The sequence below is a fragment of the Thermococcus sp. genome, assembly GCF_015521605.1.
In the GTDB taxonomy this organism is placed as follows: domain Archaea; phylum Methanobacteriota_B; class Thermococci; order Thermococcales; family Thermococcaceae; genus Thermococcus.
In genome coordinates this window covers 1-54,701 of sequence record NZ_WANV01000004.1, presented here as the reverse complement: position 1 = coordinate 54,701, position 54,701 = coordinate 1, and the positions used below count along the sequence as shown (strand labels likewise).

Below are 54,701 nucleotides of genomic sequence, written 5' to 3'. Positions count from 1 at the left end.
ACGCGGTCGGCCTTCACCCTTCCGGCGACCTTCTTCACATCTCCGAGGATGGGCACGACGTTGTTGGCCCTGTTAAGCCTGATGTTTTCCTCAAGGTAACGGACGGCCCAGGGGTTGATGTCGCAGGCGAATACGAGCTTTGCCTTCCTCGAGAGGAGAATTGAGTAAGGCCCGACGCCGGCGAACATATCGAAGACGACCTCGCCCGGCTTGGTTCTCTCAAAAACCCGCATCCTCTCGGTCGCCAGACGGGGGGAGAAGTAAACTTTAGCGACGTCGAGCTTCAGCCTTATCCCGTTCTCGCGGTGGAGGGTTTCAGTTCTCTTCTCCCCGGCGAGATGGATAAGCTCCCTCACGCGGTATTCTCCCTCGACTTTGCTTCCCTTGGCAAAAACGGCCTTTATATGGCGGTGGACTCTTAGAATGGCATCGCCAATGACCTTTCCGTACTCCATTAGCTCCTCAGGGAGCTCGATTATCGCGATGTCTCCGATGATGTCGAAGGAGCTCGGGAGGAGCGGCCTGAGCTTCTCTGGAACTTCAACGACCTCGCGGTAGCTGTGGGGCCTCCTCTCGGTTCTCTCGAACTCAGTCTCAACAAGCTCAAAGCCCTCAACCGGCTCCGTAACCGGGAAGAGAACAGAATCCCCCTCTCGTTTTATAGAGTATCCTTTGGCCAGGACACCGAGTTCGAGGAGCTTCCTTCTGGTCTTCTCAGCCTCTTTCTTGGGGACTTTTACGGCGAGCATGGGCATTCCCTCGATAGTTGGGAACGCAGAAGAACGGGAATGCAAGGTTTGTTAGAATTATGGTGCCCCGGCCGGGATTTGAACCCGGGGCGCGGGCTCGAAAGGCCCGCATGTTTGACCGGGCTACACCACCGGGGCTCGATATTAGGGAAGGGCGAGCGTTTAAAAATCTTTCGTCTAAGAAAAACGGCCGACAAACTTTTTAAGCCTCCACTCAACCCCCAACCGATGGCCATGATGACGCTCGCCGACGTATTCAGGGAAGCACTCAGGGAGAAGGGGATCGAGAGCTTCGGGGTGCTATCAAAGCGCTTTAGAAAATCGAGGAACAAGCTTCAGGACGTGGCAGTGGAGATAATCAACGGAAAGGGGGCGATCTTCAGGGTTCCGGAGAAGACCGCCGTTGCTTGGGATCTCTATGGGAAGCGCGTCGAGGGCTCCCACTACGCCTACGCCCCGCTCTGCATGATGGAGAAGTTCGAGCCGGTTCTAACACCCGAAGAGCTTCGCTCAAGGCTTCCCGACTGGCCTTACTTCATAATCGACCTGTACCACTGGGGCAGGCACACCCAGAAGGAGAAGGGCAAGGTCTGCCTGCAGGTGAGCCAGAGCTACGGCCTTTTGAGGGACTACTTCACCGGAAGGGAGCTGGCCGTAACGTGGGCCAATGAAGAGTTCCGACGGATGTTCAACGGCCCGCTGGACAGGATAACTGCCTACGAAGGCCCAACCGCGGAGTTTCTGGCCGAGAAGGAAATAGACGAGGTCGTCCTCCTCGATCCCTGGGCGGATGAGGTTCTGAGCGAGGAGGACTTCGACGTTAAGGCCTTCATAATAGGCGGAATCGTCGACACAGGCGGCACCAAGAAGAAAACGACCCCCAAAATCGGCGAGGGGCTTGAGAGCGCGGGCATTAAGGTACGCAGGAGGAAAATCGTTCTGAGGGGCGACGTCGTCGGCGTTCCGGACAGGATAAACCGCATCCTCGGCATAATCCTCAAGATGATGGTGGAGCGGAAGAGCATGGACGAGGCGGTTTACGAAATGCAGGAGCCACTCCACGCCCGCTGGCGCCTGAGGAAGGAGCTTCCCAAGCGCGCGATCCGCTATAAGGTGGACGGGAAGACCTACCGCGTCGTGGAGAAGGAGCTTTTCGATTACTATTCAAGCTGGCTCAAGATACGCTGGGAGGACTTCGTGAAGGTGCTTAGGGAGCTTGACCTCATAGCCCTCGAGCGGAAGAGGATACACCACCTCAACAAGATATCGAACACGAGAATCATAAACGGAAAGCTATACAGGGTAATCCTCCTCAAGAAGGCCGCGATGTTGTGTTACAACTGCTGAGCAGGTTAAAAAGGTAAAAACCTCAGAGGGCGTAAAGCAGATAGGCGAGTGCCACCGCCACGGCGAGCAGGATGTATGCGACGTACACGCTGTCCGAGCCCCTCATGACCCCGTGTCTGAACCACTCGGAGAAGTCCAGATAATCCCTGGCGAGCCTGTTGTAAGCGAGGTTTATTCTCTCGCGCCAGTGGAGACGGCCTTTCTCTTCTCTCGTCCCGTAGAGCCAGCCCTCCGTGGCGAGCAGTATGGCAGAGTGCGCTATCGACGGGTATTCCGGGTTGCTGAGACCACCGCTCCAGGCCCTGACGCGCCTTGCCCGCAGGTTCGTGGTCGGTCTGAGGACGATGTATGTGCCCACGGCGAAGATGGAGACCAGAAGGGCCAGGTAGGTGGGTGATATCCCACCAAAGCCCTTGGAAACTACGAGAAGGCCCTCCTTTATCCCGAGCGCATCGCCGAGGAAGTCGGTGGCCTTCTGGCCGGTCAGCGATTCCATCGGTGCGTTTATGACGCGGAAGAGAAGTCCCGGTAGCACCCCGACGATGAAGAGTACGGCCGCGGAGAGGGCGTAGCCTACGTCTTCGACGGAATACCCTTTCCTGCCCCCTGCCCTCTGGACTCCGTGGGTTATTACCTTGCTCATCGCAACCCCCGCGATTCCAGCTGTTAGGGCTACAAGCGAGCCGACGAAAACCATGAGGACCTTGAACTTGGGGTCGGGTATCTTGAAGCTCTGGAGGAGGCTCTCTATGCCTAGCCACTCCCCGAGGAAGCCCGGGAACGGCGGGATTCCCGCGAGGCTCAGGGCGGCGGCGTAGCCTGCCACAACGCCGAGCCTCGAAAGCCTGCCGTGGACGACCTCAGGGAACCTCCCGGTGCCGTTTTCGAGTCTACCCGCTATGAGGAAGAGCAGCCCCTTTGAGACGCTGTGGGCGAAGGCGAAGAAGAGCAGGGCTAAGAACGTGAACGATGCCAGGTCGGTATTACCGTGATTCAGGGCAATGGTGGCCCCTCCGAAGAGAGCCAGCAAAACCCCGTCGTTCTCGACCGTGCTGTATCCTGGGAGTCTCTTGACGTACTCGGTTCCGGCCGCGTAAGCCGCACCGAGGATCGCCGTTAGGCCTCCAAAGAGCAGGAAGAACGCCCCGACCCAGTCCGCGGGCCTGGCTATGAGGAGCAGCCTGACCATCCCGTAGAGGCCCATTAGAGTAAGGACGGCGCTCAGCTGGGCAGAGAGGTTGGCAGGAGCTTTGCCGTGGGCCTGCGGGAGCCAGATGTGGAACGGGAAGACCGCCATCTTGACCACAAAGCCAAGGGCGGCCAGGAAGAAGGCAACATCCCAGGCCGGCGAGCCTTTCCAGGCCGAGAAGTCCACTGAACCGCTCTGGAGGGTCAGGAGGCCGAACCCTGCTAGAATTAGGAGGGCGCTCAGCTCGCCGAAGGCGAGGAACCTGTAGGCCCCCTTCCCTTCCCTTTCCTTGGCGGTTATCCCGAGGTAGCTCGCTACCGTCATTACCTCCCAGCCGACGAGGAAGGTGACCGCGTCTCCGGAGAGGAGGATGACCATCATCCCCGCCATCGCGAGGGAGAAGGACCCGGCCAGGAGCCTTGGATAGTGGTCGTAGTCCACGCTGAAGAGCGAGGCCGTCAGCCAGACAATGGCCGATATGAGCATGAAGTACCTGGCGGTTCCGTCGATGCCCCCCGGCTGAAAGAGGAGGACACAGAGCAGGGCTGAGGATAGTGCCGTGTCGAGCCAGTAAGTGATCTTCCTCGATGCGAGCGAGATTAAGGAAGTTACCGCAAAGCCCAGGGTTATCAGGTAGTAGGGGTTCATTCTACATCCCTCCCTGCCATCTTGAGGAGTCCCCGAATTATCTGGACTGGGTTGGGGGGACAACCGGCCACGTAGCCGTCCACAGGAACTATCTCCTCGACCTTCCTTCCACAGAGGGCACCGCTGGAGCAGGCCCCGAGGACGAGGACGCGCTTCGGCTCCGGCATCAGCCCGTAGGCCTCCTTCAGCACGGGTACCATGTCCTCTGTCGGACAGCCCGCGATGAGTAGGACGTCCGCGTGCTTCGGCGTTGGCGTGAAGAATATCCCGAGCCTGTGGACGTCGTAGTAGGGGCCCTTGAGCTGGGCAACCTCGCGGTTGCAGGCGTGGCAGGTTCCAACATCCAAGAAGAAGACGTGGAGCGAGCGCCTGAAGTCGAGGGGGTTTTTGATGTCATCAACGTCGAGCTTCCTCCCAAATGGGATGTTGCAGAGGCGGCAGGAGATGCACTTCCTTGGGTCGAACTTTCCGCCCTCACCCGCACCGAATGGGCACTCCTCCGGAGCTTTTAGGGGAAAGCTCGGCGACAGCTCGTCGTCGCTCACCTTGTTGGGGTAGTTGCTCGTGATAACGCCCTTCCTGAGCCCCTTGATCATCCACATCAGTCCTCACCCCCCTGCCAGAGGTCGGCATCGGCAAAGTTCGGACCAAAGCTCTCAAGACCAAACGGGAAGTCCGTGAAGATGTTCCCGGTTATTCCCTTTGCGAAGGCGATGTAGTTGATGCGGGAAGCGCCTCTGAGGCCTATCCACCTCAGCCTTCCGCCTTCAAGCTCCGCGAGAACGAGCACGTCTCCGTGGGGTGCCTCAGCCAATCCAAGGTTCAGGCCATCCTTAAGGGACGGGTCAGAGCGGACACTCCTCACTTCTGAACCATCTATAATCTCGAAGGACTTCTCAACTTCCCTAATCCTGACCATCAGCCTCGCCAAGGCGTCGCCATCATTGCAGGTCACAGGTTTGTATGAGTAAAAGCGGTCGAAGGTTCTCACGTCCCTCGGAACGGAGGAGCCCCTCGCCGCTATGCCCACTGCATCGAGCTCTATGACGTCTTCCCTCGTGAGCCTGCAGGTCGTGTGGAGACGGTCGATGAATATCTTGCTCTCCAGCAGCTCCTCCCTGAGCGAGCGGAACTCCTCCTTAATCCGCTTGAGCCTTTCAATGGCCTCCGGCTCTACAATCCTCACCTGGCCCGGCAGGTTCGAGCCGAAGCCGTAGCGGTGGCCAGTCAGCCGGCTGAATACCCTGAGAACGTCCTCCTCCAAAGCATGGAAGTGCATGGTAGCGACCTTCTGCGATGCCGCCTCTGCCAGCTTGTGTATCGCGTTGAAGTGGTTGTAGAGCCTCTCAAGCTCAAGGAGGGCTTTTCTAACCTCCCATACGTCTTCGTCCGGGTTGGCCTCGATCGCCTTCAGGAAGGCGTAGGTGTAGGCCATCGCGAAGTTCCCGGCTGCCCTCTCAAGCACCGCGACTGACTCCTCCACCGGGCGGTTGAGCATCGCCTTTTCCAGCCCGCGCCTCTTGTAGCCGTAGACCGGCCTTATTGTCACTATCCTCTCGCCGTAGGTGAGTATCTCGAAGGCCCCTGCCTGACCGAGGCCACCGGCCGCCGGGCCAAAGGTTAAGGGGACGGCGTTCGTTCCGGGCGGGATCTTCATGTACGGCCCGGTCTCGCCGACAAGGGCGGGCGCTATCTTCCTGTCCGGGAGAGAGTCCGTGAGCTCAAGCTCCGCCTTACCGCTCCCGTAGTCGAGCCAGACCGTCAGATACTTCCCGCCCTTCCTGAACACAGCGGAGAGTGCCTTCATATTACCAGACCTCCCGTTATGACCAGATACCACGCGTAGAGGCTTATCCCAAGGGCCGTCAGGGTCATGGTGAGCGCTATGGCCCCCTCTCCTAGGGGAACCTCCCGCCTTTCTCCGTCGCCAAAGGCCATCCTGGCCGAGTGCCAGTTCAGGGCCAGGAAGGAGAGCAACAGGCCCGTCCCCACAAAGAACGCCCACCAGTAGCTCCTTGACAGGGTGACCCCTATTATTCCGAGTTCCGCTATGAACGTCCCGAACGGGGGACTTCCAGTCACGGACAGGGACGAGAGGACGAATGAGAGGCCGCTCATGGGGTTTGAGTCCATGAGGCCCCCTATTCCCGCTATCTCGTGAGTTCCGTAGGCCCTCATTACGCTGCCGGCGGTTATGAAGAGGGCCCCCTTGGAGAAGGCGTGGACTGCCAGGAGGAGGAAGACCAGCTTTAGCAAGGCAGGGTGGTAGTGGGCCAGGCCGAGGCCTATTGCCGCTACCCCCATCATGTCCATGCTGGAGTAGGCGAGCAACCTCTTGAGGAACCTCTGGGACGCCATCAGCAGGGCTGCGGCAAGGAGTGTGAGGATTCCAAAGAGGAGCGTAACTTTCGCTGGAGCATTCCATGCCGACGCGCTTAGAACCCTGTAGTAGACGAGCAGGGCCGTCGGAAGGAGCGTTCCGGAGAGCATGGCGCTGACCGGTGAAGGGGCACTTCCGTGGGCGTCAGGCAACCAGCCGTGCATCGGGAAGAGGCCGGCCTTGGTGCCGAAGCCAATCAGAGCAAGGGTGGAGACCAGGAGAGCTTCCTTCTGGGTGAACGTCAGGCTCCTGACGTCGAGGGTTCCGGCGGAAGCGTAGGCTAAGATCACCGAGAGGAAGGCTATCCCAAGCCCCGCCGAGGCGACTATCATGTACCTCCATGCCCCCTCGACGTTCCTCTTCTCGCCTTCCGTGAGTATCAGGAGGGCGCTCACGACCGTTGTGGCCTCAAGCCCGATCCACATCCAGCCGAGGTTTGAAACCACGGCGGTAAAGTTCATCGTGAGGGCGAAGAGCGAGAGCATGCTCCAGTAGTAGCGGAGGTCGAAGAAGGGCCTCTCCAGTCCCTCGGTGTAGTAGATGGAGGCCATGGATGCGAAGAGGTAGACCCACGAGACTATGGCGGCAATGACGAGCGAGTACCAGTCAGCGTAGAGGTTCGGCGTTGAGACGGTCCTTCCCCCGTAGAGCATCAGGGTCGAGAGGATGGCCGTTGCGAATGCAAAGGCAGGCGTCAGGGCCCGTCCCCACCTCTCGCCCGCTAGGGAGAGAATTGAGGCGATGAGGGGGAGTAAGAGGAGGTAAACCACTGCTTCCATGTTATCACCCCACCAGCTCCTCCACCTCTATTGGGCCGTAGCGCTTCTCCGCTCCAAGGATAACCGCGAGCAGGACGAAGGCTATCATGTCGAGCAGGATTCCGAACTCCAGGATTAGGGGCATGGACGTCATCACTGCTGCAAGGTAGAGGAGGGAGTTCTCCTCGCTTATGTAGCCGATTATCTGGGCCATCGCGTTCCTTCTTCCGACGACGATGAGCATGCTGAGGAAGAGCAGTATGAAGGGTATAACCCCGTTCCAGTCCCCAGTTATCCTGTAAACCGGGACGTAGAGGAAGTAGGCGGTTACCGCGAGGACCAGCCCCACGACTATTGCGTGGTGTGTTGTCTTGACCTCCCTGTTGCGCCAGATGCGCTCGTTCTGTATGTCCCTCTGGAGTATCCAGGGTATCAGGAGCGCCCTGAAGGCCACGGTAATCCCCGCCAGGAGGATGAGTTCAGGGCTGGCCTCCTCCCAGCCGATAATGGCCAGTATCCCACCTATAAGGAGGGACTGGAAGGCTATGATGTTTATGAGCGAGTGCATGTAGGACTCAGTGAGCAGGAGGAACGCCGTCAGGAGCACCGTGACGCCGAGGATGTTTATGACCTCAGCTGTAACGCTCATCAAGGTACAACACCCCCGAGGAGGAAGCTTATGACCCCCATTATCGCGAGCAGGAAGCTGGCCGAGAGGTAGTCTATTATCCTGAACAGCCTTATCTTCGCGAGGGTTTCTTCAACGACCACGAAGGCACCTATGAGACCGAGCATTTTGACGAATAGGAGAGCTGTTCCCTTGAGAACCTCATAGAGCGAAGCGTTCGTTGCCAGGCCCCATGGGACGGCGAAGACGTTGAGGAAGACCGCCATGAGGATGAAGGACTTCATGTAGCCGGCCCAGGTGTTGAGCGCGTAGAGTGGGCCAGTATACTCAAGCCCCTTCCCCTGGTCGATCATGCCGAGTTCGTTGCTTCCGTGGGATTCAATGGGCAGTTTTCCCGTGTCGAAGAGCAGGAGCATGAAGAAGGCAGCGGTTATAAGGATGTGTGTCGGGCTTAGATACCAGCCCTCGGCCGTTATCCTGTGGTTCATCAGGAAGGGGTTGTTGGTGCCGGTCAGGATGGCAACCCCAAAGAAGACCATTATGAGGACCGGCTCCGCGAAGGCGCCGAAGTTAACGGCCCTGGTGGCCCCTATGCCGGTGTAGTAGCTCCCCGTCCGCTCCGTTGCTAGTATTGAGACCATTGCGGCAAGTCCGAAGATGAATGTCCCGCCGAAGAAGTCTACAGTCGGGGCGAACCAGCTCGGGAAGTTGCCGATGATGGGCAGCATCCACGGCAGTGTGAGCATCGCTCCGAACGCTATGAACGGGGCGAAGACAAAGAAGGAGCTCGCTTTCTCCGGGACCAGTACCTCCTTCCTGAAGAACTTTGCCAGGTCGTAGTATGGCTGGAAGATGCTTATTCCCTTCCGCGACTCTATCCTCGCCTCCGCCTTCTTGAGTATCCCTACCATAAGGGGGGAGAGCAGGAGCACGACTATAACCTGGACTAACCCAATAAATATTCTTCCTTCCGGGTTCACTGGCGTCACCTCCGAATCTGGAGAGAACAGGCGTCATCAGCCTCTTTTCGAGGCATTTGGGGCGGACGCCATCGCCCGGAAACTGCCCAACCTGATTAAGGAAAGAAGTTTTTAAAGATTGCGTGTTCGTTTTTGAAGTCTGGTGTATTAAAATGGAGTAGAGAACAGGGTTGAAGCATCAGAACTGAAACGCTCACCTGCCTTTTATTTCCCTGACAAGCTCATCAAGGGCTTTTCTGGCCTCAATTTTGGAGTAGAAGTCGTATTCCTTCTTTAGGAATTCGTAGTGCTCCCTCTCGTCTCTCGCAAGCCCCTCCATGATGTGCCTCTGCATGGGATCCTCCATCATCTCAGCGAGCATTGTGTAGACACCCTCGGAGAGCTGTTCGGCGTCCATCGCTATCTCCAGTGCCTTCAGGTAGTCCCCGACGCTCCTGAGCCTGAAATCGCCCTCCGCCAGAACCTCCGCCCAGCTCTTAAACGGAACATCCGGCGGCTCCTCTGCGGGGAATAGCGAGCTGAATATTGAGCGAACCTTTCTCTCGTGAGTTTTCTCCATTGATATAAACCGCCTGAAGGTCTCACGGGGATACCCTTCGGGCAGGTTCCTGTAGAGGTGCCGGTACAGGTTAGTTGAGTCGATTTCACCCTTTATAGCATACGCTAATATCTCCTTCAGCGGTCTTTTTGACACCTCTTTAATAGCCCTCCTGACGGTCTCCCTTATACTCGCCCTCTCCATGAATGCATCAAGTGCCGTACCCATACCAATCCTCGCGAAGTTTTTGTTACATTAAGTATTTAAATATTTTGTGCTGGATCCTGCTTTTAAGGGTCACCAATATCAAATGAAGAATAAAAAGGCTCAGAAGAACACCACTACGGCGTCTCCAACGACAGCGGTCTCAACCTCCTCGCCCTCGCTGAAGACAGCCTTCCTGAGGACGATGTCGTCCTTGGTCAGCTCGACCCTCTGACCGTCAGCCTCGAACTCGACCTTTCCGGCCTCCTTGAGAGCCTTTGCGACCTCTTCCGCGTTCTCCCTGAGGTAGGCGGTTATCCCGGGCACGAGCTTTCCGTATTTCGGCCCGACTGTTCTGAAGTTCGGCTTTATCTCGACAATGCGCTCCTCGAGTTCGGGCTCGCCCCGGATTATCTCCAGCTTCTCGATGTTCATCGTTCCTGCGATGTCCTTCTCTATGGCCTTGAGCTTCTCGTAGCTGTCCGTGGCGTAGATGGCAACGTGCTTGAGCTTGGCATTGAGAGCTAGTCCGTGGCTGTTCTTGTAGCGCCTCATGACGCCGACTATTTCTCTGGCCAGCTCGCCGAGTTTTTCGGCTTCCTCGTCTATTTTTCCTTCATCGTACTTCGGCCAGTCGAGGAGGTGCACGCTCTTGGCCCCAACGTGCCCCTTGAACATGTGGTGGTAGAGCTCCTCGGTGATGTGCGGGGCGAACGGAGCGAGCAGGAGCATGACATTATAGAGCAGCTCGTAGAGCGCCGCCTTGGCCTTGAGCTTGCTCTCCTCGTCGTCGCCGTAGAGGCGGTACTTGACCATCTCGATGTAGTCGTCCGCCACCTCGTGCCACACGAAGGTCATGAGCTCCCTCGTGAGCAGGTTGAAGCGGTAGCGCTCCATCTCCTCGGTGGCGAACTTTATGAGCCTGTGGAGCCTGCTGAGTATCCAGCGGTCGAGGGGCTCGAGCTCGGCTGGGGCTTTGGTGGGGTCGAAGTCCTCAAGGTGCCTCTCGGCGAAGCGGTAGATGTTCCAGACCTTCTGGAGGAAGCGGTAGTTGTAGTCGACCGTCTCCCACTTGAAGGGGTGGTCCTCTCCGGGCGGAGCGAGGGCAGTCCAGAGTCTCAGTGCATCGGCACCGTACTTCGGAATCACCTCGTCTGGAGCAACGACGTTGCCGTAGCTCTTGCTCATCTTCCTTCCGTCCGGGCCAGCCACCATTCCGTTGATGAGGATGTCGTCCCAGGGCTTCTCTCCCGTGAGGACCCAAGTCCTGAATATCGTGTAGAAGGCCCACGTCCTGATGATGTCCGTCCCCTGCGGCCTCAGAGCGGTCGGGAAGTTGTGCTCGAACCAGCGCTTGGCCTCCTCATCGCCCTTCAAAGCTTCGTGCCACCGGGTTATGATGAGCGGGGTTATGCTGGAGTCTATCCAGCAGTCGAGGACGTCAGTTACGGGCTCAAGCTCGGCACCGCAGACCGGGCACTTCTCCACGGGCGGCTTGTCAAAGCGCGGGTCAACGGGGAGGTCTTCCTCCCTGGCGGGAACCACGTGACCGTTCTTGCAGACCCAGAACGGGAGCGTCGTTCCAAAAACGCGCTGCCTGCTTATAACCCAGTCCCAGTCCATCGAGTCGGCCCAGTCCTTCAGACGGAGGAACATGTCCTGGGGATACCAGTTTATCTCCCTCGCGACCTTCACTATCTCGTTGGTGAAGTCCTTCACTTTGATGAACCACTGGGTCTTGGGGAGCAGCTCGATGGGGGCCATACACGAGCTCCTCTCGGTGTGCCTGAGGACGCGGTGGTGGACTTTCTTCTTATCGTAGAGCAGACCCATCCTTTCGAGGTCTTCCGCGATCTTCTCGCGCACCTCTTCCGCCTTAAGGCCGGCGTAGGGGCCGGCGTTTTCGTTCATTGTACCGTCCTCGTTGATGGCGATGATGACAGGCAGGTTGTAGCGCTTCTGCCACACCACATCCTGCTCGTCACCGTAGGTACAGTTGTAGACCGCACCGGTTCCGAATTCTGGGTCGACGTCCTCGTCGGCCAGAACCGGCACTTCTCTCTCGAATATCGGGAGCTTCACCTTCTTACCAACCACGTCCTTGTAGCGCTCGTCATCGGGATGGACGAAGACCGCCACACAGGCCGGCATCAGCTCGGGCCTCGTAGTGGCTATCGGCACGTAGCCCGAGCCGTCAGCCAGCGGGAGCTTGATGTAGTAGAGGTAACCGTCCTCCTCGACGTAGCCGACCTCGGCTTTAGCAAGGCTCGTCCTGCAGCGTGGGCACCAGTAGACGGGGTGCTTGTCGCGGTAGAGCATGCCCTTCTTGTAGAACTCAAGGAGGGACTTCTGCACGGCAGCTTTGTACCAGTCATCCATCGTGTGGTACTCCAGATCCCAGTCGGCGGAGTAGCCTATGCGGATGAACTGGTTGCGCATGGCCTCGATGGCCTGCCAGGTCCACTCGACACACTTCTGCAGGAACTTTTCAGGCTCGTCCTTGCTTATCCCGAACTCCTTCTCGACTTTGAGCTCGGTCGGAAGGCCGTGGTTGTCGAAGCCCTGAGGGAAGAGAACGTTGTAGCCGGTCATCCTCTTGTAGCGCGCGATTATGTCAATCCAGGTGTGGCTCAGCACGTGGCCGAGGTGGAGCGTTCCGCTCGTGAACGGGGGTGGCGTATCTATGGCGTAGCTCGGCCTCTTCTCGTCGAGCTCGTACTTGTAGATTTTCTCGTCCAGCCAGAACTTCTGCCACTTCGGTTCAATCTCGTTCGGGTCGTAGGTCTTAGGAAGCATGGGCATCACCTTTTCGGTTTTTTGAAGATGGGTTACCCTCAGAAGGGCGGCTTAAAAATCTTAGCAACGCCGGTGGTGCCGGAGTAGGGACTAACCAAGAAGCGCGGAACGCATGGAATTCACGGGTTGAAATCAGCGTTACGGTGGACGATAGGCACCACCGAGGTATAGAAATGAGCCCGAGGTTTAAAAAGTTTGGGGTTGGACGTTGAGCTACTTCACCGCCACCAACCAGTACCTCCTGTCGCTGGGCCTCAGCTCGTGGAGGTCTCCGTAGATTTTGGCCTTCTTGAAGTGCCTCTCGGCCAAAAGCCTAATCTCCCTCGGGGTGTAGATGTTGAGCTCGTCGTCCACCATGAAGGCCCTAACGCTCCCATCGGGCTTCACTATCTGCACGAGCCTCTTGAAGTGGAGTTTCTGGGTCCCAGGTTCCACCTCGCGCCAGTCCGTTATGATCAACCGCTCATTGCCCTTCCGCTCGTCCCATACTATTGGGCCGTCCCTTCCGCCGTAGTACCAGCACGGGAAGTCGGCGATGAAAATCCCGCCCGGTTTCAGGGCACGTTTTACAGAATTAAACAATTCTTGAATTGCAGAATCGTCGAAATACATGATGGAGGAAAAGAACATCGTCACGGCGTCGAACTCTTTCCTAAAGTCAATCTCAAGCGCGTCCCCCTGAACGAACTCGACGCTAAGCCCTTCCCTTTCCGCCTTCCTTCTCGCGACGGCGAGCATTTCCTCGTGGAGGTCGAGACCGACCACGCCATAACCGCGCCTCGCCAGTTCGAGCGTTGGGATTCCCGTCCCGCAGGCGAGGTCGAGAACCCGCGTTACTTCTCGTTCGGCCTCTTTCCTGAAGAGCCCCACCACGAAGTCAATCTCCTCCCCAACCCGCTCGGCCCTTCGCCGGTAGATGGCATCGTAGTACTCGGCCAAAACTGTGTAGAGCTCGTGCATGGCACCACCAAAAATGAAGTGGGCTTCAGATTTAAAACCCTTCTCCCAGCTCTCGGAAGGCCTTGATTAAAGTGCTATTTTCCCCAGGCGTTCTCACCGAGAAGCGGACGTATTCGTGCAGCCCAAAGCTATCACAGCTCCTCACGAGGATTCCCCGTTCTTTCATCGCTTTGACGAACTCCCCTGCGTTCCCAACGCGCTTGATGAAGAAGTTGGCGTCGCTTTTGACGTCCAAAGCCCTCTCAAGCCTCTCCTTCTCCCGCCAGATGGAGGGCATCGTCCTTCTCAGGTGCTCGAAGCCATCCTTGAGGAGAAACTCAAGAAAGGCAACCCCCGTGGAGCCGATACTCCAGGGCATTCTAACACTCCTAAACGCCTCTGAAAAGCCCAAGACGTAGCCCACCCTTATCCCCGGCAGGCCGTAGCTCTTGGTAAAAGTCCTGAGCTTTACGATGTTTTCCCCCTCTGGGCTTTTCGCCCCCCTGACGAAGTCGATGAAAGCCTCGTCAAGGACGAGAAGGGCTTTTCTGTCCTCAACAGCATCGAGGAGCGGCTTGAGCTCCCTGACCCTATAAAACCTCCCGTCGGGGTTGTTGGGATTGCAGAAGAAGACCACTGAATCTCGCTCAACGAGTTCGGCCAGCTTTTCGGGCTCGTTTGGGCCTTTGACGATTCTGGCTCCGAAGATGCGCGCAACCCTCTCGTACTCGCCGTAGGTGTGGTGGAGAATTATGGCTTTTCGCCCCCTAAGGGCGAGAATTCCGATGAGGTAGAGCGCCTCCGTAATGCCGGCCGTTACCGTAAGGGGTTCACCGACCAGCCCGGCTAGTTCCCGCTCAAGCGCCTCATAGTAGGGGTAGCGGGTGCTTATCTCCTTTGCCCTCTCGAACATCTCGTCGAGCCACTCCGGTGGGTAGGGGTTGAGCGATGCCGAGAAGTCAAGCAGGCCCTCTTCCCTGCTTCCGCCGTGGTAAGTTGAGAACTTTACCGGTTCAAGCATGGACACACCCCCGTTACGAGCAGTATGGATACGATGATCAGCCATTCGGCAACGACCAACCAGTAAATCCTTAACGCCCGCTCAATGTCCGAATTTGCTGGCTCCCTCCCAGGAAAACGGTAAACACCGGGCTTCTCAAGCCAGACGCCGAGGACCGCTGACATCGCCGCTATGGGCTTATCGGAGTTTATCTTGAACCTGGCCAGACGGTAGTAGTGAAGAACCCTGTCCCCTCCGAGCGGGAGGTAGAGCAGAACCGCCAGGCGCGCCGGGAGGAAGTTGAGGAGGTCGTCGAACCTCGCCGAGAACTTGCCGAAGTACTCGTAGTGCTCGTTCCGGTAGCCGAGCATTGCGTCGAGCGTGTTGGCCGCGCGGTAGAGCAGAGCGCCCGGAAGGCTGAAGAGGAGGAAGTAGAAGAGTGGGGCTATCACGGAGTCATTGAGGTTCTCGGCGAGGCTCTCTATCGAGGCAGAGTTCAGGTGGGGCTCGTCGAGACCCTTTGTTTCCCTGCTGACGATCATGGAGACTGCCTTCCTCTTCTTCCCGATGTCAGCGGTTACTGTCATTGAGACGTGTTCGTGCAAACTCCTAACCGCGAAGGAGCTTTTGAGGAGGTAGGCGGCCAGGGCGTAGTTCATGGGGAAAGGGAGGTACAGAGGGAGGAGCGAAAGCACTAAAGCGAAAGCCAGAACGATGAGAGCCGTTAAAGTTCCGGCAAGAAAATCGGGGAGAGGGCCCCTTCTTCTCCACCGGCCATCGATGAACCCGGCCAGCTTCCCGAACCACACGACTGGGTGAACTAACGTCGGCGGTTCTCCCAGGAGCACGTCCCAGAGCAGTGCAAGGATGAAAACCGTCAGAACTTTCATTCTCCAAAGGCCTCCCTTATTGCCGAGTACTCCTCCAGCATTTCTCGCCCCGGTTCCCTCATGCCCCTCCTCACGTACCAGGCAGGATGCCGGAGATAGGTGAACTCAAAGCCGAGCCGCCTCAGAGCTTTCTCGGCCGTCCTGCCGATGGCGAAGATTGCCTCCGGCTTCACCGCCTCAAGCTCCTTCCTGAGGAGCTCAAGCTCGCCCTCTCCAAAGCCCCTCAGCCTGTTGTCGGGCGGGTTGCACTTCACGACGTTGGTTATGTAGACGAAGTCGGGATTGATGCCCAGGGTGAATAGCGTTTTCCTCAGCAGCATCCCGGAGGCATCTCGGTAGAAGCATATCCCCGTCTTTCCGCAGCCCTTTCTCCCCGGCGCCTCCCCGACGAGGACGACCCCCGAGCCCGTCCAGCCGTTGGCGAAGGGAAGGCCTTCGAACTCCCCAACCTGGAGCTGGTAGCGGTGGTACTCCCCGCGGCAGAACCTCTGAGGCTCCCTGAGAAGTTCGCGGTAGAGAGCCTCAAGCTTCCGGGCGGTTCTTTCGTCCTTCGCGTCCACAACGAGGAAGCGCTCTCTTGGGTTGTATATCGTCCTCGCGTAGACCCCGTACGTCCTCTCGTCCAAGCTTAAAAAGTCCCTCCAGTCCCTCAGGAGCAGGGGACGGACCCTCAGGTTCGCCGGGTTGACGTAGACCTCCCCGATTCTCTCAAGCCTCTCGAACCTCAGGAGCATAATGGATAAAAAGTCCAGGGGGTTTATAGCTTTGGTGGTTTGGTTGGGAGAAAAGGGTATCGCGTTTTTCTCGGGCGGCAAGGATGGTCTCTATGCGCTCCACCTGGCAGAGGAGAGTGGAATAGATGTCCCATACCTCCTGGCTCTCAAAACTACGATAGGGCTCTCTCCGCACTGGGAGAACCTCGGGCCCCTGAAGACGCTCGCCGAAGCGACGGGGAAAGAGTTACTCACCTTTGATATGGGTAGTGGGAGCGGGGCTTTGGCGGAGTTTATAGGCTCTCTCGGCGTCGATTACCTGATAGCCGGGGACGTTCTTCTCGAAGATCACAGGAAATGGGTCGAAGGGCTTGCAGAAAAAGCCGGGATCGACGCCCTTGAGCCCATATGGGGAAGAAACACCCTTGGACTGGCCGAGAACATGCTCAAAGATGGCTTCGAGTGGGCGATAATAGCGGTTGACCGGGAAAAGCTCCCCCATAAAGCCCTGGGCTACACCTTCCGTTCGAAGGACGACCTTGAGGGCTTTTTGGAGGCCTACCCCCACGTTGACCCAGTTGGGGAGTTCGGCGAGTTCCACACCGTGGTTCTGGCCTCTCCCCTGTTTGAGGAAAGGTTTGAGCTGGAAATAAACTCCGTCGAGGAGGGCGATAGATATAACTGGCTGAGGTTTGGGCTGGTGAGAGCATGAACGCGGGGGAACTCTTACAAAAGCTCGAAAATCACGGCGTAACGCTTGATGCAGTCCTCGACACAGCCATGGCGCTCTACATCGGGGATGACCGCGGGGATGTCCGGGAAAAGCTTCGGAAGCTTATGCTCCGCTATCTCAACGACGTCAACGTCCAGTCGCTCCTGACGGCGGCGCTCCTCCTTGAGGAAAACTTCAGAGTCGAGGGAGACCCGGTCAATCTGGTGGCCGACGAGCTGATAGGGATAGACATAGCCGAATACATCGGGGGCAAGATGGCGCTCTTCAACTTCTTTTACTACGATACCAGGAAGCCCGGAATTCTTGCCGAGCTGCCACCGTTCCTGGATGACGCGGTCGGAGGGTTTATAGCGGGCTGTATGACAAAGCTCTTTGAAGGTGGTTTCGATGACCAAGGTTGAAACCCGAAAGTGTCCCCTCTGCGGTGGAACGATGGTGCGAAGCAAGACGAAAAGGGGCGGTTATTCCCGCTTCTTCTGGCAACCTCCATGGAAGAGCAAAACCACCGGCCTGCTGAGGCCATTCATCGAGGCAACGCCCTATCTCTGTCTCGACTGCGGCGTTGTCTTGGCGTTCGTTGATGAGGGAACGCTCTCAAGCCTCAGGGAGGAATTTGAGGAGAAGAGAACAGAGGTGAGCGTGTGAGAAACCTCCTGCCATTCCTCACGCGAATACCCATCAGGGGGGACTTTGAGAAGGCTAAACATGAGCTTTGGGCGCTTCCACTGGTTGCTCCGCTCAGCTCAGCCCTTCCAGTCGTTGTGCTCCATCTCAACCCGCCCCTTGCCAACGTCCTGGCGGTTCTGGCACTCTACTCTACAATAGGCCTCCTTCACCTCGACGGTCTGGCCGACTGGGCCGACGGGGTGATGGTCAAGGGCGAGAGGGAGATGAAGATCAAAGCGATGAAGGACGTCAACACGGGCATAGCGGGAGTTTTTGCCGCTGTCATGGTTCTCATCCTCCAGGTTTACTCTCTCCCCCTGGTGCCGTTCTACGCACTCTACATCGCCGAACTGAACTCGAAGTTCGCTATGCTCCTCGGACTTTCAACTGGGAGACCGCTTGGCCGGGGGCTCGGCTCCTACTTCATGGAGGGGATGGACAGGAGGCAGCTCGCCATCGGGACACTCCTCTACGCCCTGCTCTACCTTCCCGTTATCCTCTACGACCCATTAACGCTTTCAGGTATTGGAGGTCTGCTGTTCGGAATCTACGTCATCAAGCTCTCCCTCGACAATTTTGGAGGGATAAACGGTGACTGCCTTGGGGCTGTGGCCGAAATCACGCGGGCCGGGACGTTGCTCGTTCTGGCCTTTGCCGGGGCTTATCTTGGGGGCTGAAGTCCTGGAATAACGACGAGCCTGTCAAGCGCCCTGTCTTCCAAGGCCGCATACGGGATGTAGCCCCTCCCCCGAGCCCTCTCGATGAAGTCCCGTATCCTGTCTGTGTTCTCCGGGCTCCCAGTGCCGTCATCAATGTAGTCAACTACAAGAACGAGCTTTCCAGCCTCCGCGACCCTATCGAGAAAGGGGAGCTTTTCCTCCATCCAGGGGCTGCTATGGAACCCGTCGTAGAATACGTCTTCACTCGCCCAGCCTGAGACGGTCTTGAGAAGCGCCCCATCGTCGTATCCAAGCAGGTCCTCCCCGTTCTGCGGAACGATCATGAAGCCCTCCCCGGCTTTCGAGCGGGTGTAGTTCGCTATCTCCAGTATGAACTCTATCATCTCCTGCGCGGCCCAGCTCTCGTTGTAGCCCCTTTCCGCCCAGAACCAGTACTCGTCCACCTTGTCGAGGTAGACGCCCATAAAGCCCTGCGCGATGATCTTATCGAGGTACTCGAAGATAATCCGCTTCCACTCCTCGTCCCAGTATCTGACAGCGTAGTTGCCCCTCCACTCGGGGTTCTCGGGGCCCAGCCACTCGGGCGGGTTCTCCACCCAGCCCTCGTCCCAGTAGAAGCGATAATCTTCCGCCTCGCCGATGCTGATGTAGGCGATGGGGATAATCCCTGCCCCCTTAATCACCTCAATCTCCTCGCGCGTATAGGCTGTTTCCTCGCTTCCATCCCTAGAGTAGTCCATGACGATCAGGTCAAAGCCGCTCTCCACTATGGCCGCTGGACTCGCGTTCTGAAGCCAGTAGGCCCAGCTCTCAACCGAGAGGTTTGATCCCCCGTCCCCCTTGGGGGCCACTGCCCCTTTCTCCGCGGGAGAAGCGTTGTCCCGGCCCTGAAAAGAGGGGATGATACTCACTGAGGGACTGTCCTCAAGGGGCGTGTTTTGGGTCATGTTCGAGCCCGCACTCGGCGTTGCAGTCGATGGCGTTCCCTGTGAGGGAATCCTGAATACGCATCCCGAGGCCACTAAGATGATGATCACGGCAATGACCGGGGTGTATCTCATACTCTCCCAGTTGGGAGTAAGGGCTTTTAACCCTTATCCGCTATTAACCACCATGATAGTCATCCTCGCCGGCGGAAGGTCGAGCCGGATGGGCCGGGAAAAGCCCGTCCTGAATGTTGGCGGAAAACCGATGCTCCTGAGGGTTTACGAGCAGGCGAAAAAGGCCGGAGAAACCATCGTGGCCCTCTCGCGAAGCACGCCGAAGACAAGGGAGCTCTGCCTGCGTGAGGGAATTCCCTTCGTGGAAACGCCGGGAAGGGGATATGTGGAGGACGTTGGCTGGCTCCTCCGTGAGTTCGGGCCCTTCGTGAGCGTTTCTGCTGACCTGCCCTTCGTGAAAGCCTCGGACATTGCTCTGATCAGGAGGGCCTTCGACGGAAGGACGAGCCTGACCGGCGTCCTCCCGCTGGGGCTGGTTCCAAAGGACTTGAACCCGGTCATCTATAAGGGCTACGCGGTAGTCGGCCTGAACGCCGTTGGGGCCGAAGGCGAGCGTTTTTTTGAGCTGAACAACCCCCTGCTGGCGCTCAACGTGAATACTCCAAAAGAGTTAAAGCTTGCGAGGAGGATAGCGGATCTGGTGGGTGAGCGATGAGGCTGGAGAGGGTGTCCGGGGTTCTGCTCTTCATAGGCATTCTTATAATGGGCGGCCTTCTCTTCTTCGGATTCCTGCTCTTCGCACTCGGCCTCTTCGTGGTGTTGGCGTTCCTTTTCTTCGGCTTCTACCTCTACGTCCGCCTGAAGCTCTGGTGGGCGAGGAGACACCCACCAAAGGAGCTTGAAAGTCCGGAGGATTATTTCTAAATTCCCAGCTCCCCTAGAACCCTCTCCACGTCGAGGTTTTTCTCAACGAGCCTGGCGAACCTCTCTATCTCCTCCTCGATGCTCCAGCCCTCGACCGAAACCGGCTCAAGTCCCTTCTCGGCCCTGATCAGGTTGAGGAACCTCTCGGTGAAGGCGAAGTTGTGAAAGATGCCGTGCAGGTAGGTTCCGAAGGCCCTCTCGCCAACAGCCCCTTCAGGCTCGAAGGTTTTGCCCCCATTAACAGAAGTGATGATGGAGAACGGCTTATCCGAGACGGAACGGCCCATCCTTATCTCGTAGCCCTCAACCGCCATTCCCTTAGCGGGTTCCCAGAGTACCCTCGCACCGAGATGATTCGTCCTCTTGGTTTTTTCAAAGACCGTTTTGGCCGGAAGCAAACCGATTCCCCTGACCTTCCCGCGCTTTGATTCAACGGTGTCTATTATCTCCCTCCCGAGCATCTGGAAGCCCCCGCAGATTCCCACAATGAACGAACCTTCGCGATGGGCCTCCAGTATGGCGTCTTCAATCCCGTTCTCGCGCATCCAGAGCAGATCCTCAACTGTGTTCTTGCTTCCCGGGATTATGATGAGGTCGCCCGTTATTTCCTCGGGTTTTGTCACGTAATCGACTCCGTTCGCCCAGTGGAGGGGCTCAAAGTCCGTGAAGTTGCTTATGTGGGGAAGCCTGACAATTTGGATGTGAAGGTCGCCCTTCACCTTCGGGAACTCTGTCAGGGAATCCTCCTCTGGAAGGCGGTGCTCGACGTAGGGGATAACGCCGAGGGTTGGCCTTCCGTAGCGCTTTTCAAGGTATTCGAAGCCCGGTTCAAGGAGAGATTTATCTCCACGGAACTTGTTGAAGATGAAGCCAATTATCGCTTCCCTTTCCCCGGGTTTTAGAAGCTCCATCGTGCCCACTATGCTCGCGAAGCTCCCGCCCCTGTCTATGTCGGTGACGAGAATTCCCTTCGCTTTCGCGTGGAGCATAACCCTCGTGTTGGCTATGTCGTAGTCCCTGAGGTTTATCTCCACCGGACTGCCGGCGCCCTCGATGATAACAATGTCATGTTCCCGTTTTAGGTGGTCGAGGACTTCCATGGCCTTGCGGAAGAGCTCCTCCTTTCTTGAGAGCATGTAGTCCCTCGCGGAGACGCTCCCAATCGGTTTTCCCATAAAGACAACCTGGCTTCTCATATTCCCCTCTGGCTTGAGAAGGATCGGGTTGAACCTCACGCTCGGTTTCTTCCGGCAGGCTATCGCCTGCAGGTACTGCGCCCTGCTAATCTCACCGCCTTCGATGCTCGGCGCGGAGTTCAGGCTCATGTTCTGGCTCTTGAATGGAACCACGTCGTAGCCGAGGTTTGAGAAAATCCTGCAGAGGGCCGTTGCCAGGAGGGACTTGCCCGCTCCGGATGAAGTTCCGAGTATCATCAACGCCTCTCCCATTCTCTCACCGTTCAGAGTTGGCCGAAGGGCATATAAAGTATTGGATAAAAAGTCCAGCGGTGGTCAGGATGAAGAGCCTCTTCCTGCTGGTATTGGGGAACACCGAGATAAGCACCGTCCCGGGAATAAGTGTCGCCGGGGCGACGCCAGAACTGACGAAGCTGACGCCCCCAGCGGATGCAGAATACCTATTCCACGAAAAGCCGCTGATAATCGACGCAATACCCGTGACCCCGGAGGGACATCCGACGCCGGCCATAATAACAAAAGCCGCCAGAGAGCTCGCGGGCTTTCCCATCCTCGTCGTCAGGGGTGGGACCTATCTGGCACCTCTCGTCCCCCACGTACACATCAGCGACTCCATCGGGAGGGACTTCAGAAGGGGGCCCGCTCTGCCGGAGTTCGAAGACATACTCAAACGGGCCAGGCTCCTTGGTGAGGAGCTGAACAAAACGCCCGTTGAAGAACTGGTAATCGGCGAGTCCACACCGGGGGGAACCACGACCGCACAGGCCGTCCTGTGGGCGCTCGGCTACGATGCCAAGACGAGCTCAGCCTCACCTGAAAACCCCCAGAGCCTTAAGGAGAAGGTGATAGGGGAGGGCTTCAAAAGGGCCGGGATTGAACGGGGTGGGTTGAAGAACAGCCCCCTTGAGGCCCTGAGGCAGTTCGGCGACCCCATGATGGCGACGGTGATAGGTGTCTCCCTCGGGTTCAGAAAGAAGGTCGTCCTGGCCGGCGGGACTCAGATGTTGGCGGTCTCGGCCATTCTAAAGGCCCTCGGTGAGGACTTAAGCAGGTTCATGATTGCAACCACCAGGTGGGTCGTGAAAGATAGGAGTGCCACGTTCCTCGAAACGGCAAAGGAAATCGGGGTAGCAACCTATGCGGCTGACCTAGACTTCTCGAAGAGCGAATTCAAAGGCCTCAGAGACTACGAGCGTGGCTACGTCAAGGAAGGCGTCGGGGCGGGAGGAGCAACGTGGCTCGCCCTCAAGGCTGGCTTCTCTCCGGAAGACGTTAGGGAAAAGGTCGAGGAGCTTTACAGAAGGCTCATGGAGATGAAGGCCTCAGGGGATCATCCCTGATGCCTTTCCACTTTTTAATGCTCTCCTTAAGGGCCCTCCTGACGGCTTTTCCGATGCTCATCCCGAGCTCCGTCGCAGTTCCTGCCCATTCAATCTCTCCCTCGAAAGCAAAGACCCCAATTCCGTCGCTCGTTGTTCCGGTGGCATTGTAGCCGAGACTCAGCAGGGTGTATGTTTTCGCCTCCGTTGCGGTCATCACCGCGTTCACCATCGCTCCAAGGGTGAGGCCTTCCTCAATGACGAGGGCGATGTTTATTGTTCCCGGCTTCCACGGGGGTGGCTCATCGCCGGCTATGGCGGGGTTCGTTATTCCAGCGGTGACGTATGCCGTAACGCCATTGACCCTTGACGTTGCGAGGACTTTGCTCACATCGGCGGCCGTCATAAAGCCAACGAAGTTTTCAATACCGTTCTTCCGCTCGAAGGCGAGGCAGTCCCTCCTATAATCGCCGGAGTAGTTCTTGTGCACCATCATGAAGAAGAAACCGTTTGCCCTCGTCAGTCCTCCCCTGTGCGGCGCGTTGCTCAGCGACAGCATCGGCTCATCGAAGGGGCGTATGAAGTTGTTGGGCTCCATGCCTTCTCCCTCGACTTTTCAGAATATAACCATTCCTGTTAAACGCTCTCATTTGCTGAAAGGTTATTAAGGCAGGAGAATATTTTACCCGGGTGGTAACATGGGAGTTGTGGAGCACAAGAGGAAGGCCCCAAAGAGGTTCAAGTTCGCGGTCATAACGGTGAGCGACACCGCCAGCAGGGGAGAGAAGGAGGACAAGAGCGGAAAGTTTCTCATCGAGGAGCTGGAGAGGGCAGGGCATGAGAAGGTTTACTACTCAGTCGTCCCCGACGAGAAGATTGAGATAATCGGGGCAATCGTCGAGGCCTTCAAAGCAGGCGCCGATGTTCTCGTGACCTCCGGTGGGACGGGGATAGCGCCCAGAGATGTCACCGTGGAGAGCGTCAGGCCGCTTTTGGACAAGGAGCTGAGCGGCTTCGGCGAGGTTTTCAGGCTTCTGAGCTACGAGGAGATAGGCACGGCCGCGGTCATGACGAGGGCGACCGCAGGGATAATCCGGAGCTCCGGGAGAGTAATGGCGGTCTTCTGCCTGCCCGGAAGCCTCGGAGCGGCAAAGACCGGAGTCAAAATAATTCTGAACGAGGCAGGTCACGTGCTGAAGCACGCGGGGGAGCGGAGATGAGGGAGTTCAAAAGACTGACCCCCTACAGGGATGCGTTTCGAATGATGATGGACGACCTAAGGGAGATCCCCGATGCGGAGGAAGTCTCCCTGACTGAGGCCCTCGGCAGGGTTCTGGCGGAGGACGTGACTTCTCCCATAGACAGCCCGCCCTTTGACAGGTCCGCTGTTGACGGCTATGCTCTCCGCGCCGAGGACACCTTCCCTGCGAGGGAGTACAGCCCGGTCGAGCTCAGGGTTGTGGATGAGATCACGGCAGGGGAGGAGAGCGGGGTCACGGTTGAGTCCGGCACCGCCGTAAAGCTCATGACTGGGGCAAAGCTGCCGGAGGGCGCGAATGCCGTCATCATGCAGGAGATGGTGGAGCGTGAGGGAGACGTCATAAGGGTTCTCAGGCCGGTTGCCCCGGGCCAGAACGTGGCCTTCGCGGGAGAGGACGTCAGGAAGGGGGAGGTCGTTCTGAAAAAAGGCCAGATTCTGAGACCTCAAGATCTCGCCCTCCTCAAGAGCCTCGGCTTTAAAACGGTGAATGTCAAGAGGAAGCCCCGAGTCGGGATAATAATAACCGGCGACGAGCTGATCGAGGAGTTCGACGAGGATGCGCTGATGTCCGGAAAGATCATGGAGAGCAACTCGGCCATGCTGACCGGCCTGGTCAGGGAGTACTTTGGAGAGCCGGTTTTTTATGGCGTTGTCCCGGATGAGGAGGATGCCATTCGGTCTGCGATAGAGAAGGCAAAGAAGGAATGCAACCTCGTTCTCGTCACAGGCGGCTCCGCCTTCGGCGACAAGGATTTTGCCCACCGCTTTGTCAGGCTGCTCTTCCACGGGACGACGATAAAGCCCGGAAGGCCAATAGGGTACGGCGAGAGGGTCTTCATAATGAGCGGCTATCCCGCGGCCGTCTTCGCCCAGTTCCACCTCTACGTCAAGCACGCCCTGGCAAAGCTGGTGGGGGCCAGAGACTACGAGGTGAAGGTTTACGCCCAACTCACCGAGAGCGTTCCAAGCCAGCTCGGGAGACACGAGTTCGTGAAGGTCCGGTACGGGAACGGAAAGGCTAGACCGATCCGGAAGAAGGGCAGTGGTATAATAAGCTCGCTGGTGGAGAGCAACGGCTACATAGTCATTCCGGAGGACAGTGAAGGACATCTAGAAGGGGAGACCGTGGAAGTTGTGCTCTACTAGCTATGCCTCCTGGAGAAAAGACTCGAGGTGGACAAACTTCAGTATGGCCCGGACATCCTCGGGAATGTCACAAAGCCTGCGGGGATCTGCGAGCATCTCAAGTACCTCAATGACCTCCGTGGTCTTCCTCTCCTTTCTCCTCCTGGGAGGGTAACCCTGCCAGGGGGGATAGTACTTGAGGAGTACCTCCCACTTGTTTCTTCCTGCGATTATCATGGTACCACTCGTGTGAATCTTGTACATGTCATTAATAAATCTTTTTGGCACATCATCTGCACGGCCGCTGATGTTTCGACGAAGAATCTGACTATGGCCCGCCCGTAACCCCCGCCCCCATCGGTGCCTCACGGCGAACTCGGGCGGGTTAACCCAGGCGGGCCTCAGCTGTGCTCGGCCTGGGTTTCCCACGGTCATTGCGCTCCGTAACGCGGAAGGCCCTCCCGCGGGGACCTCGCTGAGGCCGAGCTGTAGCCCCCGCATCGCCCCCCGGTTCATTCTCCCCGGGGTCCTCGCGCAGGGGCAGTAGTGGGTAGAAAAGAGGAGTATATAAAGCTGTCCTCACTCCATGAGCTTCCTGAGCTGGGCGTAGAGCCTGTTCTCAAGGCTCTCCTTCTCAATGACGAGTATCAGTGTACCCTTGTTAACTATAACAAAGTCCCTGAGCTTCGAAAGGAACTTCATGAGGCTCTCCCAGGAGTTGTAGACCGTCAGGTACTCAAGGCAGTCGATTACGATAACGCCCTGCTCTCCCATCCTGGCGGATTCTTCCAGATACTTGTACGCCAGTTCGGTCATCCTCGCGAGGTTGGTCGGGTTTATGGTGTTCTTGAACCGCCCCTGGAAGGGTATGGTCGTCACGAAATAGTACTGCCACCCATCCGGAACCTGGGTAACATCCCTGACAAAGGCCAGGACCGGCCTGTCCTTGAGCTTCTCCCTGAGCTTCTGGTACTCCTTTCCGTTAACAACCATCACGCCCGGCTTGAGGTCAATGGGCTGTGCGGTCCTGCCCTCCTGCGGCATGAAGAACTCCGATGAAGTGAGCTTTACCATCGCCACTACCATTCCTATTATGAGGGCAGTGGACAGGGTAAAGCCTATGGCCTTGTACCACTCGGTGTTCCCGAAGAGTGCCGCCGGGATTAGATGGATGCCGAACAGTATTATGCTAATGTAGAGATATCTGACGGCACTTTTGTATATCTCTTCGGTTTCCTTAAGAAGGAGACCGCCGGCGATGACGAATACTCCGGTTATGCCGAGGGTGGCGGCGCTGGTTATTGACCACAGGGCGTCTCCAGTGTAGAGGTACACTCCAATCATGTATACCATAAAGGCAACCGGCATCACTGCGAGCATTGAGAGGGTTCTGTATCTGACGGTTATTGACTCCTCCTCAAGGAACTTCACCGCACCATAGAAGATAAGGCCCGAGAACGTGGGGAGAAGGAGCATACCTATCATTTGAAACGTTGGGTTCGTGAGAACCGTCGAGAGAATTGCCAGGAAGTCAAACACCCAGGCGAGAGAAAAGGCCAGGGCTGATCTCCTCTTGTTGTGGAGATATATGCGGAATATCCACGCTGCCGCTATCAGGTCGGCTATCAAAACCATGGCGGCCTCAGCAAACACAATCACCTGAATGCCATCCAACACATCTCACCCCACTTTCCTTTCGGGGTCTCCAAACCCATCCCATTTAAACGGTCCGTGTGGGGGTGTTCTGACTGCCGTTTCATCCTCGAATTTAACGACCAGAACTTCAGGCCTGGCTATAACTATTGCAACCCGTCCGCGTTCGCGGCGCTTGACTATCCGGTATCCATCCTCCCCACGCCTCATGGGGAATACCAGTGTAAAGGGGTAGTTGGGGTAGTACCAGAACTCTTCCCTCATGTGTATACCCACCAGGTCACCAAATAAGTAATACCCATAAAGAGGTATAAGCTTTGTGCCTTCAAATTTTTCACGGAGCGTCTCAAAGAATGCCTGGTTTATGCCCACCCCGCTTATTATTGCAGTCTCAATGCTGTCGCTGTAAGGTTCGAAAAGCGCCATGAGAGGGGGTGCCGAGCGCACCGTGTTTATTTTGTCTTTCTCCATAATGCGGGTGGTGTACCTTACGAGGGGGCCTAACATCTTCAGAACTGCCTGCAGCCCCTGAGTTTCATAAACCTTCTTCAGGCCGTCCGTTTCCATACCAATGAAGTATAGGACACCTCCATAGCTCCATACGAGCTCGCTTATCTCCTCCTGGAACCATCCGTACGGGCCGTGGGCTATTGCCCTCATCTGGTGGGCATCGTTGTAAAGGTCATTCAGGCCGTAGACCTCGTCGAGGGCCTTCCTAAGATACAGGTGGCTTGCCAGGAGATACTCCCTATCCCAGTGCCCGATGGCCCTCTCCCTGGTCGTTCCGGAGGACTGATAAAACCTTATCCTGCCAGAATAGCCCTCGGGTACGAACTCCAGCCAGTTGTGTCTGAGGTAATCTTCGTCCACGATCAGCCCAGAATTAAAAATCTTCTCAAAAACCTCCTCAAGCCTGCCCTGGAAAATTTCATCGAGGTCAGGATTCAGCTCGTTGGAAATCCTCCTCCAGTAAGGGGTTGCCCGGAGATGAAACTCAAAGACCTCCCTGAGGTACTCAACTGAATCGGTGCTGTCAACGCTCAGAGGGTCTTCATAGAGTTTATCCAACATTTCTCCATAGTTCATGGGGTTAATTTAACTGGGACGGTATAAAAACCTTTCCTATTGCAATCCATCCAAAAATGGTTGGACAAACCCCAACAATTATATACTATTAGCTCGATTTACTAGTTCGGTGAGCGCCCGTGACCCTGATTGTTGGAAGAACCGACAAGGAGGGTATTGAAGATTTTAGATATACCCTCAGCAAGAGCCTGGAAACGACCAGATTCTGGCAGGAGAAGTTCTCCGGAGTCGATCCGGATGGGATAACCCCCAATGACCTTGCTGATCTTACCGATAGGGTAACGATAACGCCCCATGATCTCTACGATGTTGGCAGGGTGTGGCCCGATTACATCCAGAGGGCCCAGGTATTCCACACCGTGATGAGAACGAGCGGAACGACCGGAAAGCCCAAGAGAATAGCCTACACCAGGGACGACCGCTTCCGAACAGCCCGCCAGGTAGAGCCTTGGATCAGGGAGTACATGGATAAAGGGGACAGAATTGCCTCGTTCTTCCCACCACTGCCGTCTTCATCAGGAATGTTCGCCTTTGGGAGCTTTGAAGCGCTCAACGCGAAGTCCGCCTACTATCAGATCCCCATCCAGTACCTGCTTGACAAAGAGATGCTCCTCAAGGAGCTCAACTACATCAAGCCCACCGCACTCTTCTGCCTGACGGCAACTGCCTACAACCTCGGTCTCGTCCTCCCGGAGTCCATAAAGAAGGACATACAGACCATAGTGGTCGGAGGCGAAACCCTAACCCCCGAGCTCGCGAGGGCGACGCTTGAGCTGTTTGAGAACGCCGTAATAATCGATAACTTCGGCTCGACCGAGGACGCTATCACGGGCTACCGCGTCATCACGAGGAAGAAGGCCACGAAGTTCAACTTCGAGGAGTCCATAGTCATCCTCAAGGACAACGGAGACGGCTACGACGACTACAAGCGCATCTACATAACCAAGGTCATGAGGGAAGGCGAGCTAACTGGCCTACCCCTCTTCAACTACGACATAGGCGACCTCGCAAGGATAGAGAACGGAGAGGTCAGGAACATAATCCGCATCAAGGACGTGGTAACACTCGCGGGAGCCAAGCTCCATATCGATCAGGTGATGGAGATAGTCTACGACCATCCGGCCCTCGTGGACTTCGTGATAATCTATCACCCGCTCTCGCCCGAGAACCCCAGACCGAAGGCGATAATTCGCGTCGCCTACAGCGGTGAAAAGCCCGCAGGGATAGAGGACGAGGTCAGGGAGCTCATCTACGAGGCGAACAACCCCGTTCGCTACGAGGTTGAGGAGTCCAAGCAAGCCGAACTGATAATCGAAGCAGTCCCCCTTGAGAAGCTCAGGGCCGACCTCCCGAAGAGGCTCGGAAAGACTAAGAGGATATACATCGTGGGCAAGGATCTCTGATTCTGCCGTTCTTTCCCTTCCAATTTTGTCACAATGCCGAAAATTTATATAAGGCTCTTCTCAAACTTCCAGCGGTGGTGTCAATGGATGGGAAGATTATTCACGACGGCATTCACGGCAGCATGAAGCTCACCGGCATTATCCTCGACCTCGTCAAGACTCCCGAGTTTCAGAGGCTCAGGAACATAAGACAGCTCGGTTTGGCCTACCTCGTCTACCCAGGTGCCAACCACAGCAGGTTCGAGCACTCCCTCGGTGCGTGGCATCTCGCCAAACGGCTCTCCCAGGAGGTCGGTCTGGATGAGAACGAGAGCATGCTCCTGCAGGTGGGGGCCCTGCTCCACGACATCGGCCACGGGCCCTTCAGCCACACCTTCGAGAGCATATACAAGCACTACGTCAAGGAGCACGACCACATGCACCTCGGCCAGGACATGGTGCTGGGGAGGATAAACATCACAGAGAGCGAGAACGGTGGGAGGATTCCGGAGATAATCGAAAGCTACGGCTACGACTTCACACCCAAGGACGTTGCCAATCTCATACGTGGAAAGCACGAAAAGCACTACCTAGGCCACATGCTCCACGGCGACGTCGACGTCGACCAGCTGGACTACCTCGTAAGGGACGCCCACTACACAGGCGTCGCCCATGGGATAATAGACCTTGAGAGGCTGATGAAGGTTCTGAGGATACACGGCGACGAACTCGTTGTCGATGAAAAGGGGATAGAGGCCGTTGAGGGAATGATGGTGGCAAGGTCGCTCATGTACTCCCGCGTCTACTTCCACCACACCGTTAAGATAGCCGAAGGCATGCTGACCAGAGCGCTGGAGTTCGCCCTGGAGGAGGGCTACCTCTGGGACTTCTGGCGCATGACCGACTGCAGAGTTCTGGTCGAGCTGGAGGATCTAGAAGGGTTCCCGGCCGAGATGGTAAGGCGTATAAAGTACCGCGAGCTTTACAAGGCCGCCGTTCTGGCCAGCGCCGACGAGCTGAGCGGAGAGGAAAAGAAGGAACTCTTAACGGCCTACAGAAATGTGAAGCGGAGGCAGGAGATAGAGAGAACCCTCGCGGATATGGTCGGCGCGAGGGAGGGTGAGGTTATCCTTGAGTTCAGCATAGCCGACCTAATGCTCAGCGAACCAAGGCTCAAGGCGACGGAGATAAACGTCCTCCTGGGCAACGGGGAGCTTCAGCCGCTGACTAAGGTTACACCCCTTGCCAACGCCCTTAAGAGACGCCAGACGCCGCGCTGGGCAGTCTTAATAGCCGCGCCGAAGGAGTACGTCCCAAAGGTAAGGAAAGTCTGGAAAAAGGTCCTCTTCAGCTGAAGAGCTGCTTCTTTATTTCCTTCTTGAGTTCCTCTATCATCTCTATGAGCTCATCGGCGTCCCTGACCTCCTCAAGCCTCTCCTTGGGGATCAGGGGAACGTCGCCGACGACCTCTGTTCTCGTTTTCTCCAGTATGAAGACACCATCGCTGTTGATTATCCTGCTCACCTCGGTAACCATCTCCGCCCTCTTTACCGTCGAGCGGGTCTTTCTCTCGTCTATGCCGGTCAGGATGTTGAACTCATCCTCCTTTGACACGGCGTTGAACGGGGCCTTCTTGACCTTCACAACACCGAGACCGAGGCCCTTGAGGCGTTCGAATATTTCCCTCTCAAGGGGGCTCTCGGGGGTAACGTTGAGGTCTGCCTCCACAGTGGAGTGAAGGATGTCGATCGGCTCTGCAAGCGGCTCGTCGAACAGTTCCTCAAGCCGTATAGCGACCTCCAGGGATACCGCCTGCTCGCCCCGCTCGTAGTTTATCAGGCTCTTCCGTGAAACGCCGATGAGCTGAGCCAGCTCGTTCACGGAATAGCCGTACTTCTCTCTTAGTCTCTTCAGAAGCCCGCCGTTTATCCTTACGTAGAAGCCCCCGCGTTCGGCAAATATGGCCGGCAGTTCATTCTCAACGAGGACGTCGTAGAGGGTTTCCGGCCGCAGGGCGTATATCCCGAAACGCTCGTAAACCACCCCCTCCTCAAGCTCGGCGTTCTTTGTCTTCAGCCCAACTATCAGAGGGGACGCCTTGAAGAACTTGGACAGGCGCTTCAGGTCTTCGGCCTGCTCCTCGGTGACGGTGTCTATGTTGGTGGCCACCTTGATGAAGAGCAGCAGGAGTAACCTGCTCGCCACTATGTCAAAGCACGACCCCTTGAAGTCCATCCGTGCCGTTTTGTATCCTGTGCCCCTGAGTATCGCCTCGACCGTTCTGATGAGCCTTTCCCTGTCCATCATTTTTAAATACGCAAAGGGCTTAATAAAGTTAAGGTGTTTGCATGAGGCCGATAATTCTCAAGGGCAACCTCGTTTCCCTGGGCGTTCTCCTCAGGGAGGACTTGAAGCACGTCTGGGTCTGGTACAACGACAGGGAAGTTAGAAGGTACCTGTCGTATCCGGAGGAAGTGTTCTTCTACGAGGACGAGCTCGAATGGTACGAGGCTCTGAGGCGGGAAAAGAAGCACGAAAAGGTCTTCGCAATAATAGAGAACTCCTCGCGCTCCCCCGTTGGGCTCGTCGGCCTACACAAGATAGACCATCACAACGGCAGGGCGGAGCTCGGCTACTTCTTGGCCCGGGAGTACTGGGGTCACGGATATGCCAGCGAAGCCGTAAAGCTCGCCCTCGATTACGCCTTCGAGTGGCTCAACCTCAGGAAGGTTTACGCCCACGTCTTCGAGACCAACGCCCCCTCCATACGGGTCCTGGAAAAGAACGGCTTCAAACTCGCCGGCCGCTGGAGGAAGCACCAGTACGTCCCCGGGGAAGGCTTCGTTGACGTGCTCCTGTACGAGAAGTTCAGGGGGTAGTGGCCACACTGACGGGGCTCCGGTTGATTTTTAAACCCCCTCCCTTTTCTCTCAACGATGAGGCTTCACATCGGGATCGACGACACGGATTCGCCCAACGGCATGTGCACCACCTACCTTGGCGCGCTACTCTACCGCGAGCTTTCCCGCTTAGCGGAGCCCATTGACCTTCCCCGCCTGATCAGGCTCAACCCGAACATTCCATACAAAACCCGCGGCAACGGAGCGGTCGCGATGGCCTTCGAGGCCGATGAGGGAACCATCCCGGAAATCAAAGACCTCGTCCTCTCCCATGTGGGCCAGCTTTCCGACTTCACCCACGAGAACACCAACCCCGGCGTTGCCTTCCTTGAGGGAGACGTCCCAGGAGAGCTCCGCGAGTTCTCGCTGAAGGCCCTGAGGGAGCACGTTACGATCAATGAAGCGGAGAGGGTCGCTAGAGAGGTTGGGGCAGAGTACTTCAAGTTCAAGCTCGGCAGAGGAATAATCGGTGCGCTCGCGGCCATCGGCTACCCGCTGGAGAGGTTCACCTACGAGCTTCTGGCCTACCGCGAGCCGGAGAACTGGGGAACATCGAGGAGAGTTAATGGGGAGAGCGTCTTTTTAGCTGACAGCTGGGCCTATCCCTTCAGCTACGACAACGTTGACCCCTACAAGCGGACGGTTCTCATAACGCCACACGGAAAGGACCCCGTCTTAGTGGGAATCCGGGGGATTGACAGGGGAAAAGTCGTTCAGGTCTTCGAGCGCGTTGAGTTCCTTGAGCCGGTCGCCTTCTACCAGCTCTACAAGACTAACCAGAACACCGACGACCATTTAGTTCCAAAGAAAATTGGCGAGCTCAGGCTCTACGACAGTGTCGTCGTGAGGGGAAAGGTAGCCCGCCCTTACTGGGAGCGCGGAAGGCACGTATTCTTCGAGCTTGAGGACGATACCGGGAGGATTAGGGTTGCGGCCTTTGAACCAACCAAGAAGTTCAGGAACTGGGTCAGAAAGCTTCTGCCCGGCGATGAGATTATAGCCGCCGGTGGGGTGAAGGAGCACGAGGGCGTTCTAACGCTCAACCTTGAGAAGTTCTATCCGGTCAAGCTCGTTCCCAAAATCGAGTTCAAAAAGCCGAAATGTCCCAGATGCGGAGGAACGATGAAGAGCAAAGGGGATTACCTCAAGTGCAAGCGCTGTGGCCATAAGATGCCGAAGAAGCTGGTTCCGGTTGAAGTGCCCAGGGACTTAGAGAAAAAAATCTACGAGGTCCCTCCCGATGCCAGAAAGCACCTGTCGAGGCCGTTGGTTCTGCCGGGCGGGGAGGACAAGCTGTTGGAGCTTTTGTGATTGCATGATAAACCAAAAATCCTTTATGCAATCCCGCCAAAACTCCTTTGGTGGTAGCGTGTCCATCATAGAGCAGCTCCGCAGGGACTTCGAGCCCTTCAGATATGACTGCATGGGGATACTCCTCTACGGCTCATACGCTAAAGGAGAGGCAACAAAGCGGAGCGACGTTGATATTTGCCTGGTGAAGCCAAAACTGGGGACTTACGAGAGGGTTCTTGAAAAGCTCGGTGGAAAGTACGACGTGAAGGTCTTCGAGGAACTTCCGCTCTACGTTCAGATCGAGGTCATCAGAAACCACAGGGTAGTCTACGGTGACGAGCTTGAGCTTTCCGAGTACTTTTACCGGTTCAGAAAGCTCTGGAAAGACATGGAGCACCGTGTTAAGGAGAATCAGTTCAAGAGCGTGAGGGAGAAAGTAAAGCTCAGGAGGCGTGCCCGTGAGAAGGCAAAGGTACTTGGAAAAGCTTGAGAAGTTTTAGGAGGAGTACGAGTTCATAAAGGGCCACGAGATAAAGGACGATGTCACGCTCAGGGCTCTCCTGTATTCGCTCCAGGTGTGCGTGGACGTTGCCATGGACATTGTGGCCATGCTGACGAAGAACCTAGGCATAACGGTCGAGGACGACTACACGAACATAGCGAAGCTTGAGGAAAAGGGGGTCCTCAGTGAGGGTGAAGTATCTCTCCTGAGGGCTTACAACGGTCTGAGAAACGCCATAGTCCATAAATACAATAAAATAAACTCAACCTACATTCTATCAAAGAAGGCCTGAGGAGGATAGACGAGCTGTATGAAGTGGTTTTGAAGCTCGTGGAAGCGTATGAGAAGCTTGAGGGCTGACTCAATACACCAGCCCAAATAGGAACAGCGGGACTCTTCCCTTTCCGGTGACAAGACCATCGAGCGCTATGTAGTCCGGTTTCTGGTATCTCCCCTTCGATTCACCGCCTACCTCGATAATCCATTCGCCAATCCTGAAGTCAGCGGTTTTCTCACCCCTCTTCCCTTTGAGGTAGCAGAGGCCCAAGTTCCGCAGGTGGTTCACGAAGAACTCCTCCCTTAAGGCGCCTTTGTGGGTTTCAAAGCCCTTTCTGGCAAAGAACTCCCTCAGGGGAACGGTGAGGTACAGTTTAGGCTCCTTTCTAGTACTGCCACAGGGGTTGACTGCAATCAGGAGGCCGGCCTTTGAGAGGTCCTCCACGAGCCTTATGGCCATGTTCTTGGAGACCTCAAGAGCTCTGGCTATCCGCGAGTAATTGGCCTCGAAGGGGGCTGACTTGGCGACGATGTAGAGGAGCTTGAACGCGTCTGTTTCATATTTGACGCTGACCTCCCGCAGGGCGGAGAGGTCTTCGAGGATAACTTTCCTTATCGAGTTGTCGAGGGCTTCGTAAAAACCGCTCTTCGGATACAGTACACCGCCTTCACGCATGTACTCCCTCCAGAGTGGATGGAGTTCAGCGTACATCTCTGTCAGGTCAAACGCTTTGGAAAGGACTTCTTCCAGTGAATACCTTGGAACGTCGAAGCCCCTCTTTATGTTGAGCCACTCCCTGAAGGAAGCTGGTGGAAGTTCCTTGAGGACGACCCTTCTTGAGAGATCTGCTCCAGAATGGACTAAATCTATTGCTGATGAGCCTGAGAAGAAGACCCTAACCTCATGCTCGTCATAGAGGGTCTTTAAGTCCTCTGCCCAGCCAGCTTTCCGGTGGATCTCATCAATGAAAACGTTCCTGTATCCAATCCCCGCGAGAGACTTAACCACCTCGTAGAGGGAGAAGGGTTTTATGAGGGTCGAATCGGCCGAAAAGTAAACGCTCCTTTCGGTCTCATTTGCCAGCTGGAGCAGAAGGACCGTTTTGCCGACACCGCGAATACCCTTAACGCCGACGTAGTATTCCTCATCAATGGCTTTAAGCTCGTCGAAGAGAAAGCGCTTTTTTGGGAACTTCCTCGCCCACGCCCTCACCCGTCGGCTCGTGGCGATGAGTGAAGTGAGTATCCTCTCGTCCATGTTTTGGAGTTGAACCTCTATATTTATAAACCTTATCCTCGTATGAGGACGATATGCACGCATATCGTTCAGAAAAAAGGACGAAATGCGAATCTCAAAACAGGATCGTAGAAGAGGAGTTTGTAGGCTCTGCAGGAATTCGAAAGGCTTATCTCTCTCAAAGGAGAAGTTTAGAGGGTGGTGGCGTTGGCCCTCTTGCCTCTTGCCGGGATGTTCATATTTGGAGGGAAGAAAGAAAAGAAAAAGAAAAAAAGCTATGAGGAAATTCTGAAGGAAGCAGAAGAACGGTTTGGAGTACCTGCGGACACAGTAAAAGAACTTGCTCACATATACGTATTCAACGCAGGGCTCCCGAGGCTGGCGCGCCACGCACATCCGGAAAAAGATCTGGACCACGTCATGAAGATAACGGGCTCCGTGGATCGAGGGAATGATATATATCCTCAATCCTGGACGCAAAGTGGCACGAAAAAGCGATGGAAGTTAAGGATCCGCGAGCAGTCAAGTTCGTCCTTCTTCACCCATTTATTGCGCTGATATTATCCCACCACAGCGCTGCGGAAACGAGCACAATAGGAAAGGCGGTTAGCGATGCACTGAACGTGTTCTACGGACAAATGGGAAAGACGTATGAGGATGCGAAGAAAGAGCCAGACAAGTTGATAGATTACATCATCACAATGGCAAAATTTAATCACGTCCCGATAGTAGAGGAGAAACTAAGAGAGCAGCTGAAGCAGGGTCTTCCAAAGGCGTTTAAAATCGTGGACAAACTTCTCCCCGACAATAGCAAAGAACACGCAATGCTGCTCCAAGATGCATTGGATTATGATGTGAAGGATCCGTTAGTGCTTCTCAAACAAGCAGGCATCGACATCGAGCCGGAACTTGAGGAATTTAGAGAGTTCTTGGCGGAGATCAGCGGGAAGAAACCAACAAAAGGGAAAGCGAAAACCCAGCACACACCTGTTTCGGCAGAGCTCATCGCCGTAGCAAAGGCCCTCGAATACTCCGGCTTCTCAACCGGTGCCCTCAAGAGGGCCGAGGAAGATCTTCTCAAACGCCTTGACGCGCTCCTCGAAGATCCGGAGAGTAATGCCATCGAAATAGCCTACACAGCCAAACTCCTGAGACTTATCCAGAGGGGCGAGGTTGATAGGATAAAGGAGTTCTCTAGGTGATGCCGTAGAGGAACTCCGGAACCTCGAGCATTCCAAATCCTAACGTTCCGCGGATAGCGCCCCCTCTCTTTTCGGACTTGACCTCGACCCTCGGAATCCCGTGTTTTCTGCAGGTGGCGAGAATCGTTGCATCGCTTGGTAGATGGCCTTACATCCAGGCAACTTCCTTTATTATTTTTCGTCGGGACGATATTAATTCCAGCATCTTCAATGAGGCCCAGGACCATAGAAAACGCCGTTTCAATCAGCTTTGGGCCATCGGAAGTCTTGAGGAACCGCTTCACATCGTATATATTGGAGATTCCATGTTTCTCTCTGGCGAGCTTTCTGAAGGAGACATAAACCGCTTCGTTGATTGAAACTGGAGAGATTACTAGCTCGTCTTCCGAAGTCAGTATGTTGCTCGCCCTTGGAGTTAACGGGTGTCGTGAAAAGAAAGTTGTAGATAATGTTTGCGTCAATATATGTCCTCAAAGCCCTCAGCCTCCAGAGCGTAGGCGTTGAGCTTCTCAACGGAAGCCTTTCCGAGTATTCCCATGTACTTCTCAACCGGGAGTTTCTTGCGTTTCTTCTTCGACTTTAATTCAAGGTAAATCCGTAGAGCCTCAAGCTCAAGCTCCCTCTCTCAATTATCTTCTTGGTCTCCTCGCTGACCTTCCCCGGCAACTTCACGCGGAAAGTTACTTCCTCCATACTCCCACCGCTCTTAGTTTGGAGCTTATGGGATATAACACTAACCCCGCATCACCTTCCACACCAGCAGCGGGAAGACGAGGGTAGCATCTGCCCATATCTCCACGTAATCGGCTTTTGCCCTTATCTTGCCCCAGCTGACGCCCTCGCTCGGCGGTGCACCGCTCAGCGAGCCGTCCCAGGGTATGGCGGTGGTAACGTAGATTGCGTAGTCCGTCCCTCCTCTGAAGAGGTTGGCGTTGATTATTGCATGTTTTGGCAGCGAGCCACCGAGGATTATCGAGGCGGTCTCCTTTGCCGTAACGGCCAGGTTGTTGAGCTTCACTATGTCGTTGGCGATGTCTATGACGAGCTCCCTGTCCCCGCGCTCCTCCTTGAAGAAGTAGAGCATGTCGCCGATCGAGCCATCTGTGATAGCCGGGCAGAATATCGGCACGTTCCGCTTGTAGGCCCAGTAGATGATTGAGCGCTCCTTCTCCTTCCCGAGCTTCTCGTCCATGTATCTGCCAAGCTCGTAGATGAACTCGCTGGCCGTGAGCGGCTTGCCCCTCTCGCGCTCCATCTCAAGAACCCGCTCGAAGAAGGGAATCATGTACTTCTCGAATTCAATATACCTGTCGTTGGGCACGAATATGTTTCCTATCCTGTTGATGCCCTTCTCGCGCATTTCTGCATCGTTCACCTGCCAGTCACCGAGGACGAAGGGCTTGAGGGCCTTTATGAAGTCCTCCTCGATTCCCCCGGCTGTCGTTACTATAACGTCCACCTTACCCTCCTTAACGAGCCACGCGATCAGCTCGCGCAGGCCGGAGGAGACTATGTTCGAGGTGTAGCCGAGGAAAACGCGGACCTCTTTTCCCTCGGCGCGCTTCTCCTCGACCTTACGCCAGATCTCTATTGCTTTTCCCAGGTGCGTCGCCTGAAAGCCTATGCGCTCGTAATAGTCGAGAACCTCTTCAAGACTACTGACCCCATCCAGCCACGGCCCCTCTATCGGGGTTCCCTCAACCTCCTCGCTCTCCTTAAGGACGATGTCTTTCGGCTCGGTCATGGTCTTCGCTTGGAGTGGGGACGTATAAAGTTTTGGCCGGGAAGGTTTTTATCCTTCTGAGACAACCCGCGTTTATGAGCGTGAAAATTGACCTCGATGGGCTTGGGGTCATCGTCACCGCGTCATCGAGGGGAATAGGCTTCAACGTTGCAAGGGAGCTGTTGAGGAGGAACGCGAAGGTGGTCATAAGCTCGCACAACCGGAAGAACCTCCAGAAGGCCAGAGAAGAACTGGCCGAGTTCGGTGAAGTCCACGCGGTCAGGGCAGACCTCCACGATCGCAGGGACCTCGACAACCTCATCAAGATAGGCTGGGAACTCCTGGGGGACGTTGACGCCCTCGTCTGGAATGCTCCCAACGTCTCCTGCGAGCCGTGTTTAGTCCATGAAGCCAGCTACAGTGACTGGCTTGAGGCAGCGAGACTTCACTCGGCAGCCCCCGGCTATCTCACAACGCTCCTCATCAGGAGATGGCTTGAAAGTGGAAAGAAAGGCGTTCTCGTTTACCTCAACTCCGTCTCGATAAAGGAGCCGATGCCGCCGCTGGCTCTGGCGGACGTTATGAGGGCCGGCCTTGTCCAGCTGGCGAAGAGCGTTTCGAGAACCTACGGAAAGCGCGGGATAAGGGCCTACTCCGTCCTCCTCGGCAGCTTTGACACACCTGGAGCGAGGGAAAACCTTAGGGCCGTCGCCGAGGCGAGAGGCGAGCCCTTCGAGGAGACATGGGGGCGGGAGGTGCTCGGAAGAACGCCCCTCCACAGGACGGGGAGATGGAACGAACTCGGCTCACTTGTGGCCTTCCTCCTCAGCGAGGAGGCTGAATACATGCTCGGCTCCACCGTCGTCATAGACGGCGCGATGACGAGGGGGATAGACATTTAAGCCCATTCTCCCTTTTTCAGACCATGAAGGAGGACTACCTTACAGAGGAGTTCATAGCGGAAATGAGGAGCCGCTATTTCCGAGAGAGGAAGTGGAGAAAGATAGAACCCTTCAGAAAATCCGCCGTCCTCGCGATAGACCTACAAAAGTACTTCCTCAGCCCGGAGAGCAGGGCGTTTCTGCCCTCCGTGCCGCGTTTCGTTCCCAGGCTTGTGAAGTTCTATTCCAGGGTGCGGGAGCTCAACGTGCCGATAATCTTCACGAGGCATTATCACGCGGGCGGGACAATGGCCCGCTGGTGGGGCGGCGATATGCCAAAGGACGACCTGCTGAACGACCTTTTGGACGAGTTCAAACCCTTTGCAGAGACGGTAATCGAGAAGAGCACCTACGACGCCTTCTATGGCACAGAGCTTGAGGGAATGCTCGGGAAGCTTGGCGTCGAAACGGTCGTCGTAACCGGCGTCATGACCCACCTCTGCTGCGAGACAACCGCCAGGGAGGCCTTCGTGAGGGGATTCAACGTCGTCTTTCCCGTTGACGGAACGCTGACCCAGAACAGGCTTTTCCACGAGGCGACGCTTAGAAACCTCTCTCACGGCTTCGCGGTTACGCCGCTCCTCTCGGAGGTGTTGGAATGGCTCTTGTCGGGATAATCGGGGCTGGGATTGGGGGCATAGCGACGGCCGTCCAGCTGGCGCGCTACGGGATAGAGAGTGTAATCTTCGAGCGCGACAGGATAGGGGGACTCATAAGAAACGCCTACTCCGTCGAGAACACGATGTTCTTCCCGGACGGAATCAATGGCGAGAAGGTCGTTGAAATCCTTGAGGAGTACGTGAGGAAGTACGGCCTGAGAATCGTTTATGAAGAAGTCAGGGCCGTTAAGAAGAACGGCGGGCTCTTCGAGGTGGAAACGGCGAGAAGAACTTACCGCTTTAAGTACCTCGTGGTCGCGACGGGAACGAGGCCAAGAAAGCTCCCCTTCGATGGGATAATCTACCACGTCGCCAAAGTTCCGAGGAGGCACTACAAACGGGTTCTCATCATAGGCGGCGGCGATGTTGCCTTCGACTACGCCTTAACCATGAGCGAGCTTAGCGATGAAGTGATAGTCCTCATGAGGAGCGAGCCCAAAGCTCTTCCCTACCTGCAGGAACTCGTGAAGAAGCGCCCGAACGTCAGAACGCTGATGGGACAGATTCGGGAAATAAGGCCTATAAACGGGAAGCAAAAGCTTTTAGCCAAGACAAGCGTCGGCGACTTTGAGGTTGAGCTGGTGCTCGGTGCCATCGGCAGGGTGCCGAACGTCGAGCTCGTGAGTGGCATCGAGGACGATAACCTTTTCCTGGTTGGAGACGTTAAGAACGGAATCTACCGCCAGACGGCCCTGGCGATAGCGGACGGAATCAAAACCGCGATGGTGATATGGAGGAGGGAGAGGTATGGAGATACTGAGTGAGGTTGGTGACCCCAACGTTGCGGTCGTTTACATAGGGAAGACTTCGAAGGGGAACATCGTCGAGTTCGTCGAATCGATCCCGACCCACAACCCGGCAGAGAAGTGGGTGCTCATAGTTTCATCGCTCAACGGCTGTCCGGTCGGCTGCAAGATGTGCGACGCCGGCTTCTTCTACAAGGGGAAGCTGAGCGTGGACGAGCTGATGGAGCAGATAGAGTACCCGATTCAGAAACGCTGGGGTGGGAAGCCGAAAACCAGGAAGTTCAAGGTGCAGTTCGCGAGGATGGGCGAGCCGAGCTTCAACATGGCTGTGGTAGAGGCGATGCGCCTCCTTGGCGAGCGCTACGGGAACTTCCACCCGTCTCTCTCGACGATAGCCCCGATAGGGACCGATAAGTTCTTCGATGCTCTCCTTGAACTCAAGAAGGAGATGTTCCCGACCAACTTCCAGCTCCAGTTCTCGATACACTCCACGAACCCCGCTCAAAGGGACGAGATAATCCCGGTCAGGAAGTGGGACTTCGAGAGGATAGCCGAGTACGGAAAGGCCTTCTACGACGAGGGGGGCAAGAAGATTACGCTCAACTTCGCCTTAGCACAGGAGAACGAGGCGGACGCGAGCGTTATAGCCGAGTACTTCCCGAGGGAGTACTTCCTCATCAAGATAACGCCCCTCAACCCGACGGTGAGCGTGCTGAAGAATAAGCTCACCAACGACGTTGACCTTGAGACGGGCCTTCCGATGAAGCACAAACGCTTTGTTGACGACCTCAGGAGGCTCGGCTACGACGTCATCATATCCGTCGGCGACACAAGGGAGAACCTCATCGGCTCGAACTGCGGCCAGTACATTCTCAGGTTCCTGAAGGAGAGGCCAGAACTGAGGGAAGCGTACACCTTCGCGAGGGGGTTTGAGTTCAGGGTAAGCTGAAGGCTTTTCTTCTCCCCCATTCATAAATAGAAAAAGAAGGCTCACCAGTCGGCCTCGTGAATCAGCTCGCCCTCCGCGAAGACGTGCGTCGGGTAGTTCTCAAGGCCGAAGGGGTCGCCGTTCCAGACGACCAGCGAGGCCCACTTGCCTCTCTCGATGCTTCCGAGCCTGTCGTCAACGCCGAGTATCTTCGCGTTGTTGTGAGTTATGACCTTTATCGCCTCCGCCTTGCTCATGCCGAGCCTTATGAAGTGCCTGAGCTGGAGGTAGAGGTTCGCCTGGAGCGTGACCGGGTGGTCGCTCATGAGTCCGAAGAGGGGCTTGACCTCAAGTAGATACTTCGCGTTCTTCCAGTCCTCGTGCTTCAGCTCGACCTTGTAGGGGTGCGCATCGAATGGGCCGTAGACCACTGGGACTCCCTCGGCCTTGATCTTCTCGAAGGTCTCCCTGCTGTGCACGTCACCGGCGTGCTCGATCGTGATTTTTAGACCGAACTTCCTCTTTATCATGAGGAGCGCCGCTATGTCGTCCTCCTTGTGGACGTGGACGCGGAGCGGGATCTCGCCCTTGAGGACGGGGATTAAGGCCTCAACCGTAGGCTCGACCTCCTCCGGCTCCTTCTTACCCTTCTCGATGAGGGCTATCGTCTTCTGCGTTTTGATCAGCCAGTTGAGGAGAATACCTACCGCGCCCATCCTTGTGCTCGGTCTGGTTCCCTTCCACTCCTTCGTCGAGCGCGGGTTGTAGCCGAAGGCCGCTTTAACTCCCGCATACTGGATGAAGGCATCCTCTATGTCCCTGCCGTAGTTCCTTATGAAGACGGCCTTTCCTCCTATGATGTTTCCGCTTCCCGGAAGGACAGAGGAGTACAGCACGCCGAACTCTATCGAGTGCCTGAAGGCCTTGTCGTCCATGTAAATTGAGTAAAGGGCATCGACGAGTGGAAGAACAGCATCCATCTGCTCGTTGGCTTCGCCCTCCTGGTAGGGTTCACCGTAGCGGTCCATTCCTATGTGGCTGTGGCCGTCTATGAAGGCCGGCGTTACAACGCCCTCGGCTATTATCTCAGCTTCCTTTGGCTTGTCCTTCGTCACATCAACGATGTTTCCATCAAAGACGATGTAGACGTCCCTCAAAACGTTCCCCAGACCGTCATAGAGAAGGGTGGCTTTAACCGCCTTCATGGTCGTCACCGCTTAAGAGTCCGCCCGAACGTTTAAATGCCTGTTGATAACACAATTGCAGAATTAAATAATTATAGAATTCCAGAACCCCTCTACACCCCCTGTGAAGACAAGATAAACAGAATGTAGGGGGTCTCAGAAGTAAATTCCCATCTCCTCGGCTATTTTCCTGAGGCGCTCTATCCTGGCCTCGGTCGGCGGGTGGGTCGAGAACAGGCTGGCTATGCTGGCTCCCCTGAAGGGGTTGACGATGAACATGTGCGCCGTTGCCGGGTTGCCGTTGCGCATCGGCCTGTACCTGACGGCCTGCTCGATCTTCATCAGCGCGCTGGCCAGAGCATGCGGCTTGCCACTAATTTTCGCTCCACCCTCGTCAGCGAGGAACTCCCTGGAGCGGCTCACCGCGGCCTGTATGAGAATCGCCGCTATCGGAGCAAGGACAGCTATGAGGATCGCGGCGAGGATGTTGCCGGCGTTGTCCTCGTCCCTGCCAAAGCCGCCAAAGATCGCTATCCAGCGGGCCCAGTATGCGAGCTGGATTATCGCCCCGGCCATTGCCGCCGCTATCGTGCCGATGAGCATGTCCCTGTTCTTTATGTGTGTCAGTTCGTGGCCTATGACACCCTCAAGCTCGTCCCTGTTGAGGAGCTTGAGAAGTCCGGTGGTTACTGCAACAACGGCGTGATTCGGATCTCTCCCGGTGGCAAAGGCGTTCGGTGTCTCACTCGGGATTATAGCAACCTTCGGCATCGGCAAGCCGGCGTTTTCAGCGAGCTTTCTAACTACCGCATAAAGTTCCGGAGCCTCAAACTCATCCACTATCCTCGCGCGGTACCAGCCCAGCACTATTTTATCGCTGTACCAGTAGGTGATGAAATTAAACGCCATGGCAAACAGGAACATCAAGAAGGCCACATTGGGACCTCCGAAGACGTAGCCGATGGCCATCAGCAGACCCGTCAGTATGGCCATCAACAGGCCGGTTCTCAACCACATCAGCAGTCCCATTTTTTCACCCCCGAAGGGTTAAAATAACAATTTGATATTAAAATCTTTTGGTGCTAAATGAAAAGGGGTAGAAGAGGGGCATCACATGCCCATGTCCATGCCGCCCATTCCACCCATACCGCCCATACCGCCTGGCATTCCTCCGCCCTGGCCGCCCTCGGGCTTGCTTATCTTGGCAGCGATGACGTCGTCGATCCTGAGGATCATTATGGCGGCCTCGCTGGCGCTCTTGATGGCCTGCTTCTTGACGCGGAGCGGCTCGATGATACCCTTGGCGAGCATGTCGGCCGGCTCGCCCTCGAAGACGTCGATGCCTATGGCAACGCCCTTGTTCTTGTGCTCGCTTATGACCTTGACGAGCATCTCGACGGTGTCGAGACCGGCGTTCTCAGCGAGGGTCTTCGGGATTATCTTGAGGGCATCGGCGAAGTTCTCTATCGCGAGGGCCTCTTTGCCGCCGACCTGCTTGGCGTACTCATCGAGCTTGATGCTGAGCTCTATCTCACCGGCACCTCCGGCCGGAAGGACGTAGCCGTCCTCCATGACGTCCTTGACGACCTTGATGGCATCTTCCAGAGCGCGCTCAACCTCGTCGATGACGTGCTCGGTGCCGCCGCGGATGAGTATGGTGACGGCCTTCGGGTTCTTGCAGCCCTCAACGAAGATCATGCTCTCGCCGGCGATCTTGCGCTCCTCAACAAGGTCGGCGTGGCCGAGATCATCGCTGGTGAGATCCTTAACGTTGGTGACGATCTTGGCTCCGGTAGCCTTGGCGAGCTTCTCCATGTCGCTCTTCTTGACGCGCCTGACGGCGAGGATACCGTACTTGGCCAGGTAGTGCTGGGCGAGGTCGTCGATACCCTTCTGGACGAAGAGAACGTTCGCACCGGTGGCAGCGATCTGGTCGACCATCTCGCGGAGCATCTTCTCCTCCTGCTCAAGGAAGCTCATGAGCTGGTCCGGGCTGGTGATGTTTATCTTTGCATCGGTCTCGGTCTTTTTGACCTCCAATGCCTCGTTTATGAGCGCTATCTTGGCGTTCTCGACCTTGGTGGGCATCCTCGGGTGAACGCGCTCTTTGTCGATGACGACTCCCCTTATGAGCTCGCTCTCCTCGACGCTCTCTCCGGCCTTCTTTTCTATCTTGATGTTGTCGATGTCGACAACGTACTTTCCGTTCTTCTTCTCGGCGACCTGCTTGACGGCCTCAACGGCGAGCCTCGCGAAGAGCTCCTTGTGGCTCTCGGCGTTCTTGCCGGTGATTGAGGTCATGGCTATCTTCATGAGGGTCTCCTCGTCGTCCGGGGTGACCTCTATGGCGATCTCCTGAAGTATCTCCTGAGCCTTCTCGGCGGCCATGGTGTAGCCCTTGACGATGATGCTCGGGTGGATGTTCTGGTCGAGGAGCTCCTCAGCCTTCCTGAGGAGTTCACCAGCGATAACAACGGCAGTGGTAGTTCCATCGCCAGCCTCCTTATCCTGAGTCTTGGCAACCTCAACCATCATCTTAGCAGCAGGGTGCTGGAGGTCGATCCTGTCAAGAATCGTGGCGCCATCGTTTGTGACAACGACGTCACCAAGGCTGTCGACGAGCATCTTGTCCATTCCCTTCGGGCCGAGGGTGGTCCTCACCGTCTCGGCGATAATCCTAGCAGCCAGAATGTTGAGCCTCTGGGCGTCCCTTCCAACGTACCTCTGAGTCCCCTCGGGCAGAATAACAACCGGCTGTCCGCTAAGCTGTGCCATTTGACATTCCTCCTATCAGATTCCTTTTTGCAGAAACGCTTCGTCAGTACTGCATATAAAGCTTTGGGTCAAAAATTTCAAAAAACAACATTATTTTTGAAAAAATGACAAAAAGTCTTGCGACAGGTGGGGGAAAGGGCTAAAACCTTGAGGGGCGATAGACCCATGTGAAAGCGATGAGTCCGGTGACCTATCCCATAACCCCGGAAAAAGCCAGGGACATCTTCGACGCTATAGCCCTCTACGGCATCGTGAGTGTGGACGTTGAAAACGCCGCTTCCATCCTCGATGACATGCTTGAGTCAGACAACGAAAAGCTCCGCTATGCGCGCAGGATTCTGGACAACGGAAAGATTGATAAGGCCGTTTTGGTCCTTCGAGGAGATGAGGGAGTTTTCATCATAAAGATGGAGAACGTCGTGGAGATACGGGTCACAGTTCGGAACTACTCACGGCTGATCGAGGAGTTCGCACTTAGCCAGGGGTGATTTCATGGAGCTGATAAAACAGGGAGCGGAGGCGAAGATATACCTCACCGAATTCAAAGAATACTTTGGTGCGGATCTCCTTCCGGGCGAGAGGGTAATCGTTAAGCACAGGATTCCAAAGCGCTACCGGATAAGGGAGATAGACGAACGGTTGAGAAAGGAGAGAACGGTTAGAGAGGCAAGGGTTCTCCACCGGGCAAAGGAGTTCGGTGTGAACTGTCCCTATGTCTACGAGGTTGATATGAGGGAGATGAAGATAGCCATGGAGTTCATAGACGGTGAACGCCTGAAGGAGCTTCTGGAGAAGCTGCCGATGGATGAGAGGCTTTCCCTCTGCAGGGAGATTGGAAGGCAGATTGGACGGCTCCACGAAGCGGGCATAGTCCACGGCGACCTGACCACCAGCAACATGATACTCAGAGGCGGGAAGGTCTACCTGATAGACTTCGGCCTGGCAGACTTCGACTCAACGCTCGAAGCAAGGGGCGTTGACCTACACCTCCTCAAGCGTGCCATGGAGAGCACCCACTACACCTGGTTTGAGAGGGGCTTTGAAGCCGTTTTAGAAGGCTACGCTGAAATACGCGGGGAGAAGGCCAGAGATGAAATCGAGGAGAAGATGGGAGAGATCGAAAGCAGAGGGAGGTACAGGGAACGGAGCTGGGTGGGGTAAGACCCAGCAGCCGACCGAAAAGAAAGGGTGACTTCAGAACGATACGCATCCCGTGACCGCACCGGGACACCGCGGATCATTCCTGCCTGAAGGCCCTCAGAACCCTCTCGAAGATTTCCCTCTCCTTTCCGCGTTTCTTTCTTGCAAGGCTTTCAACGATGAGCTCCGGCGTGCTCCTGCCGAGCTTTCCGAAGACCGGCTGCCGGTCAACTATGAGGTTGAGCTTCTCGTCCAGGCCTTTGGCCTCTATCCCATCCACCCGGGCAAAGGGGAGTTCCTTCCTGAGGTCATCTCCCAGGTGTGACACTATGACAACGTAAAAGCCCTTTTCGTGGGCTATCTTCAAAAGTTCGCCAATTATTTTGACAGCCGCACCGGGCTCGGTTATGGCCTCGAACTCGTCTATAAGGATGAGCTTTCTGCCCCCTCCCCTGAGGGCCCTGACGAAGGAGCGCAGGGCCGTCTCAAATGCACCTGCCCCGTAGGCGCTCCTCTTTCTCCTGAAAAAGAACAGCTCGTTGAGAGGCTCAACCCAGGCCTTTTCCGCAGGGACGGGAAACCCCATGTGAGCCAGGACGGTTATCTGTGTCATCAGCTCTAGGAGGCTGGTCTTTCCACCGCTGTTTGCGCCCGTGAGGATGACCACTCTCTCACCGCGTATACCGCCAGCCCCAGGGACTGAAAATCCTCCGGGCGTTTTTCCGACGGCATAGCTAACCGGCTGTGGGTTTTCTATGAAGAGGTGCCGTCCGTTGAGGAACGCCATTCCGCCCTTCCAAAGCTCTGGGAGGGAGAAGCCTTCGGTGAAGTCCTTCACCGCCAGCAGGAAGTCAAGCTCGTGAACCCTGCCGAGCTCTTCCTTGAGCCCGGGGAGGAGGGGCATAATTTTTTCAAGTACTTCCCTGCTCGTGAGGTACAGCTCGACCTTGAGTTCCCTTTCTAACTCCTCCCTTAGTAGCTGCACTCTCTCCGGAGGAACCGTCACCGGGTACAGTTCCTCCCGGGAGAAGAGCTCGACGGTGATACCGAGCTTTTCAGTCAGATCCTTCTCGGCCTCGTTTATTAAATCCAGTATCTCACCCTCAACCTCGCCGAAGTGCCTGAATATGGCCTCATAGTTCCCGGCCCTGAGCTCCCCGAGGAAGTCCAGCAGTTCTTTTCCGCTCAGCGTCAGTCTGAACGTCTCAAGCTTCTCGGATATCCTCCCGTTAAGCTCGCGCTCTTTCTCCGCAACCAGCTCCTCCAGGCCGTCAAGGAGCTTCCGCTTTTCCATAACCTCTTCGAGTTCATTCAGCCCACGGAGGATCTCCGAGGCAACACTCCCTTTTCCGGTCAGCTCGCCGATCTTAGCCAGAGCTTCAAGCGTTCCCCGGTTCTCCCACAGAGGCATGATGTATAGCTCCGGGGCGATCTGGGAGGGCGTTAGTTCCACGTCAATCCCGTAGCCAACGGTGCTTAGCACCAGGGGATAGCCCTCGCTATCCTCCAAACTCGTGGAGACCTCGCAGAGCCCCATGCTCCGGGCCCTTTCCAGCTCGCTTTCGTCGACTATGAGAATCCGGTCGTGGAGATAATCGCGGCGGAATTTTATCGGCTTAACCTTGGCAATCTGTTCCCTCAGCTCGGGGCGGATTTGGGGAAGGTTTTCACGGAAATACCCCTGCCTGCGGAGAATCTCCTTCTCCTCCGATGTTGGCTCAAACCTGTCAAGAAGGGAAGAGCTCCCAGGAAGGACTAACCGCCTCTTTATCTCCTCCCGGATTGAGCGGTATATCGCTTTAGCCTCGGGGTTCAGCTTGAGCGTCATCACTAAAGGAATGTTGCCGGGACTAAAAAAGTTACCTGAAACCTAGAAACGGCAAATTTTATAAGTTCCAGGAGTAAAACCAAAACAATAGCTCCGGGTGATGTGGATGATAGTAGAGAGGCTTCTCAGTCCGAGCCACCGCATCAGAATCCTCGATATGAACAAGTTCAAGCCGGAGGACGTAGTGGAGGTGCTCCGCAGGAAGGGTGCCCACGTCTCAGAATTTCAGAAAGACATCGACGTCGAACTCGCCATAGAGTCGTTCATAGCCTCAAGCTACGGCCCCTACGTTTACGTCCTGAAGTTCCCAAAGGGCAAACTTTTCCTCGCGAGACATACTGTCTGGGTGTCTGAAAAGAACTGGCCAAAGCCCACAAAGTACATTGCCCGTGATGAAAACGGGCTCAAACGCCTCCTCCTCAGGGAAATTTCGAAAAAATCAATGATCCTAACAGAGATACCTTCCATAATCATCTGGGGGGCCGTGTGGTGGCTCGTCTGGAGCTACTTCGAGGAATATCCACTCGGAACGTTCCTGCTGTTCTTTCTCGGCTTTCTCCTGAACGACCTGGCGAAAGCGTTCGAGTACTTTGTCCTCGGCTACTGCAGGGAGTGATCCTCCTTCACCTTTTCCACCACGCGAATACCCTCTATCCTCGTGAACGGGTACTGGCCGCTCTCGTCCTTCTCAACGGCCTTGACCATGTCCCATATTGTCAGCAGGGCAACGGCGACACCGGTTAGTGCCTCCATCTCAACCCCCGTCTTGTAATGGGCGCGAACCTCGCAGGTCGCCTCTATGTAATCCTCGCCAAGCTCGAAGGATATGTCCACGCCCGTGAGCGGTATCGGGTGGCAGAGTGGGATCAGCTCCGGCGTTTTCTTTACCGCCAGGATGCCCGCTATCTGAGCGGTGGCCAAGACGTTGCCCTTCTTCGTCTTTCCGGACTTTATCAGCCCTATCGTTTCCGGCCTGAGCCTTATTCTGCCCCTTGCTACGGCCTTCCTGAAAACTTCCCTCTTGTGGCCCACTTCGACCATCTTGACGCCCCTTTCATCGACGTGCGTGAGCTCCTTCATATGCCTCCCCCAAGCTTATTGGTTTCTTCCTTTAAAACACTGTCCGTAATCCTTTTAAGTTATGGCTTCATTACCATCGATGGAGGTGGTAGTTCATGCCATCATCCGCCATACTCATCCAGAACCTCACCAAGTCGTACGGAACCCTGAAGGCCGTCAACTCCCTGAACCTGGAGGTAAAGGAGGGCGAGGTCTTCGGGTTCCTCGGGCCAAACGGTGCCGGAAAAACAACGACAATCCTGAGCATGCTGAACCTCATCATCCCCGACAGCGGAAGGATTGAGATTCTGGGCATGGACATCTCAAGAGAACCCCTGAAGATAAAGGAGAGAATCGGCTACCTTCCGGAAAATGCTACTGTATACGGTGAGCTGACAGCATGGAAGAACCTTGAGTTCTTCGCCAATTTCTACCGTATGTCCAACGCAGAGAAAGAGAAGCGCATCGAAGAACTCCTGAAGATGGTCGGCCTATGGGAAGTCCGCTACCGGAAGGCCAAAACCTTCTCCAAGGGCATGAAGCAGAGACTCCTCATAGCCCAGACGTTCATAAACGACCCCGAGCTGCTCATCCTCGACGAGCCGACCAGTGGCCTTGATCCCGAGGGTGCCCACCTCGTCAAGAGACTGATAAGGGAAGCCCGGTCGGAGGGAAGGACGGTGTTCTTCTCGTCGCACATACTCAGCGAGGTCGAAGAGCTCAGTGACAGGGTCGGGATAATCGTGAGGGGAAACCTTCGGGCCGTGGGGACTATAGGAGAAATAAAGAAGCAGTTCATGGAGCTTGAGGGCTACGAAATAAAGGTGGAGACCAAGGAACCTCTGCCGGTTATTGAGCACCCTGAGATAACGAGGATTGAGCTGATCACGCCGAATCAGGCCATAATATTCGCCCGCGCCGACATCAGGGAGGAGCTGTCAAGGGCTCTCTCCGAAGGGGGTCTCACGATTCTGAGGCTCGATATCGAGGAACCCAGCCTCGAAGACGTTTTCCTCAAAACAGTTTACGGGAGGGATGGGGAGTGAGGAAGCTTTTCGGAATTCTCCTTTCGCTTGTCCTCCTGTCGTCGCTCGTTGCCGCTCAGCCGTACGTGACGGTGTTTGAGGGCAGGATCACCACGGGGCAGACCCTTGCCGTGGGCAACTACACTATAACCGTTGTCCAGGCCGCCGATGGGAGCCACTACCTGATGCTGAGGAACGGGAGCAGAATACTGGAGCTGAAGCCATTCGCCTTCGGAACGGAGATAGAGAGGGACGGTCTCAAAATTCTCCTCGGGAGCTATACCCCACAGGGTGGTTTTGTTGTCGTATCGGTGAAGCCAGACTTCATAACCTCCCTCAAGCCGGAGGTCGGTGCGAAGGCCTCCTTTAATGGCAACGTCGTCGAGGTGACGGCGGTCGGTAACAAGACCGTTGACGTCTCGGTGAACGGCGTTGCGAGAACGCTGGAGGTCAATGGAAGCGCGGTAGTTGATCTGATAGCCCTTGAGTACGACGGGAAGGAGATAAAGGTGTATGCCGCAAGCCCCGTCTCCGAAACCCTCAGTCTGAATTACGTGGTCTTCTACCCCTACGGAAAGATAAGGGTCTCCGGACCGGTTGACATCCCGATAACGATAACGAGCTCCTCCAACTCCGAGATGAGCTTGAACCTCACGGTTATATCAATGCCCAAGGGCTGGAAGGCAAGCTTTCTGTACGGTGGTGTCGAGGTCGAGGAGATAACCCTCCCACCGATGGGCTCGGTTACGGTCACCCTTCACGTCGAGGCAACGGGAAGTGGAACCGTCAAGTTCTCAGTCGGGAGCTTACCGGGAAGCATTGAGATAGAGGCCAGAGGGGTTGAGGTCTCAATTCCATACCTCGCACTCGATGTTGAGGCCGGCCAGGTTCTTACTATTCCCGTAACGTTCACCGGAAGCGGAACCGTCGATTTTGAACCCAAGGACATTCCGGCCGGCTGGAACATGTACCTGACCACCGGGGAGTACCGGCTCAGGAGCTTCACCGTTTCGGGAACCTTAGCGGCAAGCCTCGTCATCGAGGTTCCACGGAACGCCACCCTCGGGAACCACAGGCTGAGCTTCATCGTAAACGGGAGGGAATACGGTCTGGTGATCAACATATACAAGACCTACCTCGGAGAGCCTGCAAAGCTGACCGTGATTCTAACCGACGAGAGCGGAAACCCCGTGAAAGGATGGGTGAGCGTAGGGGGGAGGAACGTCACGACCTCTCCGACCGGTGCCGCGGCCTTGGAACTTCCCTCCGGGAAGTACAAACTCGTCGCCGGCGCACCCGGGGCGGTTCCCAAGGAGGAAACTATCGAGCTGGGTGACGGGGAGGAGAAGAGCATTCAGATAACCCTGAGCAGGGCGCCATACTACTTCGAGGCGGAGCTCCAGAACGATGCCCTCACAGTGCAGGCCGGGGGAAGTGCCAGCACCGAGGTGAGAATAACCAACCTGGGCTCCAACGAAGACGAGTACAGGATAACCCTGGAGGGGCTCGAACCCGGATGGAGCTACGTGATCAGCCAAGATCCCAGCGGCGCCACTCCTGTGGGGACGATAAAGGTCGGCCCCGGAGAGAGCACAAGCGCCTACCTCGTGGTTATAGCGCCATTCAACGTTGTGTCTGGAGGCATAAATGCCAGGGTCATCATTGAGGGGAAGAGAACAAAGGTCGAAAAAACCCTGACCGTCAGGGTCGAGAACCCCGCAAGCTTAACCCTCAACTCGGACTATCCAAGCCTCACGGTAAAAGCCGGGGGCTCGACGGCCACCAACATATGGGTGGACGCCGCCGGAACTGTCACGAACGTTAAGTTCTCGGTTCAAGCACCAGCCGGGTGGGACGTTGAGGTCGTGCCGGATACAATCCCGCGGCTCGGAGTCATGGAAAGGGGAAACGTCCAGGTGTATCCCGGGCCCACCACCGTCGAGCTCCGGATCAAGGTTCCAAAATCCGCACCTGCCGGAACGTACACGATAACGGTAACGGCCGCTGGCGACCAGGCTAAGGCGGAGACGGTAATAACCGTCAGAGTAACGCAGAGTTCCAGCAGTGCCTATCTCGGAATACTGCTCCTCGTGGCGGTCTTCGGCATCGTGATATGGCTGATGAGGAGGGTCGGAAGAAGATGAACCCGGCCTGGAACATAGCCCTCAAGGAACTCTACACCTCGGTGAAGAGCAAGAGGTTCATAGTCATCATGGGTCTCTACCTTCTCATTTTTGCCCTCGCAGTTTACGGCATCAAGGACTATCTGATCCGCATGGGAACGCCTAGGGTGGAAAACAACGAGCTCTATCTCTGGGGATCCGTCGGGGAGGTCTACATGACGCCGCTTGCGGGGCTTTTCATGATAAACATGATGATAATAACCATCATAGGAGCGGTCTTGGGTGCGGCCCTGGGTGCAGATGCGATAAACAGGGAGGTCGAAACGGGAACGGCTAAAGTTCTCCTCGGACATCCGGTTTACAGGGACGAGGTCATCAACGGCAAGTTCCTCGGTATGGGGTTGCTGATTGTACTCACAAACCTCGTTGTCTACGTCGCCATAGCGGCAGTGATGCTGGTACTGGGCATTCCACTGGACGGAGATTCACTTTTCAGGGCCTTCCTGGCCATCATCGCCACGATACTCTACACCCTGACGTTCCTCTCAATCGGCGTGCTCTTCTCGACCCTCTTCAAGAAACCCGAGACGTCTATGCTCGCCGCGGTCGGCCTGGCCATCTTCCTCACGGTCTTCTACGGCATAGTGGTCGGCATAGCCGCACCGAGGCTTGCGGGCCCAGAACCGCCGTGGGGGACTGGCGCCCATGACGTCTGGCAGGAAACGGTAAATACTTGGATGGCAAGGCTGCACTTCCTCAACCCAGCTCACCACTACGTCCAGCTAGTTCAGTACATATTTGGTGGGGACAGGTTCCTCAACTACTACATCCCCCTGAGCGACTCGTTCACCTACGGCTTCAACAACCTGGCCATGCTCCTCGTGATGCTGTTCCTCCCCTTCGCAATAGCCTACGCCAAATTCATGACCAGCGACATCAGCTGACATCCTTTTTATCTTATTGAGAAAGACAAAGAAGAAAGCAGAAATCAGCCCTTCGCAACTCCCATCGGACGCATCCTGGCCACGAGGTTCGCTATGCCAGCCCGGTGGACGACGTTTACGACGTTGTCAACGCTCTTGTAGGCGCCAGGGGCTTCCTCGGCAACGACCCTGAGCGACGCCGCGCGGATGTAGATGCCCTGCCTTGCGAGCTCGTTCTTGAGCCTGTCGCCGCGGTACTGTCTCGTTGCGGCCTTCCTGCTGAGCAGCCTTCCGGCACCGTGGCAGGTCGAACCGAACGTCTCTTTCATCGAGCCCTCTGCGCCCGCTAAGACGTAGCTAGCGGTTCCCATCGAACCGGGGATCAAAACCGGCTGTCCGACGTCACGATACGCTTTGGGCACGTCTGGGTGCCCTGGGGGGAAGGCCCTCGTGGCTCCCTTCCTGTGGACGACAACCGTGACCTTCCTTCCGTCGACGACGTGTTCCTCGACCTTCGCTATGTTGTGGGCGACGTCGTAAACAATGTGCATCTCCATGTCCTCGGCCTTCCTCTTGAAGACCTCTTCAAAGCTCTCCCTGACCCAGTGGGTTATCATCTGCCTGTTGGCCCAGGCGAAGTTGGCAGCTGCCTTCATCGCGCTGAAGTAGCGCTGCCCCTCCTCGGTCTGGAACGGGACGCTGACCAGCTCCCTGTCCGGCCAGGGGACGCCGTACTTCCTGTTGGCCTTCTCCATTATCCTGAGGTAGTCGCTCGCAACCTGGTGGCCGAGACCCCTCGAACCGGTGTGGACCATGACAACGACCTGCCCCTCGAAGAGGCCGTACGCTTCCGCTATCTTCTCGTCAAAGACCTTGTCAACGACCTGAACCTCAAGGAAGTGGTTTCCCGAGCCGAGGGAACCGAGCTGGGGAGCACCCCTCTGCTTCGCCTTCTGGCTGACCGCACCGGGATTAGCCCCCTCCATCCTTCCGCCCTCTTCGAGGTGCTCAAGGTCCTCCTTCCAGCCGTAGCCGTTGTCAACGGCCCACTTGGCACCGTCCGCTAAGACGTCGTCAAGCTGACTCCAGTGGAGTCTCACCCTTCCCTTGCTTCCCAGTCCCGATGGCACGTTCCTGAAGAGGGTGTCAACGAGCTCCTTGATGCGGGGCCTTACCTCCTTCTCGGTGAGGTTCGTCCTTATGAGGCGGACGCCGCAGTTGTGGACGACGACGCCGTTGGCTATGAAGTTGTGGGCCTCGTGATAGACTCCGATGTCGTAGAATTTGGTGTAGCTTGGCTTAATCCGCTCAACCTTTACGACCCTCTCGGCGACGAAGCCGCCTTCGTAGCCCCTCTCCTTCGCGAACTCCTCGAAGGTCGGGAAGTCCTTTGGAACCCTTGGCTCTCTGTAGCCTTCGTAGATGCTCCTCTCGACGAAGCGCCTGTTAACAATGCCCTTAACCGCTTCGTGGGCCTTCTTTACGCTCCCGGTTCTCTCGTAGATTTCCCTT

The 54,701-nt window shown here is 56.1% G+C and carries 56 protein-coding genes, 1 tRNA gene and 1 riboswitch; of the genes, 28 read left to right on the top strand and 29 right to left on the bottom strand.

What is annotated here, in order from left to right:
* On the bottom strand, window positions 1-749 hold a 749-nt coding region (locus F7C11_RS00970; protein ID WP_297090062.1), incomplete at its 3' end, for a class I SAM-dependent methyltransferase family protein.
* Between the two features lie 60 nt (window positions 750-809).
* A tRNA-Glu gene (locus tag F7C11_RS00965) sits at window positions 810-887 on the bottom strand.
* A 96-nt stretch (window positions 888-983) separates the two neighbouring features.
* Between F7C11_RS00965 and trm10 the strand changes: the two genes are divergently transcribed.
* Window positions 984-2,096 (top strand): tRNA (guanine(9)-/adenine(9)-N1)-methyltransferase, encoded by a 1,113-nt coding sequence (gene trm10, locus F7C11_RS00960; protein ID WP_297090060.1) that lies wholly within the window; start codon window positions 984-986, stop codon window positions 2,094-2,096.
* 22 nt (window positions 2,097-2,118) lie between these two features.
* Here trm10 and F7C11_RS00955 read toward each other — a convergent pair whose 3' ends face one another.
* From F7C11_RS00955 to F7C11_RS00900, 12 genes are all read right to left on the bottom strand, one after another.
* Window positions 2,119-3,933, bottom strand: coding sequence for a proton-conducting transporter membrane subunit (locus F7C11_RS00955; RefSeq protein ID WP_297090050.1), 1,815 nt, complete (start codon window positions 3,931-3,933; stop codon window positions 2,119-2,121).
* A complete protein-coding gene (locus F7C11_RS00950) occupies window positions 3,930-4,535 on the bottom strand; it encodes an NADH-quinone oxidoreductase subunit B family protein (RefSeq protein WP_297090048.1) in 606 nt (201 codons plus the stop codon). The genes F7C11_RS00955 and F7C11_RS00950 overlap by 4 nt, the downstream gene beginning before the upstream one ends.
* The gene (locus F7C11_RS00945; protein ID WP_297090046.1) at window positions 4,535-5,740 is read right to left on the bottom strand and encodes a hypothetical protein; all 1,206 of its coding nucleotides are present in this window, start codon (window positions 5,738-5,740) and stop codon (window positions 4,535-4,537) included. The genes F7C11_RS00950 and F7C11_RS00945 overlap by 1 nt, the downstream gene beginning before the upstream one ends.
* Entirely contained in the window at window positions 5,737-7,092 is a 1,356-nt protein-coding gene (locus F7C11_RS00940; protein ID WP_297090044.1) for a proton-conducting transporter membrane subunit, read from the bottom strand. Before F7C11_RS00940 ends, F7C11_RS00945 begins: the two co-directional genes overlap by 4 nt.
* A 4-nt stretch (window positions 7,093-7,096) precedes the next feature.
* On the bottom strand, window positions 7,097-7,723 hold the full coding sequence (locus F7C11_RS00935) for a hypothetical protein (protein ID WP_297090042.1): 627 nt from the start codon (window positions 7,721-7,723) through the stop codon (window positions 7,097-7,099).
* Window positions 7,720-8,679 (bottom strand): respiratory chain complex I subunit 1 family protein, encoded by a 960-nt coding sequence (locus F7C11_RS00930; protein WP_297090040.1) that lies wholly within the window; start codon window positions 8,677-8,679, stop codon window positions 7,720-7,722. The genes F7C11_RS00935 and F7C11_RS00930 overlap by 4 nt, the downstream gene beginning before the upstream one ends.
* Before the next feature lie 20 nt (window positions 8,680-8,699).
* Window positions 8,700-8,764: riboswitch (Fluoride riboswitch) on the bottom strand.
* Between the two features lie 108 nt (window positions 8,765-8,872).
* Window positions 8,873-9,445 carry a ferritin family protein gene (locus F7C11_RS00925; RefSeq protein ID WP_297090038.1) on the bottom strand — a complete coding sequence of 191 codons (573 nt, stop codon included), beginning with the start codon at window positions 9,443-9,445 and terminating at the stop codon, window positions 8,873-8,875.
* 99 nt (window positions 9,446-9,544) lie between these two features.
* Window positions 9,545-12,217: a valine--tRNA ligase gene (locus F7C11_RS00920; protein ID WP_297090058.1), complete on the bottom strand. Its 2,673-nt coding sequence runs from the start codon at window positions 12,215-12,217 to the stop codon at window positions 9,545-9,547.
* A 213-nt stretch (window positions 12,218-12,430) separates the two neighbouring features.
* Entirely contained in the window at window positions 12,431-13,177 is a 747-nt protein-coding gene (locus F7C11_RS00915; RefSeq protein WP_297090036.1) for a class I SAM-dependent methyltransferase, read from the bottom strand.
* Between the two features lie 31 nt (window positions 13,178-13,208).
* On the bottom strand, window positions 13,209-14,177 hold the full coding sequence (locus F7C11_RS00910) for an aminotransferase class I/II-fold pyridoxal phosphate-dependent enzyme (RefSeq protein ID WP_297090032.1): 969 nt from the start codon (window positions 14,175-14,177) through the stop codon (window positions 13,209-13,211).
* Complete coding sequence (gene cbiB, locus F7C11_RS00905; RefSeq protein WP_297090030.1) at window positions 14,162-15,046, bottom strand: adenosylcobinamide-phosphate synthase CbiB; 885 nt, start codon at window positions 15,044-15,046, stop codon at window positions 14,162-14,164. The genes F7C11_RS00910 and cbiB overlap by 16 nt, the downstream gene beginning before the upstream one ends.
* The gene (locus F7C11_RS00900) at window positions 15,043-15,780 is read right to left on the bottom strand and encodes a uracil-DNA glycosylase family protein (RefSeq protein ID WP_297090028.1); all 738 of its coding nucleotides are present in this window, start codon (window positions 15,778-15,780) and stop codon (window positions 15,043-15,045) included. The genes cbiB and F7C11_RS00900 overlap by 4 nt, the downstream gene beginning before the upstream one ends.
* Before the next feature lie 43 nt (window positions 15,781-15,823).
* Between F7C11_RS00900 and F7C11_RS00895 the strand changes: the two genes are divergently transcribed.
* The 4 genes from F7C11_RS00895 to cobS are packed head-to-tail and all read left to right on the top strand — an operon-like array spanning window position 15,824 to window position 17,835.
* Complete coding sequence (locus F7C11_RS00895; protein WP_297090056.1) at window positions 15,824-16,471, top strand: ATP pyrophosphatase; 648 nt, start codon at window positions 15,824-15,826, stop codon at window positions 16,469-16,471.
* Window positions 16,468-16,893 carry an alpha-ribazole phosphatase CobZ gene (gene cobZ / locus F7C11_RS00890; protein ID WP_297090026.1) on the top strand — a complete coding sequence of 142 codons (426 nt, stop codon included), beginning with the start codon at window positions 16,468-16,470 and terminating at the stop codon, window positions 16,891-16,893. The genes F7C11_RS00895 and cobZ overlap by 4 nt, the downstream gene beginning before the upstream one ends.
* On the top strand, window positions 16,880-17,137 hold the full coding sequence (locus tag F7C11_RS00885; protein WP_297090024.1) for a hypothetical protein: 258 nt from the start codon (window positions 16,880-16,882) through the stop codon (window positions 17,135-17,137). Before cobZ ends, F7C11_RS00885 begins: the two co-directional genes overlap by 14 nt.
* The gene (cobS, locus tag F7C11_RS00880) at window positions 17,134-17,835 is read left to right on the top strand and encodes an adenosylcobinamide-GDP ribazoletransferase (protein ID WP_297090022.1); all 702 of its coding nucleotides are present in this window, start codon (window positions 17,134-17,136) and stop codon (window positions 17,833-17,835) included. Before F7C11_RS00885 ends, cobS begins: the two co-directional genes overlap by 4 nt.
* Here the strand turns inward: cobS and F7C11_RS00875 are convergent.
* Window positions 17,820-18,899: an MJ1477/TM1410 family putative glycoside hydrolase gene (locus tag F7C11_RS00875; RefSeq protein WP_297090020.1), complete on the bottom strand. Its 1,080-nt coding sequence runs from the start codon at window positions 18,897-18,899 to the stop codon at window positions 17,820-17,822. The genes cobS and F7C11_RS00875 overlap by 16 nt on opposite strands.
* Window positions 18,900-18,951: 52 nt before the next feature.
* On the opposite strand from F7C11_RS00875, the gene F7C11_RS00870 reads away from it, so the two are divergent.
* Both F7C11_RS00870 and F7C11_RS00865 read left to right on the top strand, forming a co-directional pair.
* Complete coding sequence (locus F7C11_RS00870; RefSeq protein ID WP_297090018.1) at window positions 18,952-19,494, top strand: NTP transferase domain-containing protein; 543 nt, start codon at window positions 18,952-18,954, stop codon at window positions 19,492-19,494.
* On the top strand, window positions 19,491-19,703 hold the full coding sequence (locus tag F7C11_RS00865) for a hypothetical protein (protein ID WP_297090016.1): 213 nt from the start codon (window positions 19,491-19,493) through the stop codon (window positions 19,701-19,703). Before F7C11_RS00870 ends, F7C11_RS00865 begins: the two co-directional genes overlap by 4 nt.
* Here the strand turns inward: F7C11_RS00865 and F7C11_RS00860 are convergent.
* Window positions 19,700-21,151 (bottom strand): cobyric acid synthase, encoded by a 1,452-nt coding sequence (locus F7C11_RS00860; RefSeq protein WP_297090014.1) that lies wholly within the window; start codon window positions 21,149-21,151, stop codon window positions 19,700-19,702. The two genes, F7C11_RS00865 and F7C11_RS00860, sit on opposite strands and share 4 nt — an antisense overlap.
* A 68-nt stretch (window positions 21,152-21,219) precedes the next feature.
* Between F7C11_RS00860 and cobT the strand changes: the two genes are divergently transcribed.
* Entirely contained in the window at window positions 21,220-22,239 is a 1,020-nt protein-coding gene (gene cobT, locus F7C11_RS00855) for a nicotinate mononucleotide-dependent phosphoribosyltransferase CobT (protein ID WP_297090054.1), read from the top strand.
* Here cobT and F7C11_RS00850 read toward each other — a convergent pair.
* Window positions 22,205-22,816, bottom strand: a complete 612-nt coding sequence (locus F7C11_RS00850; RefSeq protein WP_297090012.1) for an adenosylcobinamide amidohydrolase — start codon at window positions 22,814-22,816, stop codon at window positions 22,205-22,207. The genes cobT and F7C11_RS00850 overlap by 35 nt on opposite strands.
* Window positions 22,817-22,916: 100 nt before the next feature.
* Between F7C11_RS00850 and F7C11_RS00845 the strand changes: the two genes are divergently transcribed.
* Window positions 22,917-23,438 carry a molybdenum cofactor biosynthesis protein B gene (locus F7C11_RS00845; RefSeq protein ID WP_297090010.1) on the top strand — a complete coding sequence of 174 codons (522 nt, stop codon included), beginning with the start codon at window positions 22,917-22,919 and terminating at the stop codon, window positions 23,436-23,438.
* Window positions 23,435-24,625 (top strand): gephyrin-like molybdotransferase Glp, encoded by a 1,191-nt coding sequence (glp, locus tag F7C11_RS00840; RefSeq protein WP_297090008.1) that lies wholly within the window; start codon window positions 23,435-23,437, stop codon window positions 24,623-24,625. Before F7C11_RS00845 ends, glp begins: the two co-directional genes overlap by 4 nt.
* On the opposite strand, the gene F7C11_RS00835 is transcribed toward glp, so the two are convergent.
* The 3 genes from F7C11_RS00835 to F7C11_RS00825 all read right to left on the bottom strand — a co-directional run bounded on the left by F7C11_RS00835 (window position 24,626) and on the right by F7C11_RS00825 (window position 27,343).
* Window positions 24,626-24,841 carry a hypothetical protein gene (locus F7C11_RS00835; protein ID WP_297090006.1) on the bottom strand — a complete coding sequence of 72 codons (216 nt, stop codon included), beginning with the start codon at window positions 24,839-24,841 and terminating at the stop codon, window positions 24,626-24,628.
* Window positions 24,842-25,183: 342 nt separating this feature from the next.
* Window positions 25,184-26,281 carry a DUF835 domain-containing protein gene (locus F7C11_RS00830; RefSeq protein ID WP_297090004.1) on the bottom strand — a complete coding sequence of 366 codons (1,098 nt, stop codon included), beginning with the start codon at window positions 26,279-26,281 and terminating at the stop codon, window positions 25,184-25,186.
* 3 nt (window positions 26,282-26,284) lie between these two features.
* Complete coding sequence (locus tag F7C11_RS00825; RefSeq protein ID WP_297090002.1) at window positions 26,285-27,343, bottom strand: hypothetical protein; 1,059 nt, start codon at window positions 27,341-27,343, stop codon at window positions 26,285-26,287.
* Between the two features lie 119 nt (window positions 27,344-27,462).
* Between F7C11_RS00825 and F7C11_RS00820 the strand changes: the two genes are divergently transcribed.
* On the top strand, window positions 27,463-28,746 hold the full coding sequence (locus tag F7C11_RS00820) for an AMP-binding protein (protein WP_297090000.1): 1,284 nt from the start codon (window positions 27,463-27,465) through the stop codon (window positions 28,744-28,746).
* An 83-nt stretch (window positions 28,747-28,829) separates the two neighbouring features.
* A complete protein-coding gene (locus F7C11_RS00815) occupies window positions 28,830-30,080 on the top strand; it encodes an HD domain-containing protein (RefSeq protein WP_297090053.1) in 1,251 nt (416 codons plus the stop codon).
* On the opposite strand, the gene F7C11_RS00810 is transcribed toward F7C11_RS00815, so the two are convergent.
* Window positions 30,073-31,029, bottom strand: a complete 957-nt coding sequence (locus F7C11_RS00810; RefSeq protein ID WP_297089998.1) for a transcriptional regulator — start codon at window positions 31,027-31,029, stop codon at window positions 30,073-30,075. The genes F7C11_RS00815 and F7C11_RS00810 overlap by 8 nt on opposite strands.
* A gap of 44 nt (window positions 31,030-31,073) precedes the next feature.
* On the opposite strand from F7C11_RS00810, the gene F7C11_RS00805 reads away from it, so the two are divergent.
* The 4 genes from F7C11_RS00805 to F7C11_RS00790 all read left to right on the top strand — a co-directional run bounded on the left by F7C11_RS00805 (window position 31,074) and on the right by F7C11_RS00790 (window position 33,712).
* Complete coding sequence (locus F7C11_RS00805; protein ID WP_297089996.1) at window positions 31,074-31,604, top strand: GNAT family N-acetyltransferase; 531 nt, start codon at window positions 31,074-31,076, stop codon at window positions 31,602-31,604.
* 57 nt (window positions 31,605-31,661) lie between these two features.
* Window positions 31,662-32,936 carry a tRNA(Ile2) 2-agmatinylcytidine synthetase TiaS gene (gene tiaS / locus F7C11_RS00800; protein WP_297089994.1) on the top strand — a complete coding sequence of 425 codons (1,275 nt, stop codon included), beginning with the start codon at window positions 31,662-31,664 and terminating at the stop codon, window positions 32,934-32,936.
* A gap of 58 nt (window positions 32,937-32,994) precedes the next feature.
* Entirely contained in the window at window positions 32,995-33,408 is a 414-nt protein-coding gene (locus F7C11_RS00795) for a nucleotidyltransferase domain-containing protein (RefSeq protein ID WP_297089992.1), read from the top strand.
* A 91-nt stretch (window positions 33,409-33,499) separates the two neighbouring features.
* Window positions 33,500-33,712, top strand: coding sequence for a HepT-like ribonuclease domain-containing protein (locus F7C11_RS00790; RefSeq protein WP_297089990.1), 213 nt, complete (start codon window positions 33,500-33,502; stop codon window positions 33,710-33,712).
* A gap of 69 nt (window positions 33,713-33,781) precedes the next feature.
* Here the strand turns inward: F7C11_RS00790 and F7C11_RS00785 are convergent, their stop codons facing one another.
* A complete protein-coding gene (locus tag F7C11_RS00785) occupies window positions 33,782-34,954 on the bottom strand; it encodes an ATP-binding protein (protein ID WP_297089988.1) in 1,173 nt (390 codons plus the stop codon).
* Window positions 34,955-35,131: 177 nt separating this feature from the next.
* Here F7C11_RS00785 and F7C11_RS00780 point away from each other — a divergent pair, with 177 nt between their 5' ends.
* Together F7C11_RS00780 and F7C11_RS00775 are read left to right on the top strand one after the other, a co-directional pair.
* Window positions 35,132-35,491 carry a hypothetical protein gene (locus F7C11_RS00780; protein ID WP_297089986.1) on the top strand — a complete coding sequence of 120 codons (360 nt, stop codon included), beginning with the start codon at window positions 35,132-35,134 and terminating at the stop codon, window positions 35,489-35,491.
* On the top strand, window positions 35,431-36,135 hold the full coding sequence (locus F7C11_RS00775) for a hypothetical protein (RefSeq protein ID WP_297089984.1): 705 nt from the start codon (window positions 35,431-35,433) through the stop codon (window positions 36,133-36,135). Before F7C11_RS00780 ends, F7C11_RS00775 begins: the two co-directional genes overlap by 61 nt.
* Before the next feature lie 733 nt (window positions 36,136-36,868).
* Here the strand turns inward: F7C11_RS00775 and F7C11_RS00770 are convergent.
* A complete protein-coding gene (locus tag F7C11_RS00770; RefSeq protein ID WP_297089982.1) occupies window positions 36,869-37,879 on the bottom strand; it encodes a deoxyhypusine synthase in 1,011 nt (336 codons plus the stop codon).
* 74 nt (window positions 37,880-37,953) lie between these two features.
* Between F7C11_RS00770 and F7C11_RS00765 the strand changes: the two genes are divergently transcribed.
* From F7C11_RS00765 to F7C11_RS00750, 4 genes are read left to right on the top strand one after another with little or no spacing between them, the layout of a single operon-like run.
* Complete coding sequence (locus F7C11_RS00765) at window positions 37,954-38,760, top strand: SDR family oxidoreductase (protein WP_297089981.1); 807 nt, start codon at window positions 37,954-37,956, stop codon at window positions 38,758-38,760.
* Window positions 38,761-38,783: 23 nt separating this feature from the next.
* Entirely contained in the window at window positions 38,784-39,416 is a 633-nt protein-coding gene (locus F7C11_RS00760; protein WP_297089979.1) for an isochorismatase family protein, read from the top strand.
* The gene (locus F7C11_RS00755) at window positions 39,398-40,222 is read left to right on the top strand and encodes an NAD(P)/FAD-dependent oxidoreductase (protein ID WP_297089977.1); all 825 of its coding nucleotides are present in this window, start codon (window positions 39,398-39,400) and stop codon (window positions 40,220-40,222) included. Before F7C11_RS00760 ends, F7C11_RS00755 begins: the two co-directional genes overlap by 19 nt.
* Entirely contained in the window at window positions 40,206-41,153 is a 948-nt protein-coding gene (locus F7C11_RS00750) for a radical SAM protein (RefSeq protein ID WP_297089975.1), read from the top strand. The genes F7C11_RS00755 and F7C11_RS00750 overlap by 17 nt, the downstream gene beginning before the upstream one ends.
* 41 nt (window positions 41,154-41,194) lie before the next feature.
* On the opposite strand, the gene F7C11_RS00745 is transcribed toward F7C11_RS00750, so the two are convergent.
* The 3 genes from F7C11_RS00745 to thsB form a co-directional block, all read right to left on the bottom strand.
* Window positions 41,195-42,337, bottom strand: a complete 1,143-nt coding sequence (locus F7C11_RS00745; RefSeq protein WP_297090052.1) for an amidohydrolase — start codon at window positions 42,335-42,337, stop codon at window positions 41,195-41,197.
* A 135-nt stretch (window positions 42,338-42,472) separates the two neighbouring features.
* The gene (locus F7C11_RS00740; RefSeq protein ID WP_297089973.1) at window positions 42,473-43,345 is read right to left on the bottom strand and encodes a zinc metalloprotease HtpX; all 873 of its coding nucleotides are present in this window, start codon (window positions 43,343-43,345) and stop codon (window positions 42,473-42,475) included.
* Between the two features lie 81 nt (window positions 43,346-43,426).
* Window positions 43,427-45,091: a thermosome subunit beta gene (gene thsB / locus F7C11_RS00735; RefSeq protein ID WP_297089972.1), complete on the bottom strand. Its 1,665-nt coding sequence runs from the start codon at window positions 45,089-45,091 to the stop codon at window positions 43,427-43,429.
* 176 nt (window positions 45,092-45,267) lie between these two features.
* Here thsB and F7C11_RS00730 point away from each other — a divergent pair, with 176 nt between their 5' ends.
* Both F7C11_RS00730 and F7C11_RS00725 read left to right on the top strand, forming a co-directional pair.
* Entirely contained in the window at window positions 45,268-45,579 is a 312-nt protein-coding gene (locus F7C11_RS00730) for a hypothetical protein (protein WP_297090051.1), read from the top strand.
* Between the two features lie 4 nt (window positions 45,580-45,583).
* Window positions 45,584-46,252, top strand: coding sequence for a Kae1-associated kinase Bud32 (locus tag F7C11_RS00725; protein WP_297089970.1), 669 nt, complete (start codon window positions 45,584-45,586; stop codon window positions 46,250-46,252).
* 76 nt (window positions 46,253-46,328) lie between these two features.
* On the opposite strand, the gene F7C11_RS00720 is transcribed toward F7C11_RS00725, so the two are convergent.
* Window positions 46,329-48,059 (bottom strand): endonuclease MutS2, encoded by a 1,731-nt coding sequence (locus F7C11_RS00720; protein ID WP_297089968.1) that lies wholly within the window; start codon window positions 48,057-48,059, stop codon window positions 46,329-46,331.
* A gap of 100 nt (window positions 48,060-48,159) precedes the next feature.
* On the opposite strand from F7C11_RS00720, the gene F7C11_RS00715 reads away from it, so the two are divergent.
* The gene (locus tag F7C11_RS00715) at window positions 48,160-48,675 is read left to right on the top strand and encodes a hypothetical protein (RefSeq protein ID WP_297089967.1); all 516 of its coding nucleotides are present in this window, start codon (window positions 48,160-48,162) and stop codon (window positions 48,673-48,675) included.
* On the opposite strand, the gene moaC is transcribed toward F7C11_RS00715, so the two are convergent.
* A complete protein-coding gene (gene moaC / locus F7C11_RS00710) occupies window positions 48,660-49,139 on the bottom strand; it encodes a cyclic pyranopterin monophosphate synthase MoaC (RefSeq protein WP_297089966.1) in 480 nt (159 codons plus the stop codon). The two genes, F7C11_RS00715 and moaC, sit on opposite strands and share 16 nt — an antisense overlap.
* 95 nt (window positions 49,140-49,234) lie before the next feature.
* Between moaC and F7C11_RS00705 the strand changes: the two genes are divergently transcribed.
* The 3 genes from F7C11_RS00705 to F7C11_RS00695 are packed head-to-tail and all read left to right on the top strand — an operon-like array spanning window position 49,235 to window position 53,210.
* On the top strand, window positions 49,235-50,164 hold the full coding sequence (locus F7C11_RS00705) for an ABC transporter ATP-binding protein (RefSeq protein ID WP_297089964.1): 930 nt from the start codon (window positions 49,235-49,237) through the stop codon (window positions 50,162-50,164).
* Window positions 50,161-52,287, top strand: coding sequence for an NEW3 domain-containing protein (locus F7C11_RS00700; protein WP_297089962.1), 2,127 nt, complete (start codon window positions 50,161-50,163; stop codon window positions 52,285-52,287). Before F7C11_RS00705 ends, F7C11_RS00700 begins: the two co-directional genes overlap by 4 nt.
* Complete coding sequence (locus F7C11_RS00695) at window positions 52,257-53,210, top strand: ABC transporter permease (RefSeq protein WP_297089960.1); 954 nt, start codon at window positions 52,257-52,259, stop codon at window positions 53,208-53,210. The genes F7C11_RS00700 and F7C11_RS00695 overlap by 31 nt, the downstream gene beginning before the upstream one ends.
* Before the next feature lie 44 nt (window positions 53,211-53,254).
* Here F7C11_RS00695 and F7C11_RS00690 read toward each other — a convergent pair.
* Window positions 53,255-54,701 (bottom strand): RtcB family protein (locus F7C11_RS00690; RefSeq protein WP_297089958.1); only part of this gene is annotated, 1,447 nt, incomplete at its 5' end.

What these genes read in the sequence shown, in the direction of transcription:
- trm10 (WP_297090060.1), top strand. Translation starts at nt 984, where the DNA reads ATGATGACGCTCGCCGACGTATTCAGGGAAGCACTCAGGGAGAAGGGG.
- F7C11_RS00955 (WP_297090050.1), bottom strand. Translation starts at nt 3,933, where the DNA reads ATGAACCCCTACTACCTGATAACCCTGGGCTTTGCGGTAACTTCCTTA.
- F7C11_RS00950 (WP_297090048.1), bottom strand. Translation starts at nt 4,535, where the DNA reads ATGTGGATGATCAAGGGGCTCAGGAAGGGCGTTATCACGAGCAACTAC.
- F7C11_RS00945 (WP_297090046.1), bottom strand. Translation starts at nt 5,740, where the DNA reads ATGAAGGCACTCTCCGCTGTGTTCAGGAAGGGCGGGAAGTATCTGACG.
- F7C11_RS00940 (WP_297090044.1), bottom strand. Translation starts at nt 7,092, where the DNA reads ATGGAAGCAGTGGTTTACCTCCTCTTACTCCCCCTCATCGCCTCAATT.
- F7C11_RS00925 (WP_297090038.1), bottom strand. Translation starts at nt 9,445, where the DNA reads ATGGGTACGGCACTTGATGCATTCATGGAGAGGGCGAGTATAAGGGAG.
- F7C11_RS00920 (WP_297090058.1), bottom strand. Translation starts at nt 12,217, where the DNA reads ATGCTTCCTAAGACCTACGACCCGAACGAGATTGAACCGAAGTGGCAG.
- F7C11_RS00915 (WP_297090036.1), bottom strand. Translation starts at nt 13,177, where the DNA reads ATGCACGAGCTCTACACAGTTTTGGCCGAGTACTACGATGCCATCTAC.
- F7C11_RS00910 (WP_297090032.1), bottom strand. Translation starts at nt 14,177, where the DNA reads ATGCTTGAACCGGTAAAGTTCTCAACTTACCACGGCGGAAGCAGGGAA.
- cbiB (WP_297090030.1), bottom strand. Translation starts at nt 15,046, where the DNA reads ATGAAAGTTCTGACGGTTTTCATCCTTGCACTGCTCTGGGACGTGCTC.
- F7C11_RS00900 (WP_297090028.1), bottom strand. Translation starts at nt 15,780, where the DNA reads ATGCTCCTGAGGTTCGAGAGGCTTGAGAGAATCGGGGAGGTCTACGTC.
- cobZ (WP_297090026.1), top strand. Translation starts at nt 16,468, where the DNA reads ATGAACGCGGGGGAACTCTTACAAAAGCTCGAAAATCACGGCGTAACG.
- F7C11_RS00885 (WP_297090024.1), top strand. Translation starts at nt 16,880, where the DNA reads ATGACCAAGGTTGAAACCCGAAAGTGTCCCCTCTGCGGTGGAACGATG.
- F7C11_RS00875 (WP_297090020.1), bottom strand. Translation starts at nt 18,899, where the DNA reads ATGAGATACACCCCGGTCATTGCCGTGATCATCATCTTAGTGGCCTCG.
- F7C11_RS00870 (WP_297090018.1), top strand. Translation starts at nt 18,952, where the DNA reads ATGATAGTCATCCTCGCCGGCGGAAGGTCGAGCCGGATGGGCCGGGAA.
- F7C11_RS00865 (WP_297090016.1), top strand. Translation starts at nt 19,491, where the DNA reads ATGAGGCTGGAGAGGGTGTCCGGGGTTCTGCTCTTCATAGGCATTCTT.
- F7C11_RS00860 (WP_297090014.1), bottom strand. Translation starts at nt 21,151, where the DNA reads ATGGGAGAGGCGTTGATGATACTCGGAACTTCATCCGGAGCGGGCAAG.
- cobT (WP_297090054.1), top strand. Translation starts at nt 21,220, where the DNA reads ATGAAGAGCCTCTTCCTGCTGGTATTGGGGAACACCGAGATAAGCACC.
- F7C11_RS00850 (WP_297090012.1), bottom strand. Translation starts at nt 22,816, where the DNA reads ATGGAGCCCAACAACTTCATACGCCCCTTCGATGAGCCGATGCTGTCG.
- F7C11_RS00845 (WP_297090010.1), top strand. Translation starts at nt 22,917, where the DNA reads ATGGGAGTTGTGGAGCACAAGAGGAAGGCCCCAAAGAGGTTCAAGTTC.
- glp (WP_297090008.1), top strand. Translation starts at nt 23,435, where the DNA reads ATGAGGGAGTTCAAAAGACTGACCCCCTACAGGGATGCGTTTCGAATG.
- F7C11_RS00835 (WP_297090006.1), bottom strand. Translation starts at nt 24,841, where the DNA reads ATGATAATCGCAGGAAGAAACAAGTGGGAGGTACTCCTCAAGTACTAT.
- F7C11_RS00825 (WP_297090002.1), bottom strand. Translation starts at nt 27,343, where the DNA reads ATGAACTATGGAGAAATGTTGGATAAACTCTATGAAGACCCTCTGAGC.
- F7C11_RS00815 (WP_297090053.1), top strand. Translation starts at nt 28,830, where the DNA reads ATGGATGGGAAGATTATTCACGACGGCATTCACGGCAGCATGAAGCTC.
- F7C11_RS00810 (WP_297089998.1), bottom strand. Translation starts at nt 31,029, where the DNA reads ATGGACAGGGAAAGGCTCATCAGAACGGTCGAGGCGATACTCAGGGGC.
- F7C11_RS00805 (WP_297089996.1), top strand. Translation starts at nt 31,074, where the DNA reads ATGAGGCCGATAATTCTCAAGGGCAACCTCGTTTCCCTGGGCGTTCTC.
- tiaS (WP_297089994.1), top strand. Translation starts at nt 31,662, where the DNA reads ATGAGGCTTCACATCGGGATCGACGACACGGATTCGCCCAACGGCATG.
- F7C11_RS00785 (WP_297089988.1), bottom strand. Translation starts at nt 34,954, where the DNA reads ATGGACGAGAGGATACTCACTTCACTCATCGCCACGAGCCGACGGGTG.
- F7C11_RS00775 (WP_297089984.1), top strand. Translation starts at nt 35,431, where the DNA reads ATGGAAGTTAAGGATCCGCGAGCAGTCAAGTTCGTCCTTCTTCACCCA.
- F7C11_RS00770 (WP_297089982.1), bottom strand. Translation starts at nt 37,879, where the DNA reads ATGACCGAGCCGAAAGACATCGTCCTTAAGGAGAGCGAGGAGGTTGAG.
- F7C11_RS00765 (WP_297089981.1), top strand. Translation starts at nt 37,954, where the DNA reads ATGAGCGTGAAAATTGACCTCGATGGGCTTGGGGTCATCGTCACCGCG.
- F7C11_RS00760 (WP_297089979.1), top strand. Translation starts at nt 38,784, where the DNA reads ATGAAGGAGGACTACCTTACAGAGGAGTTCATAGCGGAAATGAGGAGC.
- F7C11_RS00755 (WP_297089977.1), top strand. Translation starts at nt 39,398, where the DNA reads ATGGCTCTTGTCGGGATAATCGGGGCTGGGATTGGGGGCATAGCGACG.
- F7C11_RS00750 (WP_297089975.1), top strand. Translation starts at nt 40,206, where the DNA reads ATGGAGATACTGAGTGAGGTTGGTGACCCCAACGTTGCGGTCGTTTAC.
- F7C11_RS00745 (WP_297090052.1), bottom strand. Translation starts at nt 42,337, where the DNA reads ATGAAGGCGGTTAAAGCCACCCTTCTCTATGACGGTCTGGGGAACGTT.
- F7C11_RS00740 (WP_297089973.1), bottom strand. Translation starts at nt 43,345, where the DNA reads ATGGGACTGCTGATGTGGTTGAGAACCGGCCTGTTGATGGCCATACTG.
- thsB (WP_297089972.1), bottom strand. Translation starts at nt 45,091, where the DNA reads ATGGCACAGCTTAGCGGACAGCCGGTTGTTATTCTGCCCGAGGGGACT.
- F7C11_RS00730 (WP_297090051.1), top strand. Translation starts at nt 45,268, where the DNA reads ATGAGTCCGGTGACCTATCCCATAACCCCGGAAAAAGCCAGGGACATC.
- F7C11_RS00725 (WP_297089970.1), top strand. Translation starts at nt 45,584, where the DNA reads ATGGAGCTGATAAAACAGGGAGCGGAGGCGAAGATATACCTCACCGAA.
- F7C11_RS00720 (WP_297089968.1), bottom strand. Translation starts at nt 48,059, where the DNA reads ATGACGCTCAAGCTGAACCCCGAGGCTAAAGCGATATACCGCTCAATC.
- F7C11_RS00715 (WP_297089967.1), top strand. Translation starts at nt 48,160, where the DNA reads ATGTGGATGATAGTAGAGAGGCTTCTCAGTCCGAGCCACCGCATCAGA.
- moaC (WP_297089966.1), bottom strand. Translation starts at nt 49,139, where the DNA reads ATGAAGGAGCTCACGCACGTCGATGAAAGGGGCGTCAAGATGGTCGAA.
- F7C11_RS00705 (WP_297089964.1), top strand. Translation starts at nt 49,235, where the DNA reads ATGCCATCATCCGCCATACTCATCCAGAACCTCACCAAGTCGTACGGA.
- F7C11_RS00695 (WP_297089960.1), top strand. Translation starts at nt 52,257, where the DNA reads ATGGCTGATGAGGAGGGTCGGAAGAAGATGAACCCGGCCTGGAACATA.